Genomic DNA, 56663 nt, shown 5'->3' with positions numbered 1-56663 from the left:
ACCATGTCTTCGGCGGCCAGGCTGGTGGCGAACTTCGCCACGCCGTGCTTGGAGGCAATCTCGGCCAGGCGTTCGAACAGCGCGGCTTCCTTGGCGGCCAGCGCCTGGGCGGTACCGGTGTAGACGGGACGCGTCCACAGCACCGGACGCCCGATTGCGGACACCGGCACTTCGGACACAGCGATATCTTGGGTGTCGCTCACGCGGCCTCCTGGACAGCACGCTCGCGGCGGAACAGCGGGCGCGGTTCGTCGACGGCGCCTTGGTAGCGCACGCTGATCTCGCCAAAGCCATTCAGCGCGTCGTCGATGTTCTTGTCTGCGCGCACGGCGTAGGCGTCAAAACCGCAACGGCGCATGAAGTCGAGCTGATCGCGCAGCACGTCGCCAATGGCGCGCAACTCACGCGTAAAGCCCAGGCGCTGGCGCAGCAGGAATGCCGTGCTGTAGCCGCGGCCGTCTCGGAAGACCGGGAAATCCACCGCCACCAGCGGCAGGGTCGGCAGGTCGGCCTGCAGGGCAAACGGCTCGTCTTCCGGGGCCAGCCACACGGCCAGCGTGCCGGCGCGGGCACGGGCCAGCAACGCTTCGCGGTTAGCTGCCCAGTAGGGCAGCGGCACGATGGCGTGGGCGGCGGCATCCACTTCGGCTTGTGCCAGATCGCCACCTTCCGGTGCGCGCAGCACTGTCCAGTCATCGGCCACGACGGCCGGGGCACCGTTTTCCAGCTTGATGATCTTGCTCATGCTCATTTCCCTCGGCGTTCAGGCTTCTTCACGGGCGTAGACGCGTTCCTTGAACGGAGCCATGCCGATGCGGTTGTAGGTATCGATGAACAGCTCGTCTTCCGTGCGGTTGGCAACGAAGGTGTCGATGATGCGTTCGATCACGTCGGGCATTTCTTCAGCCTTGAACGACGGGCCGATGATCTTGCCGATCGCCGAATCGTTGCCCTGCGCGCCGCCCAGCGACACCTGGTACCACTCTTCGTCGTGCTTATCGACACCCAGGATGCCGATGTTGCCGACGTGGTGGTGCCCGCACGAGTTGATACAACCTGAGATGTTGAGCGACAGCTCGCCCAGGTCATACACGAAATCGAGGTTGTCGAAACGCGCTTGAATCGCCTGTGCGATAGGGATCGACTTGGCATTGGCCAGCGAGCAGAAATCGCCACCCGGGCAGGCGATGATGTCGGTCAACAGGCCGATGTTGGCGGTGGCCATGCCATGCTGCTTGGCGAGTTGCCACAGCTCGAACAGGTCATGCTTCTTGACGTCTGGCAGGATCAGGTTCTGCTCGTGCGCCACGCGCAGCTCGCCGAAACCGAAGCGTTCAGACCAGTCGGCCACCAGCGCCATCTGCTCGGCCGTCGCGTCGCCCGGGGGCAGTGCCACGCCCGGCTTGAGCGACAGCGTGACGGAAGCGTAGCCCGGCACGCGGTGCGCATGCACGTTGCGGCTCACCCAGCGCGCAAATGCCTTGTTCTCAAGCAGCGCCTTCTCGTAGGTGGCGTCGGTGTCGGCCAGCTTTTCGTAGGCGGGCGGCGTGAAGAACCCGTTCACCCGGTCGAACTCTTCCTGCGTGATGGTCGACGGGCCGTCCTTGATGCTCTGCCACTCTTCTTCCACCTGGCGGGAGAACTCTTCCGCGCCGATGGCCTTCACGAGAATCTTGATGCGCGCCTTGTATTTGTTGTCGCGGCGGCCGTAGCGGTTGTACACGCGCAGCGTCGCTTCGATGTACGACAACATGTGCTGCCACGGCAGGTCTTCCTTGATGATCGCGCCGAGGATCGGTGTGCGGCCCATGCCGCCGCCGGCCAGGATGCGCAGCAGCAGTTGGCCGTCCGCGCCGGTGTAAGCGTAGACGCCGATGTCGTGCAGTTGCACCACGGCGCGGTCTTCACGCGTGGCCGAGATGGCGATCTTGAACTTGCGCGGTAAGAAAGCGAACTCGGGGTTGAACGTCGACCACTGGCGCAGGATCTCAGCCAGCGGGCGCGGATCGGTGTACTCGTCCGCCGCCACGCCGGCAAACTGATCGGTGGTGGTGTTGCGCACGCAGTTGCCGGAGGTCTGGATGGCGTGCATCTCCACCGAGGCCAGCTTGGCCAGGATATCGGGCACCTGATCCAGTTGGATCCAGTTGTACTGGATGTTCTGGCGCGTGGTGAAGTGGCCGTAGCCGCGGTCATGCTCGGCGGCGATGTGGCTGAGCATGCGCAGTTGCTTGGCCGACAGCGCGCCGTACGGAATCGCCACGCGCAGCATGTAGGCGTGGCGCTGCATGTACAGGCCGTTCTGCAGACGCAGCGGCAGAAATTCTTCTTCCGTCAGCTCGCCCGAGATACGGCGGCGCACCTGGTCGCGAAACTGCTCTACGCGGTCTGCGACGAGGCGTTGATCGTAAGCGTCGTATTGGTACATGACTAATCAGTCCGTTCCGGTCTGTGCCGGCGTGCAATTCAAATGGGGGAATACGGCAAAACGCGTTCGTTGCGGTGCTGCGGTCGGTTCAGCGACAACGGCCAGCGCCAAGCCGCATGACGTGGTGGATCTTGCGCATCACGACACCAGCTTGATGGCCGTGACCGTCAGCGTGGCGGCAAGCGCGCCGCGCACCAGACGTTCCGGCAGATTCTTTGAGAGGCGCGCCCCCAGCCAGATGCCCGGGATGGAGCCCACCAACAGAGAGACCAGCAGGTTCCAGTCGATCGTGCCCAGGTACATGTGGCCGAGACCCGCCACGGCGGTCAGCGGTACGGCATAGGCGATATCGGTGCCGGCCACTTCGGCGCTCTTCAACTCGGGATACAGGATCAGGATGAGCGTCGCGCCCACCGCGCCGGCGCCGATGGACGACACCGTCACCAGCACACCCAGCACCACGCCAACGATGACGGTGGCCACGGCCAGCGCCGTGCCCTGCAGGCGGTAGCGCGGGTTGGCCGCCAGCCAGCCCAGCACGCGCTGGCGGAACAGCAGCGAAATCACCGTCAGGATGACCGATGCGCCGATCGTCACGCGAATCAGGTGCATCCACTCCGCATCCAGGTTGCCGGCGGTTTTCAGCACGATCACCGTCACCAGCGCGGCGGGCAGGCTGCCCAGGCACAGGCGCTTGACGATGTCCCAGCGGATATGGCCGTGGCTGCGGTGCGCGATCGTGCCCACACCCTTGGTCAGCGAGGCGAACGCCAGATCGGTGCCCACGGCGGTGGCCGGCGAGAAGCCGAACATCAGCGTCAACAGCGGCGTCATCAGGGAACCGCCGCCCACGCCCGTCAGGCCGACCAACAGGCCGACCAGCAAACCGGAAACCGTATAAGCAAGCGTCATGGCGCGGGAGACATTGAGGGCGTGTTATCACGAAGTTCGAGCATCGTAATGAAGCGGCCTCATATCCCAAACCAATAAAAAATTGTTTGTTTATATGGTGTCGGTTATAAGTAGCGTTCAGTTCGCACCCGTTCTTCTTTATCGACCGCGCAGCCATGAACCTTCACCAATTCCGCTTCGTGCGCGAAGCCGTGCGGCAGAAATTCAACCTGACCGAGGCCGCAAAAGCGCTCTATACATCACAACCAGGCGTCTCCAAGGCCATCATCGAGCTGGAAGAAGAACTGGGTGTCGACATCTTCACGCGGCACGGCAAGCGTATCCGGGGTCTCACGGAGCCGGGCCGGCGCATCCTGGCCTCGGTCGAGCGCGTGCTGGAAGAGGTGGAAACGCTCAAGCGCGTAGGCAAGGACTACGCCGCGCAGGACCAAGGCAACTTCACGATCGCCACCACGCACACGCAGGCGCGCTATGCGTTGCCGAAAGCGATTGCGGAGTTCACGCGCAAGTACCCCAAGGTGCGCCTGTCCATCCAGCAGGGCACGCCCGCACAGATCGCCGAGATGGTGCTGCACGACCAAGCCGACCTTGCCATCGCCACCGAGGGCATGTCGCACGTGAAGGACCTGATCTCCATCCCCGGCTACCAATGGCAGCATGTGGTGGTGACGCCGCCCGACCACCCGTTGCTCTCACGCCAGCACCTGACGCTGGAAGACCTGAAGGGCTACCCGATCATCACGTACGACCAGCACTTTGCCGGCCGCCCCAAGATCGACCACGCCTTCGAACTGCGCCAGATCAAGCCCGACATCGTGCTGGAGGCCATCGACGCGGACGTCATCAAGACCTACGTGGAAGTGGGTCTGGGCGTGGGTATCGTGGCCGGCGTCGCCTTTGACGCCGAGCGCGACCGCAACCTGCGCGCGATTCCCGCCGGGCACCTGTTCGGCACCAACGTCACGCACCTCGGCATCAAGCAAGGGGCGTATCTGCGCGGCTTTGTCTACACCTTCATCGAACTGTTTGCGCCGACGCTCACGCGCAAGCTGGTGGAGCAATTGCTCGCTGGCGAGCACGAAGCGTACGAACTGTAATTCGCCAGAACCTTCCGGAGACTCCATGACGACCCGACGTCGCCTGCTGTGCGGCCTCGCGCTCTTTGCCAGCGCCGTGGCCACTGCCCTGCCCGCCCAAGCCGACATCCGCGTGGGTGTAGTGCTTTCGACCACCGGCCCCGCCGCGGCCATCGGCATCCCGAGCAAGAACACGGTGCAGATGTGGCCCGCGACCATCGGCGGCCAGCGCGCGCAGGTAATCGTGCTGGACGATGCATCCGACCCGTCGATGGCGGTGCGCAATGTGCGCAAGCTGATCGCCGAAGACAAGGTGGACGTAATCGTCGGCCCGACGATCGTGCCGACGGCGCTGGCCTCCCTCGATGCGGTAGCCGAAGGGCAAACGCCGATGATCACGCTGGCGGCTTCGGCCTCCATCGTCGAGCCGCAGGACGCCAAGCGCCGCTGGGCCTTCAAGATGCCGCAGAACGATTCGCAGATGGCCACGCTCGTCACGCAGCACATGGCGGACAACGGCACGCACACCGTCGGCTTTATCGGCTTTACTGATGCGTATGGCGAGAGCTGGTGGCGTGAATTCTCGAAGCTGGCCGAGGTGCGCAAGCTGCGTGTGGTCGCCAACGAGCGCTTTGCGCGCACAGATACCAGCGTGACCGGCCAGATTCTCAAGTTGATGGCCGCCAAGCCGGACGCGATCCTGATTGCCGGGGCCGGCACCCCTGCCGCATTGCCCCAACGCACGCTGGTCGAACGCGGCTACAAGGGCCGCATCTACCAGACGCACGGCATCGCCAGCACGGAATTCCTGAAGGTGGGCGGCAAGGATGTGGAAGGCACGCTCTTCCCGACCGGCCCGGTGGTGGTGGCGCGCGAACTGCCGGCCAGCCATCCGGTGCGCAAGGTGGCCGTGGAATTTGCCGAGCGTTACGAGGCCAAGTACGGCCCGAACACCGTCACGCAGTTTGCGGGTGACGCCTGGGGCGCGTGGCAACTGCTCGACAACGCTACGGCCCGCGCGCTGAAGACCGGTGCCAAGCCCGGCACGCCGGCCTTCCGCGCCGCCCTGCGCGACGCGCTGGAAACCACACGCGACCTGACCGTGCCCAACGGCGTACTGAACCTGAATGCCCAGGATCACCAGGGCTTCGACCAACGCTCGCGCGTGATGGGCATCATCAGGAACGGCCGCTTCGCCTACGCCGGCCCGAAATAACCAGAGACTCGCCATGACACGCATTGCCTTCATCGGCCTCGGTAACATGGGCACGCCGATGGTCCAGCACCTGATCGCCGCCGGGCACACCGTGCGCGCCTATGTACGCCGTCCGGAAGCCGCCGACAACGCCCGCGCCATCGGCGCCGAGCCGGTCAATACGCCCGCCGAGGCCGCGCGCGCCGCCGAGGTCGTCTTCACCAATGTCACATCCACCGCCGACGTGGAGGCCGTGCTGCTGGGGCCGGATGGCGTTATCCACGGTGCACCGCGCGGCGCGGTGTGCATCGACCACAGCACGATTTCTGCCGTGGCCACGCGCCGCATTGCAGCCGAGCTGGAAGCGGCGGGCATCGAATTCCTGGATGCGCCGGTCTCTGGCGGCACCATGGGCGCGCAGAAGGCCACGCTGTCGATCATGGTGGGCGGCAAGGCCGAGGTGCTGGAGCGCGTGCGGCCGCTGCTGCAACTGCTGGGCACCACCATCACGCATATCGGCGGCCACGGCGCCGGCCAAGTCGCCAAAGCCTGCAACCAGATCGTGCAGGTTATCAACATCCAGGGCATCGCCGAGGCCATGATGTTTGCACGCGCCCAGGGCGCCGACCCATCACGCGTGCTGGCCGCCATCGGCCCGGGCTTTGCGGGCAGCCGCATGCTCGACATGATGGGCCCGAAGATGGCCGAGCGTAACTTTGCCGCCGGCATCGAAGCCCGCCTGCACGACAAGGATTTCGGCCTGGTGCGCGAGATCGCCCACGAACTCGGCCTGCAAATGCCGGCAATGGAGCTGGTGGCGTCGCAGCTCAATACGCTGGTCACCAACGGCTGGGGGCATGACGATACGTCATCGCTGCTGCGCGTGCTGGAAGCGCAGAACAAGCGCGAGGCGGATTGAGCCTCCTTTCGCCCCGACCGGCCCGTCTTGTTCGGTGAGCCGGATTTCTGGCATAATTGTCGGCTAATTCGCTCACTGCCCGAGTGGTGAAATTGGTAGACGCAGGGGACTCAAAATCCCCCGCCGCAAGGCGTGCCGGTTCGATTCCGGCCTCGGGCACCAGAATTCAAGCCGCTTCTGTTCACGCAGAAGCGGCTTTTTCATTGCCCGCTCACCACCGACGTGCCAACCCCGCGGCGCGGGGCAACACGCTCCAACAGCCGTGGGATAATGCTACGTTTGCCCCGGGCGTGGCTCAAGAGGTTGTTCGCACGGGCGCGCGAGGGCCTTTATCCGCGTGGCCCGCTCCCTTTCGATATCGCTTCGACAACCACAATGCCCACATACCGTTCCAAAACCTCCACCGCCGGCCGCAACATGGCAGGCGCGCGCTCGCTGTGGCGCGCCACCGGCATGAAAGATGAAGACTTCCAGAAGCCGATCATCGCGGTGGTCAACTCGTTCACCCAGTTCGTGCCCGGGCACGTGCACCTGAAGGATCTCGGCCAGCTCGTCGCGCGTGAGATCGAGGCTGCCGGCGGCGTCGCCAAGGAATTCAACACCATCGCCGTGGATGACGGCATTGCGATGGGCCACGACGGCATGCTGTATTCGCTGCCCAGCCGCGACATCATTGCCGACTCGGTCGAATACATGGTCAACGCGCACTGCGCCGATGCCATGGTGTGCATCTCCAATTGCGACAAGATCACCCCGGGCATGCTGATGGCCGCCATGCGCCTGAACATCCCCGTGATCTTCGTGTCGGGCGGCCCGATGGAAGCCGGCAAGACGCGCCTCGCAAACCCGGTCACGAAGGCCATCGAGATTAAGAAGCTCGACCTCATCGACGCGATGGTGATCGCAGCGGACTCGAAGTATTCCGACGCTGAAGTGGCCGAAGTCGAACGCTCGGCCTGCCCGACCTGCGGGTCGTGCTCGGGCATGTTTACCGCCAACTCGATGAACTGCCTGACCGAAGCGCTGGGCCTGTCGCTGCCCGGCAACGGCACGGTGGTTGCCACGCACGCAGACCGCGAGCAGCTCTTCAAGCGCGCCGGCCAGCGCATCGTGGAACTGGCCCGCCAGTACTACGAGCAGGATGATGAGCGCGTGCTGCCGCGCTCGGTCGGCTTCAAGGCGTTTGAGAACGCAATGACGCTGGACATCGCGATGGGCGGTTCGACCAACACGATCCTGCACCTGCTGGCCATCGCGCAGGAAGCCGGCATCGACTTCACGATGGCCGACATCGACCGCCTGTCTCGCGTCGTGCCGCAGCTCTGCAAGGTCGCGCCCAACACGAACAAGTACCACATCGAAGACGTGCACCGCGCGGGCGGCATCATGGCCATCCTCGGCGAGTTGGACCGCGCCGGCAAGCTGCACACCGACGTGCCGACCGTGCATGCGCCCACGATGAAGGACGCGCTGGACCAGTGGGACATCGTCCGCACGTCGAACGAAGCCGTGCAGACGTTCTACCGCGCTGGCCCAGCCGGCATCCCGACGCAGGTGGCGTTCAGCCAGAACACACGCTGGCCGAGCCTCGACCTGGACCGCGCTGAGGGCTGCATCCGCGCCTATGACCATGCATTCTCGAAGGAAGGCGGCTTGGCTGTGCTGACGGGCAACATCGCGCTCGACGGCTGTGTCGTGAAGACCGCTGGCGTGGACGACAGCCTGCTGGTGTTCGAGGGCACGGCCCACGTGACCGAGTCGCAGGACGAGGCGGTGGAAAACATCCTGAACGACAAGGTCAAGGCCGGCGACGTGGTGATCGTGCGCTACGAAGGCCCGAAGGGTGGCCCCGGCATGCAGGAAATGCTCTACCCGACGAGCTACATCAAGTCGAAAGGCCTGGGCAAGGCTTGCGCGCTGCTGACGGACGGCCGCTTCTCGGGCGGCACGTCGGGCCTGTCGATCGGCCACTGCTCGCCCGAAGCGGCGGCCGGCGGCGCGATCGGCCTGGTGCGCGACGGCGACAAGATCCGTATCGACATCCCCAACCGCACGATCAACGTGCTGGTGTCGGATGAGGAACTGGCGCGCCGCCGCGAAGAGCAGAACGCCAAGGGTTGGAAGCCCGCCAAGCCGCGTCCGCGCAAGGTATCGGCTGCGCTCAAGGCGTACGCGAAGCTGGTCATGTCGGCCGACAAGGGCGCGGTGCGCGATCTGTCCAAGCTCGACGACTGACGCTACGGTGGGCTGCGTGTGCGCCCATCCGCTCCCGAAGCCGCTCTCCGGAGCGGCTTTTCTACTTCTGATCCAATGAGTGTCGGTCCTTACTCGGTGCACGTCGTCGCGGTCGCCATTGCGGCCCTGCTCGCATGGCTCGTTGCACACTCGATGCAACGCGGCCAGCCAGGCAACTCGCAGAAGACGGCGGCCAACCTGCTGCTCGATACGCTGCTGGTCGGCCTGATCGCCGCGCGCGCAGGCTATGTCCTGCGTTGGTGGCCAGAATACAGCGCCGCGCCGGCATCCATCATCGCCATCGGCGACGGCGGGTTCACCTGGTGGGCCGGCCTACCCGTGGCGCTCGTCTTTGTCTGGTGGAGAACGCGACAAGCGCACGCGTTGCGCCGGCCTGCATTGGCCGGGGTGGCGGCCGGCATGCTGGTGTGGGGCCTGGCAAGCGGAGCGCTGACGCTGGTCCAGCGCGCCACGCAGCCCTTGCCGGCCCTGCAGGTTCTGGCCATCGATGGAACCCCCGTTTCGCTGAACAGCTATGCGGGCAAGCCCATCGTCCTGAACCTGTGGGCAACCTGGTGCCCACCGTGCCGACGCGAAATGCCGATTCTGGCCAAAGCGCAGTCGGACTACCCCGGCGTCACCTTCCTGATGGTCAACCAGGGCGAGGATGCACAAGTGATACGCACCTTCCTCGAACAGCAAGGGCTGAAATTCAGCCACATGCTGCTCGACGCGTCATCGAAAACGATGCAAACCTACGGCTCACGCGGACTGCCGACCACGCTGTTCTTCGATGGCCAAGGCAAGCTGGTCGACTCGCACATGGGTGAATTGACTGCCGCTCGCCTCAAAGAGACGGTTCAGCATCACCTCACTCCATGATCGCGCGCGATTGCAGACGCATCCCCATACGCGTTCGCATCGGACAAATCCAAGAGGCCACGCTCTGACGTGGCCTTTTTGCTTTCCAGCTCCCGTGTTGCGCCGATGTCGTGGCGGCCTTCCTCGATATATCACATCATGATATATTTCGCCGAAACCGCCCCCGCCAAACCATGTCCACCGCCGCTTCACGTCCGTTGTCCAAGCAGGACTTCGAAACCCTTTCCGACTTCCGCTATCACCTGCGCCGCTTCCTGCGCACCTCTGAGGATCTGATCCAGTCCAAGGGCATCACGCCGCTGCAGTACCAACTGCTGCTGCACATCAAGGGCTACGCCGGGCGCCAATGGGCCACCGTCGGCGAGCTGGCCGAACGGCTGCAGGCCTCGCCGCACGGCACAGTCGCCCTGGTCACGCGCTGCGAAGAGGCCGGCCTGGTCGAGCGCCGCGCGAGCGAGATCGACGCGCGTCAGGTGGAAGTCCACCTGACGAAGAAAGGCGATCGCCTCGTCGCTCTGCTGGCCGCGCTGCACCAAAGCGAGTTGAGCGCGTTCAGCCGCGCTTTCAAGATCCCCCATTTCGAGCGGTAACGCCATGCAGACCCTTGCACACCGGCGCGATTTCGCGACCGACACCACACTCTTTCGCACCACCGCGCTGGCGGTCGTGATTGCTGCATTTGCCACGCTGGCCGCAGTGGCGCTGCTCAACCTGATCCGCTTCTTCACCAACCTGTTCTTCTTCCAGACGCTGTCGCTTGCCAACCGCTCTCCGGCTGACAACACGCTGGGGCTGTGGGTGGTTGCGGTGCCGGTCATCGGCGGGCTGATCGTCGGGATGATCGCGCACTTCGGCTCGGAGAAGATCCGCGGCCACGGCATCCCTGAAGCCATTGAAGCCATCCTCTTCGGCAAGAGCAAGATGTCGCCCAAGGTGGCCGTGCTCAAGCCGCTCTCGTCCGGCATCGTGATCGGCAGCGGCGGGCCGTTCGGCGCGGAGGGGCCGATCATCATGACCGGCGGCGCAATCGGCTCATTGTTTGCGCAGTTCTTCAAGCTGACCGCCGCCGAGCGCAAGACGCTGCTGGTGGCCGGTGCCACGGCGGGTATGACGGCGGTGTTTGGCACGCCGGTGGCGGCGCTGCTGCTGGCAGTGGAACTGCTGTTGTTCGAATGGCGCCCGCGTAGCATGCTGCCGGTGGCAGTGGCATGCGCGGTGGCCGGCTTCCTGCGCGTGCTGGTGCTGGAGCCCGGCCCGCTCTTCCCGCTGGAAAGCGTCCCGGCGACGCTGCCCGCACTGGGCTCATGCGTGGTCGCGGGGCTACTGTGTGGAGCACTGGCGCGCTCGCTGTCGATGGCGCTCTACAAGACCGAAGACCTGTTCGCCCGCCTGCCGATCCACTGGATGTGGTGGCCGGCCATCGGCGGGCTGGCGGTCGGTATTGGCGGCTATTTCGAGCCGCGTGCGCTGGGCGTTGGCTATGACGTCATTGGCGATCTTCTGCACAACCATCTGGCCATCCGCGTGGCGCTGGCGCTGCTGGTGGTCAAGGCGGTGATCTGGGTGATCGCACTGGGCTCAGGCACCTCGGGCGGCGTGCTCGCGCCGCTGCTGATGATGGGCGCCGGCCTGGGCGTGTTGCTCGGCCCCGTGCTGCCCGGCGGCGATCCGGGCCTGTGGCCGCTCGTGTGCATGGCGGCCACGCTGGCGGGCGTGCTGGGTGCACCGCTCACCGGCATCGTCTTCGCGTTCGGGCTCACGCACGACGTAAACGCCATCCTGCCAGTGCTACTGGCCGTGGCGGTGGCCTACGGCTTTGTGGTGCTCACCATGCCGCGCTCGATCATGACCGAGAAGATCGCGCGACGCGGCTTCCATATCTATCGCGAATACGGCGTCGACCCACTGGAGCGCCACGCCGTGGATGAAGTGATGACGCGCTCTGCGCAAACCATCGAAGCCGAGGCGACGCTGGCCGATACGCTGGCCGGGCGCTTTGGTCCGTCGCAGGCGCACCGGGCGTTTCCGGTGGTGCGTGAAGGCGCGCTGGTCGGCATGCTTGACCGAGCTGCCCTGTTGGCCGGACAGGCACGCGGCGCAAGCATCATCGCCGAACTGTTCGGCGCCAACGCCCCGGTGATGGCGCTGCCCGGCGAAACCTGCCGCATCGTCGCCACGCGCCTGGCGGTGCATGGGCTGGAACGGCTGCCGGTGGTGGCCGATTCGCAATCGCGCCGGCTGGTGGGCATCGTCTCCCGCAGCGATCTGGTCAAGCCATCGCTCGCGTTCTTCGACGAGGAGCAACGCCGCGAGCGATTCCGTCGCGTGCCATTGTCGGGCACGCGCACGCAACTGGAGCTGCGGCGCCGGCGTGCTGGCCGAACGGCGCGTTAAGGCCATCGGGCTTATTGCAGGACAGGCTCGACACGGTCTTGTATGCGTCGGCACAACAGACTTCTGGCCCGTGACCTCGACGAGTACCATCGACCCATGGGCGCGCCACGCGCCTAGCTCTAGTCTGGTGTAACCGCAGCGCATGCTATGCACAGCGGATCGACATACACCAAGCCGGAGCTACCATGAACGAATACACCGTCCGCTTTCAAGTCAAACGCACGATCACCAGCGAACAGGTCAAAGAGAACTTGTCCCTGACGAGACTACCCAAATCACTCGGCAACAACGCCTTCACGATCAGCACGATGATGGGCTTGAGTGACCTGAAAAACGGGCTCAAGCACGGCTTCCCCAACACCCAATGCTCAATCGACGAAGACGACAGCAGCAGTGGCGGAAGTAGCAGCGAATCTGATTGAATCGGCCTCCTATAGGGCCAATCCGGAGACATCACGCACCGGCATTACCCCGCCACGTGCCGGTTGCGCCCACTCTCCTTGGCGCGATACAACGCCAGATCGGCACGCTTGAGCATCTCCGACGCTGTATCGCCCGACCGGCACACCGTCATGCCCATGCTGACGGTCATGACCAGGCCGGTCGGGAAGCTCTCGTCGGGCTCGGCCACGGCGGCGCGCAGGCGCTCGGCCGCCTCGGCGGCGGCTTCCAGCGTGGTGCGGCTCATGACGATGGCGAACTCCTCGCCGCCCAGGCGGCCAACGAGATCGCTGCTGCGCAGGACGCCCGTGGCCAGCGACGCAAAGCGCTGCAGCGCCATGTCGCCCACCGCGTGACCCCACGTGTCGTTGATACGCTTGAAGTGATCCAGGTCGGCCAGCACCAGCACGAGCGGCTCGCCGCGGTTGTGGGCACGCGTGAGAGCCGTCTCGAACAGCGCCAGGAAGCGGCGCCGTGTCAGCACGCCGGTAAGATGATCGAAATGCGCCTCGTTGGCGAGCGCGCTGTTGGTGCGCTGCAGCCGCTGGTTCAGATGGCGCGTGACGCGGTGGTGCTGCCGCTCGCGCAGCAATGACCACGCCACGAGCACGAAGGTCAGCAGCACGCTCACGAACAGCACGAAGCCAATCATGCGGTTGCGGTCATGGGTGGCCATCTGCTGCTCCCAGGCGAGCAGCGGCTCGACCACCATGATGGTGAGGTCGGCGCTGGCATTGCGCGACACCGTAAGCGAGGGAGTGGCACTGCCCTCACGCCAGACCAGACCATTGCGCATCTCTGCCGGCACCCAGCCGGGCACATCGCGCCGCGCCTGCGCGGTGGGCTGATACGGCCACGGGTCGAAATCGACGCGCTGATAAGCGTTGTAGCGATCGCTGGGGCCCATACGCTGCAGGCGTGCGTCCGGCCGGAGCCTGCCCACCAGAGAGGCGTCGGTCGACAGGATGATCAACCCGTTTGGGTCGGTCAGCAGGGACGTCGGATGCGATACCCAGTGCTGCAGGCGCGCGAGGCTCACCTTCGTTGCCATCGCCGCCACCAGATGGCCGCCATCGTCGTACACCGGCGCAGCGAAGAACAGGCCGGGCAGGCCGGTCACCCCACCCACCGTGAACTGCTCGCCCAGTCCGCCCAGCATCGCCTCCTTCATGTACGGCTGCATGCTCGACTGCACGCCGAGGAACGTATCGGCTCGGCCCGCATTGTTGGCCAGCACCACATAGCCGCGCGGGTTGACCACCCAGACATAGTCCAGCCCGAGGTTGCCGGCGGCGGTACTCAGGAAGGCACTGGCCTCGACGACCTCCTGGTGCGTCATGGCTTCCTTGGCACGCGAGCCTTGGTCCATCAGATTCCAACGCGTCGTGTTCACGCGCGCGACGGCGCGCGCGACGGCGTCGATCTGCGCGAGCGTCTGCGGAATGGCGCGCAGCAGCGCCACATCGGCCGTGATCTGGCTCGACATCCCTTCGGCCACCTGGGCGGCGAGCTGGCGCCGGGCATCGACCATCTGCCGCACATCGCGCGCACCCATGGCGTCGGCCACCATGTCAGCACCCACCCAGCAAAGTCCCACACCCACCACGACCGCCGCCAGCACGAGCGCCAGTCGCGCGATGAGGGCGCGCGCTGCGGAAGGCGACGGTGCGGGGGCGTTCATGTCAGGCTCCACCGTGCAGGAAGTGCGCGACGGTCGGATAGCGCAGCGTGACACGCAGCTCGTCGGTCAGGCGTGCATTGCGCAGCCGGCGCGATTCGCTCATGAACGAGAGCAGCGTCGGCTCCAGCCGCTGCGCCGCTTCGGCCCGCGCAATGCGCGGCGGACGTGGCAAGCCGCGCGCATCGGCCACGGCATCGAAATAGTCGCCCATGCGCAGTTCGGAAGCGTCGCTCGCGTGCACCACGCGCTGCGCCCGCCCGCGGAACAGCGCTGCGATCAGGGCCCGCGCCAGGTCATCGGCGTGGATGTGGTTGGTGTAGACATCGTCCTCCGCGCACAAGGCGGGCGTGCCGCGTTCGAGCCGGGCAATGGGCAGGCGATCGGCCGCATAGATACCGGGGATGCGCAGGATCGACGTGCGCCAATCGCCGCGCGCACCCAACCAGCGCACGCGGCGCTCGGCCGCCACGCGGCGCTGCGCACGTGCGGTGGACGGGTTGACCGGTCGGGATTCCTCGACCCAGGCGCCGCCCGCGTCACCGTATACGCCGCTGGTGCTGGCGTAGACGAACGATCGCGCTTGGAGGCGGGTTTTCAAGCGGCCGGTGTAGCGCGCCCGGTCGGGTAAAATGCGATGTTTCGTGCCTCGCGGCATCGGCCCCGGACGCGCCAGCGCGTGCAGCAGCGCAGCGGTACGCGGATCATCCGTGCCCGCAGCCGGCGGTGGCGCCAGGTGCAGCACGCGGGGGCTCAAGCCACGCAGGCGGCGCAGTGACGCGGGATCGTCCAGATTGGCCAACACGGGCACGGCACCGGCTTCGCGCAACGACGCGCGACCATCGTCCCGCGAGGTGACGGCAAAGACGCGAAAACGCGTGCACAGCTTCGTCAGGCAACGCTGGCCGACATCGCCGCAGCCGACGATGAGCACGCGAGGAAGCCCCAGGCGCGGTGCAGGTCTGGGGGGCCGGGCGACCGCCTGGCGCATCATCGGACGTGCCGCAACAAGGCGACCGGACACTCTTTTCAACATATTCGGATTGTAGTATGGCTTACCAGATCAACGTGCTGCCCAGCGGCCGCCAGTTCCAGGCCGAAGACGGCGAGACCATTCTTGCAGCGGCGCTGCGCCAGGGCATCGGCCTGCCGTACGGCTGCAAGAACGGCGCGTGCGGCTCGTGCAAGGGTCACGTGCGCGAGGGCTCCATCGTGCAGGGCAACCACTCGCCCAACGCGCTCTCCGCCCAGGAAGCCACCGAGGGCCGCGCACTGTTCTGCTGCGCCACGCCCGCCACCGACGTCACCATTGAAGTGCGTGAAGTGCATGGTGCCGGCGACGTGCCCATCAAGAAGATTCCGTGCCGCGTGGCGTCGCTCGAGAAGGCCGCGCCCGACGTCACCATCGTCAAGCTGCAACTGCCTGCTACCGAGCGTATGCAATTCCTGGCCGGGCAGTACGTCGAATTCATCCTGCGCGACGGCAAGCGCCGCAGCTACTCGATCGCCAACCCGCCGCACGACGACGGCCCGATCGAGCTGCATATCCGCCACATGCCGGGCGGCGCGTTCACCGATTACGTCTTCGGCGCCAAGGAAGGCGCTCCAGCCATGAAGGAGCGCGACATCCTGCGCTTCGAAGGCCCGCTGGGCAGCTTCTTCCTGCGTGAAGAATCGGACAAGCCGATCATCCTGCTGGCCTCGGGCACGGGTTTCGCGCCCATCAAGGCGATCATCGAGCACGCCCAGTTCATCGGCAGCACGCGCCCGATGACGCTGTACTGGGGCGGCCGCCGCCCACAAGACCTGTACATGCACGCCAAGGCCGAAGAATGGGCGCGCACGCTGCCGGGCTTCACGTACGTGCCGGTCATCTCCAACGCCCTGCCCGAAGACGCCTGGACCGGCCGCACCGGCTTCGTCCACCAGGCAATCATGGCCGATCACCCGGACCTGTCCGGCCACGAGGTCTACGCCTGCGGCGCTCCGGTGATGGTCAACGCCGCCCGCACGGACTTTGCCGCCCAGTGCCGGATGCACCCGGACACGTTCTTCGCCGACTCGTTCACCTCGGAGGCGGACCTGCACCCGGCGGGCTGACGATCAGCCGGCCGACCGTTGCACAAATCCATACAGGGTCAAAATTTCGTTTTGACTTGACTTGGCATCCGTCTTATTCTTGCGCCTTATGAACCAAGCCCTGCACCTCCGACGCCGCCGTACGTTGCTCCCTCCGGGAAGCCGCGCGGCTGTCTGCTGATTGCATATCGGGTTCACAGGATTCGACGATCACAAGGCCACGGGGCACCCCCCGTGGCCTTTGTCTTTTTCCAACAGCGTTTCTTCATCTTCCTGCCGCCTTTTTCTGGAGCTCCTGCCATGGCGTTTGCTGACTACCCCGTCCAGTCCCTGATGTACATCACCAACCGGCCCGAGATCGTCTTCACCGAAGGCAAGGGCTCGTGGCTGACGGACCACAACGGCAAGCGATACCTGGACTTCGTGCAGGGCTGGGCCGTCAACTGCCTCGGCCACTCCAACGACGGCATGATCGCCGCGCTCAACGCGCAAGCGAAGAAGCTCATCAACCCGAGCCCGGCCTTCTACAACGAGCCGATGGCCAAGCTGGCCGGTCTGCTGACAGCGCACAGCTGCTTCGACAAGGTGTTCTTCGCCAACAGCGGCGCCGAAGCCAACGAAGGTGCCATCAAGCTCGCCCGCAAGTGGGGCAAGAAGCATAAGAACGGCGCCTTCCAGATCATCACCTTCGACCACAGTTTCCACGGCCGCACGCTCGCCACCATGAGCGCGTCGGGCAAGGCCGGCTGGGACACCATCTTCGCGCCGCAGGTGCCGGGCTTCCCGAAGGCCATCCTGAACGATATTGCTTCGGTGGAGGCGCTCATCACCGACGAGACTGTCGGCGTGATGCTCGAGCCGGTGCAGGGCGAAGGCGGCGTGCTGCCGGCCACGCCGGAATTCATGCAGCAACTGCGCGCCCTGACCAAGAAGCACAAGATCCTGCTGATCGTTGATGAAGTGCAGGCCGGCTGTGGGCGCTGCGGCACCCTCTTCGCCTATCAGCTCTCCAACATCGAGCCGGACATCATGACGCTGGGCAAAGGCATCGGCGGCGGCGTACCGCTGTCGGCCCTGCTGTGCACGGATGAAGTCGCCAGCTTCGAGGCCGGCGACCAGGGCGGCACCTACAACGGTAACCCGCTGATGACGGCCGTCGGTTGCTCGGTGATCGAGCAACTGCTGGCCCCGGGCTTCCTGGCCGGCGTGCAGGAACGCGGCGCCTACCTGCGCGCGCAACTGCTCAAGCTGTCGGAAGAATTCGGCCTGGCCGGCGAGCGCGGCGAGGGCCTGCTGCGTGCCCTGCTGCTCGGCAAGGACATCGGCGGGCAGTTGGTCGAAGCCGCACGCGAGATGAACCCGACAGGCTTGCTGCTCAACGCGCCGCGCCCGAACATCCTGCGCTTCATGCCAGCGCTCAACGTGACGACCGAAGAAATCGACACGATGATCGGCATGCTGCGCACCCTGCTCAAGGCACACGCCTAAGCTTCAACGTATCGCCCCCGGGGGGGCGCGCTGTGCGCCGCCCTCCTCGGCTTCACCGCTGTTCCCACACCCTGAGGTTTGCCATGGCCGCAACGCATTTTGTTCCGGCCACGGGGATCGTTTTGTCCGACGATCCTGCGTGGCTCCCGCTGGACCAGATCTACGGCTTCCTGTCGCAGGAGACGCACTGGGCGCGCGGCCTGCCCCGCGCGGTGTTCGACCGATCGATCGTCAACTCGCTCGCCTTCGCCGCCTACCAACTGAATGATGACGGGTCGCACGGCGACCTCGTGGGCTTCGCGCGCGTCGTCACCGACCGCGCCACGTTTGCATATCTGTGCGATGTGTTCGTGCTGCCAGAATGGCGCGGCAAGGGCGTCTCGCACGCACTGATGCATTTCCTGCGCGAGCATCCTGAGCTGCAAGGCCTGCGCCGCACGGTGCTGGTCACCACGGGCGCCGACTGGCTCTATCGCAAGCATGGCTTTACCGACGTGCCCGGCGGCAGCGGTTTCATGCAACTGCATCGGGCCAACCTGTACCAGGCCGCCTCGCTCTGACGCCCCCAAAGAAAAAGCCTCGCAATTGCGAGGCTTTTCCGTAACGCTTGGAAACGCTCGGTAGCGCTTATTCGCCCAGGTAAGCGGCCCGCACCTTCGGGTCATCGAGCATCTGCTTGGCGTCGCCGCTCATGGTGATGAGACCGGACTCCATCACGTAGCCGCGGTGTGCCGCCTGCAGTGCCAGGCGCGCGTTCTGCTCAACGAGCAGCACGGTCACGCCCTGCGCCGAGATGTCACGCACGACCTCGAAGATCTTCTCCACCATGATCGGCGAGAGGCCCATCGACGGTTCGTCCAGCAGCAACAGCTTAGGCTGGCTCATCAGCGCGCGCGCCATGGCCAGCATCTGCTGCTCGCCGCCCGACATCGTGCCGGCCAACTGGTTGGCCCGCTCCTTCAGACGCGGGAAGATGCCAAACATGCGGTCGATGTCGGCCTTGATGTTGGCCTCGTCGTTGCGTGTGAAGGCGCCCATCTGCAGGTTCTCGACAATGGTCATGCGCGCGAACACGCCGCGACCTTCCGGCACCATCGCCAGCCCCTGCTTGAGCAGGTTGTAGCTCGGCACGCCCTTGATGGACTTGCCCAGGTACTCCACGTCGCCGCCAGCCCAGTGCTGCAGGCCGGTGATCGCCTTCATGGTGGTCGTCTTGCCGGCGCCGTTGGCACCGATGAGCGTCACCAGTTCACCTTCGCGGATCTCAAGATCCACACCCTTGACCGCCTGAATGCCGCCGTACGCAACCTTCAGCCCGGAAATTTTCAACATCGTCGGTTTCATCCGTATTCCTTTTCCGGCGGGCTAATCAATGCGCGGCTGCGCCGAGGTAGGCCTCGATCACGGCCGGGTTGCTCTGCACTTCGTGCGGCAAGCCCTGCGCGATGACCTTGCCGTAGTCGAGCACGGTCAGGCGGTTGCACAGACCCATCACCAGCTTCACATCGTGCTCGATGAGCAGGATGGTCTTGCCGTCAGAACGGATCTTGTCGAGCAGGCCACGAAGTTCGACCTTTTCGGTGGCGTTCATGCCGGCGGCCGGTTCGTCCAGGGCCAGCAGCTTGGGCTGCGTGGCCAGGGCGCGAGCGATTTCCAGACGGCGCTGGTGGCCATACGACAGGTTGCGCGCCGTGTAGTTGGCGTACTTGCCGATACCGACGTACTCCAGCAGGTCGTGCGCCCAATCTTCGATGGACTGCTCTTCTTCGCGTGCAGCCTTGGTGCGGAACACCGCGCCGATCAGGCCGGCCTTGGTGCGCACGTGGCGGCCGACCATGACGTTTTCCGCCGCGGTCATGTCGCCAAACAGGCGGATGTTCTGGAACGTGCGCGCAATGCCGGCCTTGGCCACTTCGTGCACGGCGGTCGGCTGGTACGGTGTGCCACCCAGTACGAACTCGCCGGCATCGGGCGTGTACAGGCCGGTGATGACGTTGAAGAACGTGGTCTTGCCGGCGCCGTTCGGGCCGATCAAACCGTAGATCTCACCTTCCCGGATTTCCAGGCTCACGTCGGACAGCGCCTGCAGGCCGCCAAAACGCTTTTGAACTCCTCGGATCGAGAGGAGGACGTTGTTATTGCTCATGTGCGTGCCTCCATCAGATGCGGGACAAACCACCGACCCGCGCCTTCTGCGGACGGTCTTCCTTGCGCGGCGAGGGCCACAGGCCCGCAGGGCGATACAGCATCACCCCCACCATCGCCAGGCCGAACAGCAACTGACGCAGCACTTCCGCTTCCACAATCACATGGCCGAACAGCTTGTTCTGGATCGGCTCGGCCAGCGCACGCAGCAACTCCTGGAAGCCCACCAGCAGGATGCCGCCCAGGATCACGCCCGGGATATGCCCCATGCCGCCCAGCACCACGATGGCCAGGATGTAGATCGACTCCCACAGCACGAACGATTCCGGCGACACGAAGCCCTGGAACGACGCGAACATCGCCCCCGAGACGCCGCCGAACGACGCACCCATGGCAAACGCCAGCAGCTTGATGTTGCGCGTGTTGATGCCCATCGCCTTGGCGGCGATTTCGTCTTCACGGATGGCAACCCAGGCACGACCGATACGCGAGTTCTGCAGTCGCAGGCACACGATGATGATGATCGCGGCCAGCGCAACGAACAGGTAGTAATACATATGGACCGACTCGAAGCGGATGCCGAAGAATTCGTGCCGTTTCGAAAAGTCGAACCCGAAGATCCGTACCGGCTCGATCAGGTTGATGCCCTTCGGACCGTTGGTGATGTTCACCGGGCGGTCGAGGTTGTTCATGAAGATGCGGATGATCTCACCGAAGCCCAGCGTCACGATGGCGAGGTAGTCGCCGCGCAGCTTGAGCGTCGGAGCGCCCAGCAGGATGCCGAACGTCGCCGCCAGCCCCGCGCCCAGCGGGATCACCCACCAGATCAGCAGATGCAGCCCGTTGGGGAACAACTGATGGATCCACTCGAACTGGTTGGTCAGGTGCGGCGAGCCCAGCAGCGCCATCATGTACGCCCCCACCGCGTAGAACGCGATATAGCCCAAGTCGAGCAGGCCAGCAAAGCCCACCACGATGTTCAGGCCCAGGGCCAGCATGATGTACAGCAGCGCGAAGTCCAGCACGCGCACCCAGTAGTTGCCGCCCGCGGCACCGACGATGAACGGTGCAAACAGGGCGAGGATCAGGAAGCCGTAAAGCGCAGCACGCGTCTTCTTCGGCGCCTTGAATTCGGTTGCAGTTTCTGTCATGGCGCTCCCCTTCTTATGCACGGTCCGCAACACGTTCGCCCATGATCCCCGACGGCCGGAACAGCAGCACGCAGATCAGCACGACGAACGCGAACACATCCTGGTAGTTCGAACCGAACACACCGCCAGTCAGATCACCGATATAGCCGGCACCCAGGGCTTCGATCAGGCCCAGCAGCATGCCGCCCACCATGGCGCCCGCCAGGTTGCCGATGCCGCCCAGCACCGCGGCGGTAAACGCCTTCAGGCCGGGGATGAAGCCCATGTAGAAGTGGGCATTGCCATAGTTGGTCGCCATCATCACGCCCGCGATCGCTGCCATGGCAGCACCGATCATGAAGGTGGCGGAGATCACGAAGTTGGGGTTCACGCCCATCAGGCCTGCCACACGCTGGTTCTCGGCGGTAGCGCGCATGGCACGGCCGAGCTTGGTGCGGTTGACCAACAGCGTGAGCCCGATCATCGTCAAGATCGACACTACGATGATGACGATTTCCTTGCCGGTGATGGTCGCGCCCGTGGAGCCGATGTCGATCGGATTCGAAGGCAAGAGCTCCGGGAAGCTCAGCGGGTTACGCGACCAGATCATCATCGCCAGGGTCTGCAGCACGATCGACACGCCGATGGCAGTGATCAGCGGCGCCAGGCGCGGCGCGTTGCGCAGCGGCCGGTAGGCGACCCGTTCGATGGTGTAGGCGACGACGGCGCACACCGGCATCGCAAACAGCAGCGCCAGAACCAGGGTGATCCAGTCAGGCAGGTTGGGGAAGAACTTCTGGAGGAAGTTGATGGCGGTCAGCGCGGACATTGCGCCAATCATCAGGACGTCGCCATGGGCGAAGTTGATGATGCCGAGAATACCGTAGACCATGGTGTAGCCAAGTGCGATCAGCGCGTAAATGCTGCCGAGCACCAGACCGTTCACGATCTGCTGGATAAAGATATCCATGAGAACAGCTCCTGCTATGCCTTGCTCTGTTGTAGGCGACGGGATGACGCGCCCGCAAGGTATGCGATCAATCGGATGGGTAAGGTGAGGTTGCTGGTAAGCGGCCTGCCGACGCGCCCATGGTGAGGGCCTTGTTTGTATGGCGAGGCTATAAAAAACGGCACCGCAAGGGTAGGCGCGGTGCCGTTTCCAAGGGCGATAACCCTTCGATTACATCTTCACAACGTCAAGAACGGTCTTCTTCTTGTCCTTGTAGTTGTACAGGGTGATCGAACCTTCCTTCAGGTCACCCTTCTCGTCGAACGCGATGTTGCCGATCACGCCGTGATAGTTGGTTGCCGGCATGGCAGCCAGGATCTTGGCCGGATCGGTCGAATTGGCACGCTTCATCGCGTCGATGATCACGTTGACGGCGTCATACGTGAACGGTGCGTAGATCTGCACCGGCGTGTTGAAGCGCGCTTGATACTTCTTCTCGAAGTCTGCGCCCTTCTCCATCTTCGACAACGCCAGGCCCGCCTCCGAGCAGATGATGTTGTCGATAGCGTCGCCGGCCAGTTCAGCCACCTTGTCGGTACACACGCCGTCGCCGCCGACGATCTTGGCCGTGATGCCCAGTTCCTTGGCTTGCTTGGCGAACGGACCACCGGTGGCGTCCATGCCGCCGTACATGATCACGTCCGGCTTCTTGCCCTTGATCTTGGTCAGAATGGCCTTGAAGTCGGTAGCCTTGTCGTTGGTGGCTTCACGCGCCACCACATTCACGCCGTCGGCCTTCGCGGTCTTTTCGAACTCATCGGCCAAGCCCTTGCCGTAGGCGGTGGCGTCGTCGACGATCGCCACGCTCTTGGCACCCAGAGTCTTGGCGGCGTAGTTCGCCAGGGCCGGACCTTGCTGCGCGTCGGTTGCAACCACGCGGTAGGTCGTCTTGAAGCCTTGCTTGGTGTAGTCGGGGTTGGTCGACGACGGCGAGATCTGCACGATGCCTGCATCGCTGTAGATCTTGGAGGCCGGGATCGAAACGCCCGAGTTCAGGTGGCCGACGACGGCAACCACGTGCTCGTCGACCAGCTTCTGCGCCACGGCGGTGCCGGTCTTCGGGTCAGCGGCGTCGTCTTCACCCACCAGCTCCAGCTTGATCTTCTTGCCGTCGATGGTCAGGCCTTCCTTGTTGGCTTCTTCAACGGCCAGGCGTGCACCGTTTTCGTTGTCTTTGCCAAGGTGAGCAATACCGCCCGTGAGCGGCGCAGCGTGACCGATCTTGACGACGGTCTCGCCACCACCGGCAGCAGCGGCCGGTGCCGACGTTGCTGCAGGTGCAGCAGCTTGGTCTGCGGGCTTTTCCTCGTTCTTACCGCAAGCTGCTACGAGTGCCACGGCAGCCGCAAGCGGCAGAACTTTGGCAAACTTGATTTGCATGAGTGATCTCCTAGATCTCGCAAGAGCAAGGAGAGCGTCCTGCCTCCCGGCCGCTCCCCCCGCGCCGATTGTTTCAATTTGAAACGCGCGCATTGTATCCCCTTTTTTTGCGGATGCAATACGCGTCGCAACAACGATTTTTACAGTAACTACGCCGTTTTACGGGCTTTCCCCAATGCACAAATAGAGGGGATTTCGCGCAGACCATCGCGAATAGCGAACGGGTATATCAAGAAGCATGCCAATACAGGGAAAACCCCGTATCTACGCGGCTTGGCGGGCCATTCACACGGCAGATCAAGGACTGGGTGGCATTGAAGTCGTTTTTGCGATGCACAAAAAAGCGGCCACTCCTATTGGGAGTGGCCGCCGGCTTCTCAAAAGCGATTTATGCACCGCATTAGGGCGCACTGTTTTTGTGCGCTTTTAAGTGGGTATTTACATAACCAGGTTCAATTGATTTGAAGCCCCCTCGGAAGGGGGAAGGACATGTTTTCCTGAATTCCCTCCAGAGGCCGTACAGTGCGGGCCCCCAGCGCCTTGAGGCGGTCGACGATGGACTGCGCCAGCTCCTCCGGCGCCGAAGCCCCCGCCGTCAGGCCCACGCGGCGCTTGCCGGCTACCCATTCAGGCTTTACTTGCTCGGGCGTATCTACCATATAGGCAGGCACACCCAGCTTTTCAGCCAGTTCGCGCAGACGGTTCGAGTTCGAGCTGTTCGGGCTGCCGACCACGATCACCACTTCCACCTGCGGCGCCATGAACTTCACGGCGTCCTGACGGTTCTGCGTGGCATAGCAGATGTCCTGCTTCTTGGGCTCGTGCACGGCCGGAAAGCGCGCCTTGATGGCGGCCACGATCTCCTGCGTCTCGTCCACCGACAGCGTGGTCTGCGTAACGTACGCCAGCCGAGTCGGGTCCTTCACCACGAGATGCGCCACGTCGCCCACCGATTCAACGAGCAGCATGCCGTCGTCGGCCTGGCCCATGGTGCCCTCCACCTCGGGGTGGCCCTTGTGACCGATCATGATGATCTCGAAGCCCAGCGTGCGCATCTTCGAGACCTCCACATGGACCTTGGTCACCAGCGGGCACGTTGCATCGAACACGCGTAGGCCGCGCGCCTCCGCCGCCTCCCGCACCGCGCGCGATACGCCGTGCGCGCTGAAGATAACCGTGCCGCCCACCGGCACATCGTCCAACTCCTGCACGAACACCGCGCCCTTGTTGCGCAGGTCGCCCACCACATAGGCGTTGTGCACGATCTCGTGGCGCACGTAGATCGGTGCGCCGAACAGTTCCAGCGCGCGCTCGACGATCTCGATGGCGCGGTCGACGCCGGCGCAGAAGCCGCGCGGCTGCGCGAGCAGGACTTCGGCATCGGCCCGGGTGACAGGATCGACCGGGACGTTCACGGTGGTGCTCATTACAGAATGCCGATCAACTGGACTTCGAACAGAATGGTCTGCCCAGCCAGCGGGTGGTTGAAATCAAACAGCGCGGAGGTCTCACCGATCTCCTTGAGAACGCCAGCGTATTTGCCGCCGCTTGGTGCGTTGAACTCAACGAGGTCGCCCGGCTGGTAGTCCTCCTCAAACGAGGAGTTCTCGCGCAGCGTGGCCAGTGACACGCGCTGCAGCAGTTCCGGATTGCGCGGGCCGAATGCGTTCTCGGGCGCCAGGCGGAACGTCGTGCGCTCGCCCTCGTGCATGCCGAACAGCGCCTGCTCGAGCGTCGGCGCCAGTTGGCCCTGGCCCAGCAGCAGCGTGGCGGGCTTGTCGCCGAAGGTGGTGACGATGTCCGTGTCGTTTTCCAGGGCGATCCGGTAGTGCAACGTCAGATAGGAATCCGGACCGACCACCTTGCCCGCGCCGCTTGCCGGCGCTTCGTTCACCAAATTTTGCACGCTCAACCCGCTTGACAAGAAAGTAACCCGTTATTGTACGTCAGCCCCCTTCCGGGCCGCTGGCACGGCGCGCACCGCACACCGGTAACCAGCGCCCTCTTGTCCAATCTCAAATATGGCAATCGTTGACTGGCCCGCCCACGAGCGGCCTCGAGAAAAGCTGCTCGCCCACGGCCCGGCCGCGCTGTCCGACGCCGAACTCCTGGCCATCTTCCTGCGCGTGGGCATGCCGGGCAAAAGCGCGGTCGATCTGGCGCGCGAGCTGCTCACACATTTCGGCTCGCTCGGGCGACTGTGCCACGCGTCACAACAAGAATTTTCGTCGATCAACGGCATGGGGCCGGCCAAGTACGCGCAATTGCACGCACTCCTGGAGGTGGCTCGACGCGCGCTCAAGGAAGACATCACCCACGGCCAGGCTTTCGAATCTCCGCAAAGCGTGAAGGACTTCCTTCGCTTGACGCTCGGCCACCGCCCGCACGAGGTGTTCGCCTGCCTGTTCCTGGACGTGCGACACCGGCTGATTGCGTGGGAAGAACTCTTTCGAGGCACGCTGACGGAAGCCCGCGTCTACCCGCGTGAGATCGCCAAGCGCGCGTTACATCACAATGCGGCGGCAGTCATCCTGGCCCACAATCACCCCACCGGCCACGCCGAACCCAGCCAATCCGACATCACCCTGACCCGCGAACTGTGCCGCGCGCTGGCGCTTCTCGACGTGATGGTCCTGGATCACATGATCGTTGGCCGCACCACGGTTTACGGCTTCCTGGAGCACGGCAAGATGTAGCGCCGACGCCGCTCAGTCAGCAATTCATCGATCTCGTTGATTTGACAGCGGTTTTGTGTGTATAATCCGCGTTTCGCTGAAGTGTCCCACCTCTACAGTGGCGCTGCGCATGGCCCGAGTCCTCGCGCCCGGTCGCAAACTGTAGTCATACGAATCAAGTTAGGAGTGCTCCATGGCACGCGTCTGTCAAGTGACCGGGAAAGGGCCGATGGTCGGCAACAACGTTTCCCACGCAAACAACAAGACCAAGCGCCGTTTTCTGCCGAACCTGCAGAACCGCCGCTTCTGGGTCGAGTCCGAAAACCGCTGGGTGAGCCTGCGCGTCTCGAACGCCGGTCTGCGCCTGATCGATAAAAAAGGCATCGACGAAGTGCTCGTGGATCTGCGCGCACGCGGCGAAGTCTAACTAGGAGTTCATCATGGCCAGCAAAGGCGGACGCGACAAGATCAAGCTGGAATCGACCGCAGGTACGGGTCATTTCTACACGACCACCAAGAACAAGCGCACCAAGCCGGAAAAGATGGAGATCATGAAGTTCGATCCCGTCGCCCGCAAGCACGTCGCTTACAAGGAAACCAAGATCAAGTAATCCTCACGGATACCTGCCTTGTTTCCGCCCGTCCATCGCTAACATGGACCGGCACCGAGAAACCCGCCCCACGGCGGGTTTTTTGTTGTCTGCGCAGGGCGTGAGCTGCGGTGTACACTGCCTGTCTTTCCCATTGACACGCGACTGTGCTATCCGGCAGCCGCGTTTGCCTCGCGTCTCGCACTTTCCATGAATTTCGATGTTGCCGTCGTCGGCAGCGGCCTGGCGGGCCTGACCGTCGCCCTGCACCTCGCCGATCACCGCCGCGTGGTCGTCATCAGCAAACGCAGCCTGCCGGAAGGCGCCAGCGACTGGGCACAGGGCGGCATTGCCGCTGTGCTCGATTCCGGCGACAGCCATGATGAGCACGTCGACGACACGCTCATCGCCGGCGCTGGGCTGTGCGACGAAGCGGCCACACGCTACATCGTCGAGAACGGGCGCTCGGCCATCGAATGGCTGATCGGCCACGGCGTGCCCTTTACGCGCGACGAACAGGCCGAACTCGGCTTCCACCTCACGCGCGAAGGCGGCCACCGCCACCGCCGCATCATCCACGCAGCGGACGCCACCGGCCATGCCGTGGTGACGACGCTGGTGGAGAAAGTGCGCAATCACCCGAACATCACGCTGCTGGAAGACCACTTCGCGATCGACCTGATTACCGACGCGAAGCTGGGGCTGCCCGGCATGCGCTGCCACGGCCTATACGTGCTCGATTGCGAGAGCGGCCGCGTGAAAACACTCACGGCGGAACACACCGTGATGGCCACCGGCGGCGCGGGCAAGGTCTATCTCTATACGACGAACCCCGACACGGCCAGCGGTGACGGCATCGCCATGGCATGGCGCGCGGGCTGCCGCGTGGCGAACATGGAGTTCATCCAGTTCCACCCGACTTGCCTGTATCACCCGTTCGCCAAGTCCTTCCTGATTACCGAGGCGGTACGCGGCGAAGGCGGCAAACTGGTCCTGCCCGACGGTACGCGTTTCATGCCCGCACACGACGAGCGCGCAGAGCTGGCCCCACGCGACATCGTTGCCCGCGCCATCGACTTCGAGATGAAGAAGCGCGGCCTGGACTGTGTCTACCTCGACATCAGTCATCAGAGCCCCGCATTCCTCAAGGAGCACTTCCCGACCATCATGGCGCGCTGCCTGGAGCTGGGCATCGACATCACGCGCCAGCCGATTCCGGTCGTGCCGGCAGCGCACTACACATGCGGCGGCGTGGTGACGGACCATCTCGGCCGCACGGATATCGCCGGCCTATACGCCGTGGGCGAGACAGCCTACACCGGCCTGCACGGCGCCAACCGGCTGGCGAGCAATTCACTCTTGGAATGCATGGTGATCGGACGCGGCACGGCGGAGGACATCCTCGCCCAGCCGCAATCGAAGCCGACTGCCGTGCACGTGCCGGCGTGGGATGAGAGTCGCGTAACCGATGCCGACGAGGAAGTCGTCGTCTCGCACAACTGGGACGAGCTGCGCCGCATGATGTGGAACTACGTCGGCATCGTGCGCACGAACAAGCGGCTGGAGCGCGCGCAGCATCGCATTGCCCTGCTACGCGAAGAAATTACTGAGTACTACGCCAATTTCCGCGTGAGCCACGACTTGCTGGAGCTGCGCAACCTCGTTGAGGTCGCTTCGCTCATTGTCGACAGCGCGCTGTCACGGCATGAGAGCCGCGGCCTGCATTTCTCGCGCGACTACCCCGAGACGCTGCCCAAGGCCCTGCCGACGGTCATGCAGCCGACCCATCGGCAGATCGCGCGCAAGCGCTAAGGCCTATTCCACAATCCGCAGCGAGTAGTCGGTCGCGCGCACGTCCTTCGTGAGCGCGCCGACGGAAATACGGTCCACGCCCGTCTCGGCAAACGCGCGGATCGTGTCGATGTTCACGCCGCCGGACACCTCCAGCAGCGCCCTGCCCGCCGTCACCCGCACGGCCTCGCGCATGGCGGGCGTGTCGAAGTTATCGAGCAGCACGGACGTGGCGCCCGCCGCCAGCGCTTCATCGAGCTGGGTGAGCGTTTCCACCTCAACCTGGATCGGCACACCGGCATTCAACGCCTGTGCCGCACGCAGGGCCGCCGTCACGCCTCCGGCCGCTGCGATGTGGTTTTCCTTGATCAGGATGCCGTCATACAGCGCCAGGCGCTGGTTCTCACCGCCGCCGATGCGCACCGCATACTTCTGCGCCAGACGCAGACCCGGCAGCGTCTTGCGCGTGTCGAGCACGCGAGCGCGCGTGCCGGCGATGATCTCGGCATAACGCGCGGTGGCAGTTGCCACACCGGAGAGCAACTGCAGGAAGTTCAGCGACGGGCGCTCAGCGGTCAGCAGCGACCGCGCCGGGCCTTCGACCTCGCACACCAACGAGTCGGGCGCCATGCGGTCCCCCTCCTGCTGGCGCCACGTCACGCGCAGCGTCGGGTCGACGGCGCGCATGCATGCCTCGAACCACGGCGTGCCGCACAGCACGGCACGCTCGCGCACGATCACGCGCGCACGCGCATGACGATCGGCAGGAACCAGCAAGCCGGTGCGATCCCCCGTGCCGACATCCTCGGCAATGGCCGTGGCCACATTGGCGGCCAGCGCTTCGCGCAGCGCGGAACCGAAGCTGTCAAAAATTGCCTGCGCTGTGCTTGCGCTCATCTGGGTTGTCGTCATGCCGGGCCGATTCCTTGAAAGAGTTGCGCATTGGCCGCCGCTGCCAGATCGCTGCCCTGCGGCCGGACCGCGGCTTTCTCGCGCGCGGCAAAGTCGAGCATGCGGTCGATGCAGACCACGGCCTGCTGACCGATGGCCGGATCGACGTGAATTTCATTGCGGCCGGTTTCCAGCACTTCGGCAAGGTTGGTCAGTGCGTTCATCGCCATCCACGGGCAATGCGCGCAACTCTTACACGTGGCGCTGTTGCCGGCGGTCGGTGCTTCGATGAAGCGCTTGCCGGGCGCAGCCATGCGCATCTTGTGCAGGATGCCGTTGTCGGTGGCGACAATGAACTCCTGCGCAGACAAAGACTGCGCCGCCGCGATCAGTTGCGAGGTCGAACCCACCACATCCGCCTGCGCCACCACCGATTCCGGCGATTCCGGGTGCACGAGAATCTTCGCGTTCGGATACTCGGCGCGCAGCAGGTCCAGCTCCACACCCTTGAATTCATCGTGGACGAGGCACGAACCCTGCCACAGCAGCATGTCGGCGCCGGTCTGCTTCTGGATGTAGCTGCCAAGATGGCGGTCCGGCGCCCACAGGATCTTCTTGCCCTGTGCATGCAGGTGCTGCACGATCTTCAGCCCGATGGACGACGTCACCATCCAGTCCGCGCGCGCCTTCACGGCGGCGCTGGTATTGGCATAGACGACCACCGTACGGTCCGGGTGCGCGTCGCAGAAGGCGGCAAACTCGTCCGGCGGGCAGCCCAGGTCCAGCGAGCAGGTTGCCTCCAGATCCGGCATCAGCACGGTTTTTTCAGGGCTGAGTATCTTGGCGGTCTCGCCCATGAAGCGCACGCCCGCCACCACCAGCGTCTTGGCTGAATGGTCACGGCCGAAGCGCGCCATCTCCAGCGAATCCGAAACGCAACCGCCCGTTTCTTCGGCCAGATCCTGCAGATCGGCATCGACGTAATAGTGCGCGACCAGCACGGCCTCACGTTCCTTGAGCAGGCGCTTGATGCGGGCCTTCAGTTCGTCGCGCTCTTCACGCGACAGCACGGGCGGCACTTTGGCCCAGGCGTGGGCGACACAATTGGCACCGGATTGCGCCTCGGCGAGCATGTCCGGGCGCTCGAATTCAACCGTCTTGATGTGGGTTTCCATGGTGGTCTCCCCGTCCGGTAGAACGCCAAGAAGCTGGCGTGGCAATGAAACGGACGGCGTGTGAGGAGGACTCGCACCGCGATGCTTTGTCGCGGCTTGTTGAAAGTATGAGTTGGGGCAGTTTACCCAAAAGAAAAGCCCCGCTGCGGAGCGGGGCTTCACCTATGAAACAACCAGATCAGGCGTAACGGCGCAGACGCTGGGCAAATTCCTGCAGCGCGTGGATGCCGCTTTCCTCGGCGCGCTTGCACCAATCCTGCAGTTGATTCAACAGTTGCTCACGCGTGGCGTTCGAACGACTCCACAGGGCACCCAGCTCACGACGCATTTCCACAAAGGTGTGCAACGAGGAATGATCCGAGACAATCTGCGAGAGCTGTTCGCGCTGTGGTGCGCCCAGCTTGGCCTCGTCGCGGTGGAACCACTTGCGGGCCGGCTTCAGCGCACGGTATTCAACATCGCGCGACTCCTTCAGCTTGGCCAGTTCCTGACGGTAGGCAGCCTTGACGGTCTTGGCGTAGCGAGCCATCACGTCGTAGCGGTTGGCGATGATGGCTTCCAGCGTGTTCTGGTCGACCGGCTTTACATCGCCAAAGCGTGCCTTTGGCGCCACTTTCTTGACCTTGGCCAGACCGATAATCTCCAGCGCGCGGATGTAGCCCCAGCCGATGTCGAACTCGTACCACTTGACCGAGAACTTGGCCGACGTGGCATACGTGTGGTGGTTGTTGTGCAGCTCTTCGCCGCCGATGATGATGCCCCACGGCGACACGTTGGTCGAAGCGTCTTCGCAGTCGAAATTGCGATAACCCCAGTAGTGGCCCAGGCCGTTGATGATGCCGGCGGCGTGGATCGGGATCCACAGCATCTGCACCGCCCACACTGTCAGGCCGAGCGCGCCGAACATCAGCACGTCCAGGATCAGCATCAGGCCGACGCCCTGCCAGGTGAACTTGGAATACAGGTTGTGCTCGATCCAGTCATCCGGCGTACCGTGGCCGAACTTCTGGATGGTTTCCGTATTCTTGGCCTCGGCGCGGTACAGCTCGGCGCCTTCGAACAGAACCTTGCGGATGCCACGCGTCTGCGGGCTGTGCGGGTCGTCTTCGGTCTCGCACTTGGCGTGGTGCTTACGGTGGATAGCGGTCCATTCCTTGGTGACCATGCCGGTGGTCAGCCACAGCCAGAAGCGGAAGAAATGCCCGGCGATGGGATGCACGTCCAGCGCACGGTGCGCCTGGCAGCGGTGCAGGAAGATGGTGACGCTCGCGATGGTGATGTGAGTCACCACCAGCGTAAAGATCAGGATTTGCCACCAGGCCCAGTCCAGCGTGCCGTTGGCAAGGAAATTCAGGAAGGAGTCGATCAAAGTGTTCTCCGTGGTCAACTCGGGGTGATTGAGGCAGCCTAAGTCGAAAGTGACGATGCTGCCTCTTCAGGCCATCCGCTGTCGCAGGATCACGACAGCGGGTCGTCTTGGCGGGGATCGGGTGCGGGCACCCGGCTTGCGCGTCACATCGGTGGGCTTCCAGCCGCACCGGTCATATGACCTCCGCCCCTGCGCAATGCAAGATATCTGCGGTGCTTTGCCGCAAGTGGAAATCATTGCGACGGCGCCGTCTGATCCTTTATGGGAGCACCCGGCATTTTAACCGAATACCCCTTCTAATCCATGGGGGAAAACCGCCAATTTGACCGAAAACAAAGGGCATCGTTCCTGGCGAGAAGTGCTAGGCCGACGCGGATGGATTGGCTGATGGGGCGCCTACATCACCCGAAGCCCCCTGCCGCAGCGCCTGCGGCCCCAGCACGCGCACCTCACGCTGCGGATATGGGATCTCGATGCCTGCTTCCTTGAAGCGACGATAGATCGCCCGGTTCAAGCCGGACTGCACCCCCAGCTTGCCGTTATGCGGATCGTTGATCCACACGCCCAGTTCATATTCGATGCCGCTGTCGGCAAACAGGGCCATGAACGCGGCCGGCGCCGGCTCGGTCAGCACGCGCGGGACGCCCTCGGCGCATTGCACCAGCAACGCGAGCACGGACTCCGGATCGGCCGCATACGAAGCCTGCACGCGCACCGCCACCCGCACCGTGCCGCGCTCGTTATGGTTCTGCACGGCCTGTGCGACCATCAATTCGTTCGGCACCAGCGTGTCGCCGTCGCCGTTGCGCACCACGGTGTAGCGGGTGCGGATCTGCGTGACGATGCCGGTGAAGTTGCTAACCGTGATCTGGTCGCCCAGCTTGAGCGAGCGCTCGAGCAGGATGATGAAGCCTGAGACGTAGTTGCTGGCGATCTTCTGCAGACCAAAGCCCAGCCCCACGCCCAGCGCACCGCCAAACACCGACAGCACCGTCAGGTCGATCCCAACCAGCGACAGACTCAGCAGCAACGCCACCACCAGCAGCACCGCGCGGGCCACGCGCGAGAGCACCACTTTCAGGTTCGCATCCAAGGCCTTGGAACGCGAGAGGCGGCCATCCAGCCACGAGCCGAACCACATCGCGATGAGTACGGTGAGCAGGATCCACACCGCCGCCATCAACATGGCCGCGAGGTTCACCTTCTGCTTGCCGCCAATCGAGAACTGGATGCTCTCCAGGTAATCGACCACATCGCCCAGCACACCCAGCACGTAGAGCGCCATGCCGACCCACATCAGCGTGGTCAGCACGCGCTCGACCAGCACCAGCATGCCGTGCAGGTTGCCGCTGGCAGACAGCACGCGGCGCAGCACGTAAAACGCGAGATACAACATCGCCAGGCCGAACAACGGCACCGCCGCCAGCCGGAACACGCTGATGGGCATGACGCCGACCAGCGCGTAGCGCGCGCCCAGCACCAGCAGCCAGCCGATCAGCGGGAACATCGCCCGCTCCAGGCTCGACCATGCAAAACGCTGCGCAAACGTGTCGTTCACATGGCGCGCATGCAGGCGCCGCGCCAGCGGTCGTGCCGCCAGCCAGGCCACGCCCAGCAGCAGCACCAGCACCACGAGTTGCCAGATAAAGCGCGGGCCACCCAGATCGCTGACGATGTCACCGATCATGTGGCCGAGCGCGATGTGGTTCAGGGGCAATCCGTTCATCGGAGACACCGGCTATTGAGCGCGCTCACTGCGTGCGATAGGGCAATGCATCGCCCAGGTGCTTCTGCCAGTTGGCTGCGTAACGCTGCGCGAGGTCAGCATCGCCGCGCACGATCAGCACGTTCTCGGCATTGCCGCGCTGCGCGGTTTGCGTGAAGTTGAAGCTACCGGTCACCAGCACCGGATTCGGCCCGTGCGGGTCGATCACGATGACCTTGTTGTGCGCGTTCTTGTAGCGCACCTCCAGCCAGACGGGGATGCCCGCATTGGCGATCTCGGGCACGCGGCTTCCGTTTGCACGCATCATCTGCTCGCGGTCGGCCAGCACGCGCACATCCACGCCGCGCTGATGCGCCGCCAGCAACGCCCGCGTGATCGCCTTGTTCGACAGCAGATACGCCTGTACCAGCACCTGCTGGCGAGCCTGGCCGATGACATCGGCCAGCAGCCCTTCGATGTCGTCGTCAGGCGTGAAGGCAGCCTGCACCGTGCCCTTGGCCGCCAGCACCGGCGGCGTGTTGCGCGCCTGGGCGATGCCGCCCGCGCCGAACACCAACGCAGCGGCCAGGATCCATCCCAATCGGCGCAGCATCATGCGCGGCGCTCCAGCACGGCCGCGAAGAAGCCGTCGGTCTGGTGCACATGTGGATAGAGCTCCAGGTACGGGCCCATTTCCAGCGCGATTTTCTGCGCGGCCAGCACCTCGCCGGCGGGTACGAGCACGAAGTCTTCGTGCGCGGCCAGGAACTGCTCGACCACCTGCTGGTTCTCGCGCGCCAGCACGCTGCAGGTTGCATAGACGAGGCGGCCGCCCGGCTTCAACAGCCGCGCCGCCGAGGCGAGGATCGACTGTTGCTTGGCCGACATCTCTTCCACCGCCTGCGCAGACTGGCGCCACTTCAAGTCTGGATTGCGGCGCAGTGTGCCCAGGCCGCTACACGGCGCGTCGACCAGCACACGGTCGATCTTGCCGGCCAGGCGCTTGATCTTGGCATCGTGCTCGCTGTCGATGCGGCCCGGATGCACATTCGACAGCCCGCTGCGCGCCAAGCGCGGGCCCAGGTTCGACAAGCGTTTTTCCGACACGTCGAAGGCGTACAGGCGCCCGGTCGAGCGCATCGCCGCACCGATTGCCAGCGTCTTGCCACCCGCACCGGCACAGAAATCGACCACCATCTCGCCGCGCTTGGGCGCCAGCAATTGGCACAGCAATTGGCTGCCCTCGTCCTGCACCTCGACCGTGCCGTTGGTAAAGATGTCGAGCTTGTTCAGCGCCGGCTTGCCGGCCAGGCGGATACCCACCGGCGACAGCGGCGCCGCCGCGCTCTCAATGCCGGCCTCGGCCAGCGTAGCGAGCACCGCATCGCGCTCGCCCTTGAGCGTGTTTACACGCAAATCCAGCGGCGCCGGCGTCAACCATGCCTGGGCCAGCGCCTCGGTAAAGTCGGCGCCGTGCTGCGCGACCAGCGCATCGAACAGCCAGTCCGGCAGGTTAGCGCGCACGCGCGGCGCCAGGGCGGCGCGGTCGCGAAGCTCCCAGCGGTCCAGCCACTCGGCTTCGACCGGCGTCAGGAACGGGGCGATGGCCTCGCGGCCAGCAGTCTGCGCCAGCCCCAGCAGCGCCAGGCGACGACGCGCCGGGCCGAAACCGCTCTCGGCAAACTGGCCGAATTCGACCTTGCGGCGCAGCACGGCGAAGGCGGCCTCGGCGATGATGCCGCGCTCGCGGTGGCCGAGTTCGTGGTGCTCACGGAAATACTGGCTGACGACCATGTCCGCCGGGGCGGCGAAGTGCAGCAGGCGGGCGAGCACCTTGTCCAGATGTTCGAAATGGCTGCCGTGCACGCCAGTGCGGGGACGTGGCGCGCTGCGTTGCGGAGGCTTGCCCTGCGGCGCCCGGTACCATCCACTTCCACCGCTCGAACCCGGGCGCTTGTTGCCGGCCCCGTTGTTGCGCGAGCGCTGACGATCCTGACTCATGCTGCCTCCCGGGCGTTGGCGTCAATGACAAGCTGTGAAGCATCCGGCGAAACTCGCACCACGCCTCGCTCAACGCTCAAGCGCCCTTCCACAAACCAGCGCGCAGCTCGGGGGTAAATCACGTGTTCCTGCGTCAGCAACCGCGCGGCCAGCGTCTCGGGCGTGTCACTCTGCCGCACCTCGATGGCGGCCTGCAGCACGATCGGGCCGTGGTCCAGCTCGGCGGTCACGAAGTGGACCGTCGCGCCATGCACCTTCACGCCCATGGCCAGCGCCTGTTCGTGCGTGTGCAGGCCGGGGAAACACGGCAGCAGCGACGGATGGATATTCAGCATGCGCCCGGTGTAATGGGTGACGAAGCCCGGCGTCAGGATGCGCATGAAGCCGGCCAGCACCACCAGATCGGGCGCAAAGCCGTCGATCACCTGCGCCAGGGCGGTATCAAAGCTGTCGCGATCGGCAAAAGCCTTGTGATCGACCACGGCGGTGGCAATACCGTGCGAGGCGGCAAATTTGAGGCCTGCGGCGTCCGGGCGGTTGGAAATCACGGCCGCGATGCGCCCCGGCCAACCCTCGGCCTGACATGCGCGGACGATGGCTTCCATATTCGAGCCACGTCCGGAAATAAGAATGACGATGTTTTTCATCGCGGCATTTTATCAAGTGCGCCGCACTCCCCCGAGAAAATCCGGTGTGACGCGTGCACGACCGCGCTGGGGCCGCCCCCGGGGTGCTTTTGCCGCCAACGTGGTATTTAGCCGACGCGCTTCAGAAAAAACCCTGCCGAGCCGATAAAAACGGGCGTCAGGGCGTTGGCGCGTCGCACTGCGGTCTGATAATCTCGACACCATAATTGTCCGCGTGCCCGGGGGTCGGGTGTGCTGCCAGCGATGATCCGACGGCCATCCAGCCTCGGAGCATCCTGCGCTGCAACATCGCGCGGTCAATAACCGTGACGGCCGTTCGGCACCAAGCCTGACGGCCACCGCCCGCGCCGGGTCGGCACGCGTACAACAACAAGAGGGCACTGCCCTCACCGGGGAATAAGAATGACAAGCTCGCTGCGTAGCCTGCTGGTGGTCGACGACCACCCTCTCGCCTTGTCTGGCACGACCACGTTTCTTGCGCAAGCCTTGCCTGAAGTCCAGGTGCACGCAGCCATCGGCCGCCGCCAGGCGCTGGCACTGGTCGATGACGGCGTCCGCCCGGACGTCGTGCTGCTTGATGTGTGGTTGTCCGACTGCACCGGCTTCGATGCGATGCGCGAACTGCGCGGCAAGCTGCCCGAGGCGCGCTTTGCCTTCATGTCAGCCGAGAACACACCCGAGATCGTCGCCAAGGCGCAGGCGCTGGGCGCCATCGGCTTCATCGGCAAACACGCCGATGCACATGCCTTCTCCAAGGCCGTGGCGGGCATCTTCGGCGGCGATTCGTCGTTCCCGTCGGAAGACGACCTTGGCGGCAGCAACGGCAAGGGCGGCGCCTCGCACGGCATCCCCATCACGCCGGCCGAGCTGGGCCTGACGCCGCGTCAAGGCTCGGTGCTGGCGCTACTGCTCGAAGGGCTGCCAAACAAGTCCATCGCGCGCCAACTGGGCCTGACGGAAAACACCGTCAAGGAACATGTCTCGGCGATCCTGCAGCGGCTGGGCGTGCGCACGCGCATCCAGATCATCTCGCGCATGGAGCGCTTCCGCCTGACCGGCGCGGCTTGATCGCCTGATCTCCGCGGCGCTGCCATCGACGGCGCCAGTCCAACCGCTTCCTCAGTATGCAACCTGCGGCTCGGCCGCGCGCCCGCGCAGCCAGCGCTTGAGCAGTACGCGCAGCATGTTCGGGTCCATCGGTTTGGCCAGCAGCAGGTAGCCGGCTTCTTCGGCGCGCGCCAGTGCGGCGGAGTTGCGATCGCCGGTGAGCAACACGGCGTGCGCATCCGGATGGCTGACCTGCCAGCGTTCGAGCAACTGCAGGCCGTCTTCCTTGCCGGGCAGGCGCAGGTCGCAGAAGATGATCTGCGGGCGCAGGCCCTTCGCAAGCAGTTGATCCGCGGCGGCGCCGTCGGCGGCGCTGTGCACCTCCACGCCCCAGGCTTCGAGCAGCGCGTGCCAGGCCTTGCGGATCTGCGGGTCGTCGTCCACCACCAGCACCACGCCCGAGAAGCGCGGCTGATCGAGCACCGCGCGCTTCTGCTCGGCACGCGGCTGGGCGGCCAGCGGCGCCTTGACCTCGGCCGGCACGGGGCGCAACGCCATCCAGAACATCGACCCGCGCCCCGGCACCGAACGCACGCCAAAGGTGCCGCGCAGCAGCCGCACGCATTCCTTGTAGATCGCCAGGCCCAGGCCGAGGCCCTGACTCGGGTCGCGCTCGGGGTTCTCGACTTGGTAATACGACGAGAAAATGTCTTTCTGGTGTTCCGGCGCGATGCCGATGCCGGTATCCCACACCTCGATGCGCAGATGCTTCTGGCGCACGCGCAGCGCCACCATCACACCGCCGCGCTCGGTATAGCGCAGCGCATTCTGCAGCAGATTGAACAGCGCCCGGCGCAGCAGCACCGGCTCTGCCATGCCAAACACGGGCAGCGGCGGAATACGTTGCGTCAGGGTCAGCCCCTTGGCGCGCGCATCGGGCATGAACTGCTGGACCACCTCGGTGATGACTTCGCCCAGGTCCACCGGCTCCAGCGTCGGCGAGGTCTTGCGGCTCTCCAGCTTGGACAGGTCCAGCAACGAGCGGAACAGCAGGTCGATGGTCGCCGCGCCCGAAGCGAGCTGCTCCACCAACGGCGCCAGCGATTCCGACTGGTTGCGCGCCCGCAGTGCCTCCACCAGCAGCACGATCGCGTGCACCGGCTGGCGCAAGTCGTGGCTGGCGGCGGCCAGGAAGCGTGACTTTTCTTCCGACGCCGACAGCGCGCGCTGCTTCTCGTCCTGGTAGCGGCGCGCGAGCTGGCGGCTTTCGTTTTCAAGCTGGATCTCGCGCACCAGCGTGTTGTAGATATTCGCGGCATGCCGCGCAAGCAGTGCCGCAAAGAACAGCAGCACCCCGCGCAGGTACAGCCCATGGCCCGGAAACGCCTGCTCGGCCAGCACGAAGTGCGGTGCCAGGATGCCCGTCCCGAGGATCAGCAAGCTGGATGGCACCGGTGCCTGCGACAGCACCGCCCCCGCCGCCACGCCGATGATGACGATCATCAGCAGGCTGCTGAACTCCAGCGACGGCGACATCAAGTACAGCCCCGCTGAGCAACCCCACGCCACCCCGCCCACCGCCGACATGACGTGCATGCCCGTCCACCACTTGCGGGTGTGCGCAGCCAGCGTCATGCGGGTCAGATCGTACCGGTAGCCGAAGTAGAAACGCAGGCCCGAGGCGGTCAGGCACAGCATGATCAGGCTCCAGCCCAACAGCGCCGGCCGGTTCGGGGCACCCCAGAACGCTGCGAGCGTCAGGGCGGGCAGCACGACCGAGGCCGCAATCCCCATGGGTGCGCCGCGATGCACGGCAGCGAGCAGCTTGGCCCGCGCGTCGAGCTCGAGCGGTGCGCGGCTGGCCAGCCCGAACTTGGCGAAGAGAAGGCGCAACGAGGCGTTCAAAGGGATGCAGGGAAGAGACCGGATATCGGATTGTGCCGCAAGCCCGTCACAATCGGACATACATTCGGGCGATTGTGCAACACCCCGGGGCGCGCGCCGATGGTGGGACAATCCCTTATATAATGTGCGTTTTGCTGGATTTTTGCGGACTAGCGCGCCAATCCGGCACGAAAACCGTTTCTTTTTTCTTCGACCACCGACGCCTCTCGTGAAAGTCTTTCGCGGCCTGCCCAACGCCGAGAGTCGCGCGCCCTGCGCGCTGACCATCGGCAACTTCGACGGCGTGCACCGCGGCCACCAGTCCCTGCTGGCCCGTGCACGCGCGGCGGCCGACGCACGCGGGTTGCCGCTCACGGTCATGACCTTCGAGCCGCATCCGCGCGAATTCTTCATGCCGGACCGCGCGCCCACGCGTATTGCGTTGCTGCGTGACAAGCTGGAGAGCCTGCGCCGCCAAGGCGTCGACCGTGTGGTCGTGGAGCACTTCAACGCGCATTTCGCCGCGCAAACGCCTGCCGAATTCGTGCGCAACGTGCTGGTCGACGGCCTGCACACGCGCTGGCTGCTGGTGGGCGACGACTTCCGCTTCGGCGCCAAGCGCGCGGGCGATTTCACGTATCTGCAGGCCGCCGGCGCGCAGTTCGGCTTTGAGGTCGAGCAGATGGGCTCGGTGTCGGAGAGCGGCATCCGTATCTCCAGTTCGGCCGTGCGCGAAGCGCTGGCCAAGGGCGACCTCGAACACGCGCGCCGCCTGCTCGGCCATGGTTATGCCATCAGCGGGCACGTGGTGCACGGGCAGAAGCTCGGCCGCTCGCTGGGCTTCCCGACCCTGAACCTGCGGATTTCGCACCGCAAGCCGGCCGTGTCAGGCATCTTCGTCGTGCAGGTGCACGGGCTGGCCGAGGAGAACGACAGGCCGCTGCCGGCCGTGGCCAGCATAGGCGTGCGCCCGACCGTGGACGACTCCGGCCGCGTGCTGCTGGAAGTGCACCTCTTCGATTACCACGCCAGCGTCTACGGCAAGCTGGTGCGCGTCGAATTCATGAAGAAGCTGCGCGACGAGGCCCGCTTCGATTCGCTCGACGCCCTGAAAGACGCCATCGCGCAGGACTGCATCGACGCGCGCAACTTCTTCGGTCTGCCGATTCCACCGGCCGGTGAATCGCCCGCGCTGCGGCGCGATTTCGCTACGTCGGCCACCGACCGAATTCAGTAGGCGGCTGACGCACCCGCCGCCCGAACGCCACACCGCGCACGCGCCCTGCACCGATGGACGCGCTGCACCGATCCGATTTGCCCGAATCTGCCCCACATCACACCATGTCTGACGCCAAGAAGCCCACGCCGGAGAAGAGCAAGTACCCGGTCAACCTGCTGGAAACACCCTTCCCCATGCGCGGCGACCTGCCCAAGCGCGAGCCGCAGTGGGTCAAGCAATGGCAGGACAAGCAGCTCTACAAGAAGATCCGCGCCGCGCGCAAGGGCGCCAAGAAATTCATCCTGCACGACGGCCCGCCGTACGCCAACGGTGATCTCCACATCGGCCACGCGGTCAACAAGATCCTCAAGGACATGGTGATCAAGTCGCGCGGCCTGACCGGCCTGGACGCGGTGTACGTGCCCGGCTGGGACTGCCATGGCATGCCGATCGAAATCCAGATCGAAAAGCAGTTCGGCAAGGGCCTGCCCGTCAAGGAAGTGCAGGAAAAGGCGCGTGCCTACGCCACCGGCCAGATCGCCCGCCAGAAGGTCGATTTCGAACGCCTGGGCGTGCTGGGCGACTGGGCCGATCCGTACCTGACCATGAACTTTCGCAACGAAGCGGATGAGGTGCGCGCGCTGGGCAAGATCCTGGAGAAGGGCTATGTATTCCGCGGCCTGAAGCCGGTCAACTGGTGCTTTGATTGCGGCTCAGCGCTGGCGGAAGCCGAAGTCGAATACGCTGACCGAACCGACTTGTCGATCGACGTCGGCTTCCCGTTTGCCGATATCGACGCGCTGGCGAGCGCCTTCCATGTGGGCGCCGACGTGCTCAAGGCCAAGCCGGGCTGGATCGTGATCTGGACCACCACGCCGTGGACGATCCCCTCCAACCAGGCGCTGAACCTGCACCCGGAAATCGAATACGCGCTGGTCGACACGCCGCGCGGCCTGTTGATCGTCGCCAAGGAGCGCGTCGAAGCCTGCCTGCGGAGCTGGAAGCTCGAAGGCCCCGTGCTGGCAACGTGCGAAGGCGCGGCGCTCTCGGGCGTGCGCTTCCATCACCCGCTGGCCAAGATGGATGCGGGCTACGACCGCACCTCGCCGGTCTACCTGGGCGACTACGTGACCACCGACACTGGTACCGGCATCGTCCACTCCGCGCCGGCCTACGGCGTGGAAGACTTCCAGTCGTGCAAGGCGCACGGCATGCCCGACGCCGAAATCATCAACCCTGTGATGGGCAACGGCGTGTATGCATCGACGCTGCCGCTGTTCGGCGGGCTGTCGATCTGGGACGCCAACCCGAAGATTGTCGAGGTGCTGGAGCAGAGCGGCAACCTGTTCGACGCGCACAAGTACAGCCACAGCTACATGCATTGCTGGCGCCACAAGACGCCGATCATTTATCGCGCCACCTCGCAGTGGTTCGCGGGGATGGACGTGCAGCCCAACGACGGCAACGCCACGCTGCGCGAGACCGCGCTGGCCGGCATCGACACCACGGCGTTCTACCCGTCGTGGGGCAAGCAGCGCCTGCATAACATGATCGCCAACCGCCCGGACTGGACGCTCTCGCGCCAGCGCCAATGGGGCGTGCCGATGGCCTTCTTCGTGCACAAGGAAACGGGCGCGCTGCACCCGCGTACGCCTGAGTTGCTGGAACAGGTCGCACAGCGCATCGAAAAGAGCGGCATCGAAGCCTGGCAGACGCTCGACCCGCGCGAACTGCTCGGCGATGAAGCCGATATGTACGAGAAGAACCGCGACACGCTCGACGTGTGGTTCGACTCGGGCACGACGCACTGGCACGTCATCCGCGGCTCGCACGCGGCGGACTTGTACGACGCCTCGGCCGAGTTGCCGGAAGGCCGGCTGGCCGACCTGTACCTGGAGGGCTCGGACCAGCATCGCGGCTGGTTCCACTCGTCGCTGCTGACCGCCTCGATGCTGTACGGCAAGCCGCCGTACAAGGGGCTGCTCACGCACGGCTTCACGGTGGACGGCGAAGGCCGCAAGATGTCCAAGTCGATCGGCAACACGATCGCGCCGCAGGAAATCGCCAACAAGATGGGCGCCGAGATCATCCGCCTGTGGGTGGCCTCGACCGACTACTCGGGCGAACTCGCCATCTCAGACGAGATCCTCAAGCGCGTGGTGGAAAGCTACCGCCGCATCCGCAACACGCTGCGCTTCCTGCTCGCCAACCTGACGGATTACGACCACGCCAAGCACGCGCTGCCGACCGAGCAATGGCTGGAAATCGACCGCTACGCCGTGGCGATGACGGATGCGCTGCAGAAGGAAGTGCTGTCCCACTACGACGTGTACGAATTCCACCCGGTGGTCGCCAAGCTGCAGACGTTCTGCTCGGAAGACCTGGGCGGCTTCTACCTCGACGTGCTGAAGGATCGCCTGTACACCACGGCGCCGGATTCGCTCGCACGCCGCTCGGCACAGAACGCGCTATACCACATCACCCAGGCGATGCTGCACTGGATGGCGCCGTTCCTGTCGTTCACGGCCGAAGAGGCTTGGCAAGTGTTTGCGCACGGCACGGAGCACACCGACACCATCTTCACCAGCACCTACTACAACGCTCCGGTACCGCAAGGCGCCAGCGCGCTGCTCGAGAAGTGGGTCGCCATCCGCAACGTGCGCGGCGAAGTGACCAAGCAACTGGAAGCGCTGCGCATCGACGGCAAGATCGGCTCGTCGCTGCAGGCGGAGGTGACGGTCTCGGCGGGCGACACGGTGTACGACGCGCTGGCCAGCCTCGGCGACGACCTGCGCTTCGTGCTGATCACGTCGGCGGCCAAGCTCGAGCGTGCGCCGGAAGGCGGCGACCTGCTGATCAGCGTGGTGCCCTCGACCCACGCCAAGTGCGAGCGCTGCTGGCACTACCGCGCCGACGTCGGCCACGATGCGGCCCACCCGACTTTGTGCCGCCGCTGCACCGACAACCTGTTCGGCGCCGGTGAACAACGGAGCGCTGCGTGATGGCAACAACTCGGGCAACCCGCAACAACGGCAGGAGCAAAGCAGTTTCGCGTAGCAGCAGCGGTCATGGCCTGGGCCCGTGGCTGGGCCTGGCCGTCATCTGGATCCTGCTGGACCAGTTGACCAAGGTCGCCATCCTCAAGACCTTCACCTACGGCGAGTCGCGCCCGATTACCGGGTTCTTTAACCTGGTGCTGGCATACAACCGGGGCGCGGCGTTCTCGTTCCTGGCAGCGGCGGGCGGCTGGCAGCGCTGGTTCTTCACGGGCCTGGGCGTGGCGGCGGCACTGTTCATTGTGTGGCTGCTCAGGCGCCACAGCGGGCAGAAGCTGTTCTGCTTTGCGCTGGCGCTCATTCTGGGCGGGGCGCTCGGCAACGTGATCGACCGCCTCATCTACGGCCACGTGGTGGACTTCCTGGACTTCTACCTGCGCGGCTACCACTGGCCCGCCTTCAACGTGGCGGACTGCGGCATCACCATCGGCGCTGTGCTGCTGATCGTCGACGAACTGCGACGCGTGCGCCGCTGAGGCCCTTGCCGCCGTGGCCGAACTGCAGCAGTGGAATGATGAAGCGGTGCTGTGCCTCAGCGAGGACGGCCCGCGCATCGCCAGCGAGCAGGATGCGCTCGACCACCTGATCGGCGAGGCGCTGGGCCACGGCGCCACGATGGTCGCGGTGCCCGTCAACCGGCTGGATGGCGCGTTCTTTGCGCTGCGTACCGGCCTGGCTGGCAGCATCGCGCAGAAGATCACCAACTACCGGCTCAAGCTCGCCGTGGTGGGCGACATCTCCGCGCATCTGGACGCCAGCAGCGCGCTGCGCGACTGGGTGCGCGAGTCCAGCAAGCGCAACACGATCCGCTTCGTACCGACGCTCGCCGACCTGGCCGCCGACGCGCGGCCCATGCCGGCTGAATGAACGCTCAACCCCAATAGCGCACGGCGTACCACGCCCGTTTGATGTACTCGGCCAGGATTGGCCCGGCTTCGTAGATCGGGAATGACTTGGTCAGCGTGTCGCCCGGGAATACGCCGTGCACGCCCCACGCGACTTCGGGCCAGACCTTGCGGAACACCTTCAACGCACGGCCGGTGTGATACCAGCTCGTGACTAGTACGGCGCTGCGCACGTGCTGGCCGGCCAGCGTCTCGCGCGTCATCTGAGCGTTCTGCATGGTGCTGCCGGATTCGCATTCGTGGCCAATACGCTCAGCCGGCACGCCGGCCATCACCAGGCGGCGCTCAATCAGGAGGCAATCGCCCTCCCCACTCACGAACACGCGCGGCGCGACGCCCGCGTGGTACAGCTCGGCCGCGCCGATCACACGCTGGCCCGATTCCCCGCCAAGCACGACGATCACGTCCGCGTGGGCGGGCGTCGATTCCTCCCGCAACCAAGCCTTGGACTCGCGCACGAGCACGGTCCCAACCACCACAGCCACGATGGCGCAGGCGCCAATCATGGCCAACACATTGCGGACTGCCGAACGACGTAAAACCATATCGAGAATGAGCATTTGACGGAAAATCCGAGCGCCGGACGCGCCTGAAGGCAAGCCGGTATCATCGCCACTGTTCGACAGGCGACCCGGGCTCCGGGTTGTATCCTGCCCAGGCACATTGCGTCAATCGGATTCCCAAGCGGGTTTTTATGGAACTGCAAGGCAAACATTTCGTCCTCGGCCTGACCGGCGGCATCGCATGCTACAAGTCGGCCGAACTGGTGCGACTGCTGACCAAGGCCGGCGCCACCGTGCAGGTGGTGATGACCGACGCCGCCACGCACTTCATCACGCCGGTGACGATGCAGGCGCTCTCCGGTCGCCAGGTCTTCACGTCGCAGTGGGACGACCGCGTCGGCAACAACATGGCGCACATCGACCTCTCGCGCGAGGCCGATGCCATCGTCGTCGCTCCGGCGTCGACGGATTTCCTCGCCAAGCTCGCGCACGGCATGGCCGACGACCTGCTCTCCACGCTGTGCATCGCGCGCGATTGCCCGTTGCTCGTGGCCCCCGCCATGAACCGGCAGATGTGGGCGGCGCCCGCCACCCAGCGCAACGCCGCCCAACTGCGCGCCGACGACGTCACCCTGCTCGGCCCCGATGCCGGCGACCAAGCCTGTGGTGAAGTCGGCGACGGCCGCATGCTGGAGCCGGAAAACATCGTCGAGCAGCTCGTCGGCTTCTTCCAGCCCAAGCTCCTGCGCGGCCGCCGCGTGCTGCTGACCGCCGGCCCGACCTTCGAGCCGATCGACCCGGTGCGCGGCATCACAAACCTCTCCAGCGGCAAGATGGGCTTTGCGCTGGCACGCGCCGCGTCGCAGGCTGGCGCAGAGGTCACGCTGGTCGCCGGGCCATGTCATCAGGACACGCCCGCCGGCGTGCTGCGCATCGATGTGCAGACCGCGCAGCAAATGCACGACGCGGTCATGCGCGAACTGGACACCAGCAAGAACGACATCTTCATTGCCGTGGCCGCCGTGGCCGACTGGCGTGTCGCACAGGCCGCCGATCAGAAGCTGAAGAAGCAGAACGACACCGACGTGCCGACGCTCACGTTCACGCAGAACCCGGACATCCTCGCAGGCGTCGCACGCCGTGCGAACGCGCCGTTCTGCGTCGGCTTTGCGGCAGAGACGGAGCGACTGGAAGAGTTCGGTGAGGCCAAGCGCCAGAGGAAAGGCATTCCGCTGCTGGTCGGCAACCTCGGCCAGCAGACCTTCGGCCGCGACGACAACGAAGTCGTGCTGTTCGACGCTGCCGGCATGACACGCCTGCCGCGCGCCGACAAGTTGACGCTCGCGCGCCAGATCGTCGCCGCCATTGCCGATCGTGTGCAGGGAGCGCGCTCATGAGCACGCCGATCCGCCTGTCAGTGCTAGACCAGAGCCCGGTCATCTACGGGCACAGCGCGAGCGATGCCATCGCCGCGACGGTCGATCTTGCGCAGCTTGCCGATTCGCTCGGCTACACGCGCTATTGGTGCGCAGAGCACCACGGCCTGCGCGGCGTGAGCAACCCCGCGCCCGAGGTGATGATTGCCCGCGTGGCAAGCGCCACGAAACACCTGCGCGTCGGCTCCGGCGGCGTGATGCTGCCCTACTACAGCCCGTTCAAGCTGGCCGAGCAGTTCCGCCTGCTGGAAGCGCTGTTCCCCAACCGTATCGACCTGGGCGTCGGCCGAGCGCCCGGTGGCGACATGCGTACCGCGCAAGCCGTGGCCATGGGCGATTACAACCGCGGCGACATCTTCCCGCAGCAGGTGCAGGAACTGATCTGGCACCTGACTGGCACACTGCCGCCCGATCACCCCGCCTATGGCGTGCTCCTGCAACCCGAGATCGACACCAAGCCCGAGCTGTGGATGCTCGGCTCCAGCGATTTCGGTGGCGCGCTGGCTGCGCGCCTGGGCATCCGCTTCGCCTTCGCGCACTTCATCAATCCGCACGTCGGCCACGTCGTCGCGCAGCAGTACCGTACCGATTTCGAACCGGGTTTTGACGCGCGTCCGTACAACGCTGCTGCCATCTTCGTAATCGCCGCAGACACCGAAGCCGAAGCGCGCCGCTATGAAGCCGCCGTCGACCTGCGCCGCGTGCAGATGGCGCTTGGCGTGAACGGCCCGATCCCGACCGTCGAGCAAGGCGAAGCCCACGTCTACACCGAGCGCGACCAGGCCATCGTCATGCGCGAGCGGCCGCGCAGCATCATCGGCACGCCGGAATCCGTAGCCGAGCAGATGCTTGCCATCAAGGAGCGCTTCGTTGCCGACGAACTCATCGTGCTGACCGTCGCGCCCAGCTACAAGGCCCGCCTGCGCTCGTACGAGCTGCTGGCCGAGGCGTTTGCGCTACCATCCCCGGCTTCTGTCACCTCTTCGGCCTGCCCCGCATGAAACTCGATGTCAAGATCCTCGACGCCCGCCTGCACGAACAGCTCCCGCAGTACGCCACCACCGGCAGCGCCGGGCTGGACCTGCGCGCCTGCATCGACGCCCCGCTCACCATCGAACCCGGCACCACGCACCTGATCCCGACCGGCATGGCCATCCACCTGGCCGACCCCGGCTACGCGGCGCTGATCCTGCCGCGCTCGGGCATGGGCCACAAGCATGGCATCGTGCTCGGCAACCTCGTCGGCCTGATCGATTCGGACTATCAAGGTCAACTCATGGTCAGCACGTGGAACCGCGGCAGCACGGCCTTCGTGCTCAATCCGATGGAACGCCTCGCGCAACTGGTCATCGTGCCGGTGGTGCAAGCCGAGCTGAACATCGTCGACGATTTTGCCGAGAGCGAACGCGGTGCCGGCGGCTTCGGCAGCACCGGACGCCACTAAACATCTAGTGAGCGCATAAAAAAACGGCCCGGAAGGTCAAACCCTCCGGGCCGTTTCATTTGGTAGCGACTGGCGTCAGGCTTCCGCTTCTTCCTGCGCGGGTGCCGGCGGCGCCTCGTTCTCGGAGAACTCCAGCTTCACCGCATCGGCATCGTCCAGATCCACGACCACCTTGCCGCCGTTGACCAGCTTGCCAAACAGCAGTTCGTCGGCCAGCGCCTTGCGGATCAGATCCTGGATCAGACGCTGCATCGGGCGCGCGCCCATCAGCGGGTCGAAACCCTTCTTCGCCAGGAAGCGACGCAGCTTCTCGGTGAAGATGGCGTCCACCTTCTTCTCGTGCAGTTGCTCTTCAAGCTGCATGAGGAACTTGTCGACCACGCGCAGGATGATCTCTTCATCCAGCGAGCGGAAGCTGATGGTCGCATCCAGACGGTTGCGGAACTCCGGCGTGAACATGCGCTTGATATCGGCCATCTCGTCGCCCTGTTCGCGCGCCGTGGTGAAACCGATCGTTGCCTTGTTCATCGTCTCGGCGCCCGCGTTGGTCGTCATGACGATGATCACGTTGCGGAAATCCGCCTTGCGGCCGTTGTTGTCCGTCAACGCGCCGTGGTCCATCACCTGCAGCAGGATGTTGAAGATGTCCGGATGGGCTTTTTCGATCTCGTCCAGCAACAGCACGCAGTGCGGCTTCTTGGTGACGGCTTCCGTCAGCAAGCCGCCCTGGTCGAAGCCCACGTAGCCCGGAGGCGCGCCGATCAGCCGGCTCACCGCATGGCGCTCCATGTACTCCGACATGTCGAAGCGGATCAACTCGATGCCGAGGATGAACGCCAGTTGCTTGGCGACTTCCGTCTTGCCAACGCCGGTCGGGCCCGAGAACAGGAACGAGCCGATCGGCTTGTCCGTCTTGCCCAGCCCGGCGCGCGACATCTTGATGGCCGAAGCCAGCGCGTCGATGGCCGGGTCTTGCCCGAACACGACCGACTTCAGGTCGCGCTCCAGCGTCTGCAGCTTGCTGCGGTCGTCCTGCGACACGCTTTGCGGCGGAACGCGGGCGATGCGCGAGACGATGTCCTCGATCTCGGCCTTGCCAATGGTCTTCTTCTGCTTGGATTTCGGCAGGATGCGTTGCGCCGCACCAGCCTCGTCAATCACGTCGATTGCCTTGTCAGGCAGGTGGCGGTCGGTGATGAAGCGTGCCGACAGCTCGGCTGCCGCCGTGAGCGCCGAAGCCGCGTACTTCACGCCATGGTGCTCTTCAAAGCGCGACTTCAGCCCGCGCAGGATCTGCACGGTCTGGTCGACAGACGGCTCCACCACGTCGATCTTCTGGAAGCGCCGCGACAGCGCCGCGTCCTTCTCGAAGATGCCGCGATATTCCGTGAACGTGGTCGCACCGATGCACTTGAGCGCGCCCGACGACAGCGCCGGCTTGAGCAGGTTGCTCGCATCCAGCGTGCCGCCCGATGCGGCGCCTGCACCAATCAGCGTGTGGATCTCGTCGATAAAGAGGATCGCGTTCGGGTTGTCCTTGAGCGACTTCAGAACACCCTTCAGGCGCTGTTCAAAATCGCCGCGGTACTTGGTGCCGGCCAGCAGCGCGCCCATGTCGAGCGAGTAGACGACGGACTTCGCCAGGATGTCCGGCACCTCGCCCTTGGTGACGCGCCACGCAAGGCCCTCGGCAATGGCGGTCTTGCCCACGCCGGCTTCGCCCACCAGCAGCGGGTTGTTCTTGCGGCGGCGGCACAGCACCTGCACCACGCGCTCGACTTCCTGCTCGCGGCCGATCAGCGGATCGATCTTGCCGGCCTTGGCCAGTGCGTTCAGGTTCTGGGTGAACTGCTCCAGCGGGCTTTCCTTGCCTTCACCACCCTCGCCTTCGGGGTTGGCGTCACCGTGCTTGGCCGGCTCGGCCTGGTCCTTGCGGATGCCGTGGCTGATGAAGTTGACGACATCCAGCCGGGTCACGCCCTGCTGCTGCAGGTAGTACACCGCGTGGGAATCCTTCTCGCCAAAGATGGCGACCAGCACGTTGGCGCCCGTCACCTCCTTCTTGCCGTTGGAGGTGGACTGCACGTGCATGATGGCGCGCTGGATCACGCGCTGGAAGCCCAGCGTGGGCTGCGTGTCCACCTCGTCCGTGCCGGGCACCACCGGAGTGTTGTCGGCGATGAAATTCTTCAGGTGCGTGCGGAGGTCTTCGATGTTGGCGGCGCAGGCGCGCAGCACCTCCGCCGCTGTCGGGTTATCCAGCAGCGCAAGCAGCAGATGCTCCACCGTAATGAATTCGTGGCGAGCCTGGCGGGCTTCGACAAACGCCATGTGCAGGCTGACTTCCAGTTCTTGCGCGATCATGCTTCCTCCATCACGCACTGCAGTGGGTGGCCCGCCTGCCGTGCATGGGTTGACACTAATTCCACCTTCGTCGAGGCGATATCCCGGGTGTAGATACCGCACACGCCCTTACCTTCCCGATGCACAGTCAGCATGATCTGTGTCGCAGTTTCCCGGTCTTTGCTGAAATATTGTTGAAGAATCATCACGACGAATTCCATCGGGGTGTAGTCGTCGTTGAGCAGCAGCACCTTGTACATCGCGGGCGGTTTGAGCGCTTGCTCTTTCCGCTCTAGTACGGTGCCCGAATCGTGTTGTGGAGTGGTCGCTTGCCGGATTGCCATGGTCTTATTCTAACCACTCCTTTCGACTTCGCAATTTGGGGAAATAACGCCGAGTTCAAGCTTTACAAATGGTTTGGCCCGGGTTGCGTTCGTTCACCGGCACCCAGGGCGGGGGGCGTTCCTCCGGCCAGCCCAAGGCTGGAAAGAGGGCAGCCGCTGGGCCCGAATGCCAAACATTGTCGGCAGGTGGGGACGATCGACTTGATTTCGAGTGAAACCTCTTCAAAAACTGACCGTTTTTCGCCACAAACCCACCTTCAACAGCCTTGACAGTCTGTTGCTTTCCTCGAACAATCGAATTCAACATGTGCGCCTTACTGCCCCGCAAACAATTGGCAGCAAGCCTCATGATTGGTGAGCCCGGGAGGCCTCACACCAGTCGACAACAGATCGACAACCGCATCAGGCTGTGGCGGCTGCCACAAGAAGACCGATCGCTGGCGGCGCGGTTCCACCCGCGCCTTTCGTTGTGCCCAACCACGGCGAACCGGCGATGACTGCGCGGTACCGCTCTGCACTGACACGACAGGCATCCCCTCCCGGCTCGGACTTGTGTTTCCACGGAGGGGTTTGTATGGCAATCGGTACGGTCAAGTGGTTCAACGACGCCAAGGGTTTCGGTTTCATCTCGCCTGACGAAGGCGGCGAAGAACTGTTTGCGCATTTCTCGGCCATCCAGATGGCTGGCTTCAAGACGCTTAAGGAAGGTCAGCGCGTCTCGTTCGAAGTGACGCAGGGCCCGAAGGGCAAGCAGGCCACCAACATCCAGGCTGCCTGATCGGCGTCATCTGGCGCCCCGCCGATGGCGCGGGTGCCGAAATGCAAAAAACCCGGCAACATGCCGGGTTTTTTGTTGCCTGGGCGGTGGACAATGGCGAGAACATCGCGCGTTGCGCAACATGTCGTTTCGCCAGGTTCTGCACTACGGTGTGGATATTCCCCCTTCTCCCGTCGGTCGTCCCTCGAAGGAGTCCCGCATGAAACGCCACCTGACCACTACCGCCGCAATCACCCTCCTGATCGCCGCGCTGCTGCCAGCGGCCGCACATGCCCAGATCGGTGATCTCATCAAGGGCGCGACACAAGGCAGTGGCAGCAGCAGCCAAGGCGCCACCGGGGGCCTTGGCGGCCTAGGCAATCTGGGCGGCATGGGCGGCATGGGCGGCACGCCGTCGCTGGGGTCACTCACTTCCGGCAGCACCGGCAACGTGGCCGGGGTGCTGGAGTTCTGCATCAAGAACAACTACCTGGGTGGCGCCAGCGGCGCAGCGTCGGTCAAGGACAAGCTGCTCGGCCGTCTGGGCGGCGCGCCAGCTTCCGACGCCGGCTACGCCGATGGTGCCAAGGGCATCCTGACCGGCTCTGATGGCAGCAAGTTCGACCTGAGCGGCGACGGCCTCAAGAAGCAGATCACCAAGCAGGCCTGCGACAAGATCCTGTCGCAAGGGAAGTCGTTGCTGTAAGGCTGCCGCGCGGGTGGCAGCGCACTACACTGCAATATCGGCAGGCTGCTAGCCTGTTCGCCTGAACCTGACCCACAGAGAACCCCATGCTGGAAACCGCCGCGCTGGCCGCAGGCCTGTCCTGGACCAGCGGATTCCGCCTCTACCTGGCCGTGTTTGCCGCCGGCGTTCTGGGCCGCACCGGCTGGCTGCACCTGCCGCCTGGCCTGCAGATGATCGAATCGTGGTGGGTGATCGGGCTGGCCGGGGTGTTGGCCGTGGCAGAGTTCCTAGCCGACAAGATTCCGGGGTTCGATTCTGTCTGGGACGGCATCCAGACCTTCATCCGCATCCCCGCCGGGGCAATCCTGGCGGCAGCCGCGTTCGGGCAACTCGATCCGCAATGGATGGTGGCGGCTGGGCTCATCGGCGGCACGTTGGCCGGAACGGCGCATGCCACCAAGGCCGGCACCCGCGCGCTGATCAATGCGTCACCGGAGCCGTTCTCAAACTGGGTAGCGTCCTTCAGCGAAGACATCGCCGCCAGCGGCGGGCTGCTGATGGCGTTCTTCCTGCCGATTGCGTTCCTGGTGGTGCTGGCGGGGCTGCTGATACTCGCCGTGTGGCTGCTGCCCAAGCTATGGCGCGGCGTACGGCGCCTGCGCAATGCGCTGCGCGGACGCACCCCCGAGCCGCCCGCCGCAACCAGCACCAGCACAACCCGCCTGCCGCGCTAGGGCCTCACCCGAAGACGCGCAACAGCCCGAACAGCGTCAGGGCCAATGCGCACGACCACCCTGAAAACAAGACGCGCCACACCCTGTGGTGCGGAATGAACCCCACGCCGCGCACCAGCCCCGCGCTCATCGCCCAGAAGAGCAGCATTGCCAGCACGTGACTGGCGCGGCCCGAGGCATTGGTCACGATGTACGGATAGACCGTGCCGACCGCCATGACGATCAACCCTGCCGCCAAGCTGGCCGGATGGATGCGCGGTGCGGCGGGTGCGCTCACTCGCGCTCCTCGCTGGTGGCGCTGGCCGCGCGTGCATCACTCACCTCACCCCACATCGCATTGAGCACGGCCAGCAGCACGGCAAAGCCGACGCCCAGCACCCAACTGAAGTACCACATGTCATGTCCTCCGGTGACTCACGGCTAGTAGGCCGAATGCTCGTTGGCGTGGATCTGTTCCACCGTCACCTTGCCGCGCATCACGCGGTAAGCCCAGCCCGTGTAGAGCACGATGATGGGCGTGAAGATGATCGCGACCCAGAACATGAGCCCCAACGTGAAGTGGCTGGAAACGCTGTCCCACACCGTCAGGCTGGCGGCCGGCATGCTGGACGACGGCAGCACGAACGGGAACATCGACGCCCCCGCCGTGGTGATGATGCCCGCCAGCGCCAATGCCGACAGAACAAACGCGATGAGCGTGCGGCCGGCGCGTGCCAGCGCCACGGCAAGTAGCGCACCCACCACGCCAACCAGCGGCAGCAGCCACAGCAACGGCTGCACCTGATAGTTGTGCCACCACGCGTCCGCCGAGCGCACAACCGTCTTGGCCATCGGGTTGGAGAGCGCTGCCGGGTCGATGACTGAACTGATGACGTATCCCTCGATGCCGCCCCAGCGCAGCCACGCCCCCGCCGCCACGAACGCGACCACCGCCACGATGGCGGCACCCGTGGCCGCCTTGGTGGCACGCTGCTGGATCACGCCTTCGGTGCGGTGCGCGAGATAGACGCCGCCGTGCATGATGATCATCGCGCTCGACACCACGCCGGTCAGCAATGCAAACGGATTGAGCAGTTGCCAGAACGAACCCGTGTACGTGACCACCATGAAGCGGTCGAAATGGAACGGCACGCCCTGCAGCAGGTTGCCAAACGCCACACCAAAGATCAGCGGTGGCACTGCACCCCCAACGAAGAGCCCCACATCCCACGCCTTGCGCCACGTGGCGTTATGAATCTTGCTGCGGTAGTCAAACCCGACCGGCCGGAAGAACAGCGCCCACAGCACGGCCAGCATCGCCCAGTAAAAGCCGCTGAACGCCGTGGCATATACCAACGGCCACGCTGCAAAAATCGCCCCGCCGCCAGTGATGAACCAGACCTGGTTGCCGTCCCAATGCGGGCCGACGGTGTTGATGATCACGCGCCGCTCGTCGTCGGTCTTGCCGACAAAGGGCAGCAGCGTGCCGACGCCCATGTCGTGTCCGTCCATGATGGCAAAGCCGATCAACAGCACGCCAATCAGCAGCCACCAGATGACCTTGAGGGTTGGGTAATCAAGCATGTCGTCCTCCTCAGGCGTGAGTCGGTTCGAACTGATAGCGCCCGGTGCCGAGACTGCCCGGACCTTGCCGAGCGAACTTCACCATCAGATACATCTCGACGATCAGCAGCAGCGTGTAGAAACCGATAAAGCCCGCCAGTGAACCGTAAAGGCTCGCCTCGCTCAACGTCGACACACTCAGGTGCGTGGGCAGCACGCCGTAGATCGTCCACGGCTGGCGCCCGTACTCGGCCACCACCCAACCGAGTTCCGCCGCAAGCCACGGCGCGGGCAGCATCCACAGTGCCCAGCGCAGCAGCCACGCCGGCGCCTTGCGCTGCGGGCGCAGCGTGGTCCAGAACGACAACCCGAACAGCGCCAGCATCAGGAAGCCCAAGCCGACCATCAAACGGAATCCCCAGAACATCGGCCACACGCGCGGCACCGTATCGTCGACGGCCTTGTCGATGATCTCGGGCGTGGCCTGTCGCACATCGGCCACGTATTTCTTGAGCAGCAGGCCGAAGCCCAGGTCTTGCTGATGGATCTGCAGTGTCTGACGTGCCGTCGCATCGTCCGGGTGCTCGCGCAGCGTCTCCAGCGCCGCCACCGCCTCGATGCCGCTCATGATGCGGCCGCGGTTGCGCACCTTGATCTCGTGGATGCCGGGAATCTGCTTGGACACCGAGCGCGTGCCGATCAGCCCCATCACCCACGGAATCTCGACCGCCCAGTTGTTCTTCTGCTCGCGCTGGTTGATCGACGCAATCACGTTGAAGCTGGCGGGCGCGGGCTCGGTCTCCCACATGGCCTCGATGGCGGCCATCTTGGTTTGCTGCGCTTCGCCCACGGTGTAACCGGATTCATCGCCCAGCACGATCACCGAACAGGCGCTGGCAAGACCAAACGCCGCCGCCACGCGAAAGCTGCGCCGCGCAAACTCCACGTCGCGCCCGCGCAGCAGATACCAGCTTGAGATCGACAGCACGAACATCGCGCCCGTCACATAGCCCGCCGACACCGTGTGCACAAACTTGGCCTGCGCCACCGGGTTAAAGACTACGGCCCAGAAGTCCGACATCTCCATGCGCATGGTCTGCCAGTTGAAATCCGCACCCACCGGGTTCTGCATCCAGCCGTTGGCGATCAGGATCCACAGCGCGGAAAGATTGGTGCCGACTGCCATGAGCGTCGTCACCAGCAGATGCTGCGTTTTGGAGAGCCGGTCCCACCCAAAGAAGAACAGCCCGATGAAGGTGGATTCCAGGAAGAACGCCATCAGCCCCTCGATGGCCAGCGGCGCCCCGAAGATGTCGCCCACGTAGTGCGAGTAGTACGCCCAGTTGGTGCCGAACTGGAATTCGAGCGTGATGCCGGTGGTCACGCCCAGCGCAAAGTTGATGCCGAACAGCTTGCCCCAGAAGCGCGTCATGTCTTTCCAGATGACCTTGTTGGTCATCACATAGACGCTCTCCATGATGACCAGCAGCCAGACCATGCCCAGCGTAAGCGGCACGAACAGGAAGTGGTACAACGCCGTGGCCGCGAACTGCAGCCGGGAAAGATCGACCAGGTGCTCGGATATCACGGCTGCCCTCCATGCGCTGCTGACGGTGTCATGATCAAACGATCAGCGGCCCGCTCTGCATCGACCGCCACCCGGGCGTCCCGCACGAACACCCACCACAGCGCGCCCAGCACCGCCACCTTGATGGTGACAATGACGAGCAGATGGCGGACGAGTCGGCGATCGTTGGGGTTCACAGGGTCGGGGGGATCCAGAGTACGGCCGGTGCCATCGGGGTAGTTTCCCGCCGATGGCACAGAAAGTCACATGTGAACCAGTCTAGTCATGGTTGGTGTAACTGACAAACCCTTCCTGAGCCGATGGCAGCGGCATAACCGCGCGGTACCGACATTTCGTCGGAATGCCTGCGGCGCGCCAATCTCACATAAATGCGTCAAACGGTAAATCATTGTGCCGCCCACCCCGGCCCACACTCGCCAGGCCACTGCATGAACCGCATGAACACGAGGCGTGGGGGCAGTTTTTACGCCGATTCTGATTTATAGTTCCGCCCCTTGCTCCGACGAAGCGGCCATCACTACACTCAGCGCCATCGCTTTCGGTGCCATAGAGGAAGCGATCAAGGCCTGGAAACCTTGGACGTAACGGGCAAGTGCCAAGCATAGGTGCTTGCCCTCTGCTATGGCCTGGCTTCGTCATCCCTCCTTGGGCGAGCCAGGCATGAGCGGCTTCGGCCGCGCCGATTGTTACGTCTCGGTTTTCCAGCTTGCCTGTGCTCGCCCACCCCTCCTCCCAGGGTTGGGCGCGGTTCCGTTCATCACATGAAGAGGAATGCCGTGACCCGCTCGATCTCCAAATCCACCGATTCCCCGGCTGGCGACGCGCTTAGCGAATATCAGAAAGGCGTTTGCTCTGCGCGTGGATTTCTGCGTGCGGTGTTCAGCCGTAACGCTGCGGATAAGCCGCGTGCCGCGAACGCGGCAGATGCGCCGGAACAT

55 protein-coding genes and 1 tRNA gene (1 of these 56 running past the window's edge) are annotated in these 56663 nt (G+C 64.6%); 27 read left to right on the top strand and 29 right to left on the bottom strand.

All coding sequences use genetic code 11. From position 1 onward, the window contains the following. The 4 genes from B4F51_RS16255 to B4F51_RS16240 all read right to left on the bottom strand — a co-directional run. Positions 1 to 203, bottom strand: the 5' portion of a protein-coding gene (locus B4F51_RS16255; protein ID WP_296227181.1) for a phosphoadenylyl-sulfate reductase. The gene continues 625 nt to the left of window position 1, outside the view; 203 of the gene's 828 nt are visible here — the first part of the coding sequence; its start codon is at positions 201 to 203; the stop codon falls past the left edge of the window. After that, positions 200 to 745: a DUF934 domain-containing protein gene (locus B4F51_RS16250; protein WP_296227180.1), complete on the bottom strand. Its 546-nt coding sequence runs from the start codon at positions 743 to 745 to the stop codon at positions 200 to 202. Before B4F51_RS16250 ends, B4F51_RS16255 begins: the two co-directional genes overlap by 4 nt. An 18-nt stretch (positions 746 to 763) precedes the next feature. Next, entirely contained in the window at positions 764 to 2428 is a 1665-nt protein-coding gene (locus B4F51_RS16245) for a nitrite/sulfite reductase (RefSeq protein WP_296227179.1), read from the bottom strand. 138 nt (positions 2429 to 2566) lie between these two features. Continuing rightward, positions 2567 to 3340, bottom strand: coding sequence for a sulfite exporter TauE/SafE family protein (locus B4F51_RS16240; protein ID WP_296227178.1), 774 nt, complete (start codon positions 3338 to 3340; stop codon positions 2567 to 2569). 155 nt (positions 3341 to 3495) lie between these two features. Between B4F51_RS16240 and B4F51_RS16235 the strand changes: the two genes are divergently transcribed. From B4F51_RS16235 to B4F51_RS16195, 9 genes are all read left to right on the top strand, one after another. Continuing rightward, on the top strand, positions 3496 to 4437 hold the full coding sequence (locus B4F51_RS16235; protein WP_296227177.1) for a CysB family HTH-type transcriptional regulator: 942 nt from the start codon (positions 3496 to 3498) through the stop codon (positions 4435 to 4437). Between the two features lie 25 nt (positions 4438 to 4462). After that, entirely contained in the window at positions 4463 to 5632 is a 1170-nt protein-coding gene (locus B4F51_RS16230) for an ABC transporter substrate-binding protein (protein WP_296227176.1), read from the top strand. A gap of 13 nt (positions 5633 to 5645) precedes the next feature. Continuing rightward, the gene (locus B4F51_RS16225) at positions 5646 to 6530 is read left to right on the top strand and encodes an NAD(P)-dependent oxidoreductase (RefSeq protein WP_296227175.1); all 885 of its coding nucleotides are present in this window, start codon (positions 5646 to 5648) and stop codon (positions 6528 to 6530) included. A 77-nt stretch (positions 6531 to 6607) separates the two neighbouring features. After that, positions 6608 to 6692 (top strand) — tRNA-Leu (locus B4F51_RS16220). Between the two features lie 213 nt (positions 6693 to 6905). Beyond that, complete coding sequence (ilvD, locus tag B4F51_RS16215) at positions 6906 to 8765, top strand: dihydroxy-acid dehydratase (protein ID WP_296227174.1); 1860 nt, start codon at positions 6906 to 6908, stop codon at positions 8763 to 8765. 75 nt (positions 8766 to 8840) lie between these two features. Beyond that, positions 8841 to 9647, top strand: coding sequence for a TlpA disulfide reductase family protein (locus B4F51_RS16210; RefSeq protein WP_296227208.1), 807 nt, complete (start codon positions 8841 to 8843; stop codon positions 9645 to 9647). Positions 9648 to 9820: 173 nt separating this feature from the next. Then, a complete protein-coding gene (locus B4F51_RS16205; RefSeq protein ID WP_296227173.1) occupies positions 9821 to 10237 on the top strand; it encodes a MarR family winged helix-turn-helix transcriptional regulator in 417 nt (138 codons plus the stop codon). A 4-nt stretch (positions 10238 to 10241) separates the two neighbouring features. Further along, a complete protein-coding gene (locus B4F51_RS16200; protein ID WP_296227172.1) occupies positions 10242 to 12041 on the top strand; it encodes a chloride channel protein in 1800 nt (599 codons plus the stop codon). A 185-nt stretch (positions 12042 to 12226) separates the two neighbouring features. Continuing rightward, positions 12227 to 12463: a hypothetical protein gene (locus tag B4F51_RS16195; protein ID WP_296227171.1), complete on the top strand. Its 237-nt coding sequence runs from the start codon at positions 12227 to 12229 to the stop codon at positions 12461 to 12463. Positions 12464 to 12507: 44 nt separating this feature from the next. On the opposite strand, the gene B4F51_RS16190 is transcribed toward B4F51_RS16195, so the two are convergent. Together B4F51_RS16190 and B4F51_RS16185 are read right to left on the bottom strand one after the other, a co-directional pair. After that, entirely contained in the window at positions 12508 to 14163 is a 1656-nt protein-coding gene (locus tag B4F51_RS16190; RefSeq protein WP_296227170.1) for a sensor domain-containing diguanylate cyclase, read from the bottom strand. A 1-nt stretch (position 14164) separates the two neighbouring features. Continuing rightward, on the bottom strand, positions 14165 to 15154 hold the full coding sequence (locus B4F51_RS16185) for an NAD-dependent epimerase/dehydratase family protein (protein WP_296227169.1): 990 nt from the start codon (positions 15152 to 15154) through the stop codon (positions 14165 to 14167). A gap of 56 nt (positions 15155 to 15210) precedes the next feature. On the opposite strand from B4F51_RS16185, the gene B4F51_RS16180 reads away from it, so the two are divergent. From B4F51_RS16180 to B4F51_RS16170, 3 genes are all read left to right on the top strand, one after another. Beyond that, positions 15211 to 16260, top strand: coding sequence for a CDP-6-deoxy-delta-3,4-glucoseen reductase (locus B4F51_RS16180; protein ID WP_296227166.1), 1050 nt, complete (start codon positions 15211 to 15213; stop codon positions 16258 to 16260). Positions 16261 to 16539: 279 nt separating this feature from the next. Continuing rightward, entirely contained in the window at positions 16540 to 17727 is a 1188-nt protein-coding gene (locus B4F51_RS16175) for an acetylornithine transaminase (protein ID WP_296227165.1), read from the top strand. Between the two features lie 83 nt (positions 17728 to 17810). Continuing rightward, entirely contained in the window at positions 17811 to 18287 is a 477-nt protein-coding gene (locus B4F51_RS16170; protein ID WP_296227164.1) for a GNAT family N-acetyltransferase, read from the top strand. Positions 18288 to 18354: 67 nt separating this feature from the next. Here the strand turns inward: B4F51_RS16170 and B4F51_RS16165 are convergent, their stop codons facing one another. The 7 genes from B4F51_RS16165 to B4F51_RS16135 all read right to left on the bottom strand — a co-directional run bounded on the left by B4F51_RS16165 (position 18355) and on the right by B4F51_RS16135 (position 25297). Beyond that, positions 18355 to 19071 carry an ABC transporter ATP-binding protein gene (locus B4F51_RS16165; protein WP_296227163.1) on the bottom strand — a complete coding sequence of 239 codons (717 nt, stop codon included), beginning with the start codon at positions 19069 to 19071 and terminating at the stop codon, positions 18355 to 18357. 25 nt (positions 19072 to 19096) lie between these two features. Further along, positions 19097 to 19873: an ABC transporter ATP-binding protein gene (locus tag B4F51_RS16160; RefSeq protein ID WP_296227162.1), complete on the bottom strand. Its 777-nt coding sequence runs from the start codon at positions 19871 to 19873 to the stop codon at positions 19097 to 19099. A 13-nt stretch (positions 19874 to 19886) separates the two neighbouring features. Then, entirely contained in the window at positions 19887 to 21023 is a 1137-nt protein-coding gene (locus B4F51_RS16155) for an ABC transporter permease subunit (RefSeq protein ID WP_296227161.1), read from the bottom strand. Between the two features lie 13 nt (positions 21024 to 21036). Then, positions 21037 to 21972: a branched-chain amino acid ABC transporter permease gene (locus B4F51_RS16150; protein WP_296227159.1), complete on the bottom strand. Its 936-nt coding sequence runs from the start codon at positions 21970 to 21972 to the stop codon at positions 21037 to 21039. Positions 21973 to 22182: 210 nt separating this feature from the next. After that, positions 22183 to 23391: a branched-chain amino acid ABC transporter substrate-binding protein gene (locus B4F51_RS16145; RefSeq protein WP_296227157.1), complete on the bottom strand. Its 1209-nt coding sequence runs from the start codon at positions 23389 to 23391 to the stop codon at positions 22183 to 22185. A gap of 452 nt (positions 23392 to 23843) precedes the next feature. Then, positions 23844 to 24818, bottom strand: coding sequence for a 4-hydroxy-3-methylbut-2-enyl diphosphate reductase (ispH, locus tag B4F51_RS16140; RefSeq protein WP_296227155.1), 975 nt, complete (start codon positions 24816 to 24818; stop codon positions 23844 to 23846). Then, on the bottom strand, positions 24818 to 25297 hold the full coding sequence (locus B4F51_RS16135) for an FKBP-type peptidyl-prolyl cis-trans isomerase (protein ID WP_296227153.1): 480 nt from the start codon (positions 25295 to 25297) through the stop codon (positions 24818 to 24820). The genes ispH and B4F51_RS16135 overlap by 1 nt, the downstream gene beginning before the upstream one ends. A 115-nt stretch (positions 25298 to 25412) precedes the next feature. Between B4F51_RS16135 and radC the strand changes: the two genes are divergently transcribed. From radC to nadB, 4 genes are all read left to right on the top strand, one after another. Next, entirely contained in the window at positions 25413 to 26087 is a 675-nt protein-coding gene (radC, locus tag B4F51_RS16130; protein ID WP_296227152.1) for a RadC family protein, read from the top strand. Between the two features lie 172 nt (positions 26088 to 26259). Further along, the gene (rpmB, locus tag B4F51_RS16125) at positions 26260 to 26493 is read left to right on the top strand and encodes a 50S ribosomal protein L28 (protein ID WP_296227151.1); all 234 of its coding nucleotides are present in this window, start codon (positions 26260 to 26262) and stop codon (positions 26491 to 26493) included. Between the two features lie 13 nt (positions 26494 to 26506). Continuing rightward, complete coding sequence (gene rpmG, locus B4F51_RS16120; protein ID WP_003262397.1) at positions 26507 to 26677, top strand: 50S ribosomal protein L33; 171 nt, start codon at positions 26507 to 26509, stop codon at positions 26675 to 26677. Between the two features lie 189 nt (positions 26678 to 26866). Further along, complete coding sequence (gene nadB, locus B4F51_RS16115) at positions 26867 to 28468, top strand: L-aspartate oxidase (protein WP_296227150.1); 1602 nt, start codon at positions 26867 to 26869, stop codon at positions 28466 to 28468. 3 nt (positions 28469 to 28471) lie between these two features. On the opposite strand, the gene nadC is transcribed toward nadB, so the two are convergent. The 7 genes from nadC to purN form a co-directional block, all read right to left on the bottom strand. Further along, entirely contained in the window at positions 28472 to 29359 is an 888-nt protein-coding gene (gene nadC, locus B4F51_RS16110; protein ID WP_296227149.1) for a carboxylating nicotinate-nucleotide diphosphorylase, read from the bottom strand. Then, positions 29356 to 30513: a quinolinate synthase NadA gene (gene nadA, locus B4F51_RS16105; protein ID WP_296227147.1), complete on the bottom strand. Its 1158-nt coding sequence runs from the start codon at positions 30511 to 30513 to the stop codon at positions 29356 to 29358. Before nadA ends, nadC begins: the two co-directional genes overlap by 4 nt. 178 nt (positions 30514 to 30691) lie before the next feature. Further along, on the bottom strand, positions 30692 to 31882 hold the full coding sequence (locus B4F51_RS16100) for a DesA family fatty acid desaturase (RefSeq protein ID WP_296227145.1): 1191 nt from the start codon (positions 31880 to 31882) through the stop codon (positions 30692 to 30694). 361 nt (positions 31883 to 32243) lie between these two features. Further along, a complete protein-coding gene (locus tag B4F51_RS16095; RefSeq protein WP_296227143.1) occupies positions 32244 to 33608 on the bottom strand; it encodes a mechanosensitive ion channel family protein in 1365 nt (454 codons plus the stop codon). Between the two features lie 25 nt (positions 33609 to 33633). After that, positions 33634 to 34203 (bottom strand): phospholipase D family protein, encoded by a 570-nt coding sequence (locus B4F51_RS16090; protein WP_296227141.1) that lies wholly within the window; start codon positions 34201 to 34203, stop codon positions 33634 to 33636. Beyond that, positions 34200 to 35588: an RsmB/NOP family class I SAM-dependent RNA methyltransferase gene (locus tag B4F51_RS16085; protein WP_296227140.1), complete on the bottom strand. Its 1389-nt coding sequence runs from the start codon at positions 35586 to 35588 to the stop codon at positions 34200 to 34202. Before B4F51_RS16085 ends, B4F51_RS16090 begins: the two co-directional genes overlap by 4 nt. Next, complete coding sequence (gene purN / locus B4F51_RS16080) at positions 35585 to 36235, bottom strand: phosphoribosylglycinamide formyltransferase (protein ID WP_296227138.1); 651 nt, start codon at positions 36233 to 36235, stop codon at positions 35585 to 35587. Before purN ends, B4F51_RS16085 begins: the two co-directional genes overlap by 4 nt. 402 nt (positions 36236 to 36637) lie before the next feature. On the opposite strand from purN, the gene B4F51_RS16075 reads away from it, so the two are divergent. Beyond that, positions 36638 to 37303, top strand: coding sequence for a response regulator transcription factor (locus B4F51_RS16075; protein ID WP_296227134.1), 666 nt, complete (start codon positions 36638 to 36640; stop codon positions 37301 to 37303). A 51-nt stretch (positions 37304 to 37354) separates the two neighbouring features. Here the strand turns inward: B4F51_RS16075 and B4F51_RS16070 are convergent, their stop codons facing one another. Further along, positions 37355 to 39187, bottom strand: coding sequence for an ATP-binding response regulator (locus B4F51_RS16070; RefSeq protein ID WP_296227133.1), 1833 nt, complete (start codon positions 39185 to 39187; stop codon positions 37355 to 37357). A 208-nt stretch (positions 39188 to 39395) separates the two neighbouring features. On the opposite strand from B4F51_RS16070, the gene B4F51_RS16065 reads away from it, so the two are divergent. The 4 genes from B4F51_RS16065 (at position 39396) to B4F51_RS16050 (ending at position 44308) form a co-directional block, all read left to right on the top strand. Further along, entirely contained in the window at positions 39396 to 40403 is a 1008-nt protein-coding gene (locus tag B4F51_RS16065) for a bifunctional riboflavin kinase/FAD synthetase (protein WP_296227131.1), read from the top strand. 104 nt (positions 40404 to 40507) lie between these two features. After that, positions 40508 to 43387, top strand: a complete 2880-nt coding sequence (gene ileS / locus B4F51_RS16060) for an isoleucine--tRNA ligase (RefSeq protein ID WP_296227129.1) — start codon at positions 40508 to 40510, stop codon at positions 43385 to 43387. Next, on the top strand, positions 43387 to 43917 hold the full coding sequence (gene lspA / locus B4F51_RS16055; protein ID WP_296227127.1) for a signal peptidase II: 531 nt from the start codon (positions 43387 to 43389) through the stop codon (positions 43915 to 43917). The genes ileS and lspA overlap by 1 nt, the downstream gene beginning before the upstream one ends. 13 nt (positions 43918 to 43930) lie before the next feature. After that, entirely contained in the window at positions 43931 to 44308 is a 378-nt protein-coding gene (locus B4F51_RS16050; protein WP_296227126.1) for a DUF4180 domain-containing protein, read from the top strand. A gap of 4 nt (positions 44309 to 44312) precedes the next feature. Here B4F51_RS16050 and B4F51_RS16045 read toward each other — a convergent pair whose 3' ends face one another. Continuing rightward, on the bottom strand, positions 44313 to 44891 hold the full coding sequence (locus B4F51_RS16045) for a YdcF family protein (RefSeq protein WP_296227125.1): 579 nt from the start codon (positions 44889 to 44891) through the stop codon (positions 44313 to 44315). A gap of 149 nt (positions 44892 to 45040) precedes the next feature. On the opposite strand from B4F51_RS16045, the gene coaBC reads away from it, so the two are divergent. From coaBC to dut, 3 genes are read left to right on the top strand one after another with little or no spacing between them, the layout of a single operon-like run. Continuing rightward, positions 45041 to 46246, top strand: a complete 1206-nt coding sequence (coaBC, locus tag B4F51_RS16040) for a bifunctional phosphopantothenoylcysteine decarboxylase/phosphopantothenate--cysteine ligase CoaBC (protein WP_296227124.1) — start codon at positions 45041 to 45043, stop codon at positions 46244 to 46246. Continuing rightward, positions 46243 to 47286 (top strand): LLM class flavin-dependent oxidoreductase, encoded by a 1044-nt coding sequence (locus B4F51_RS16035; protein WP_296227122.1) that lies wholly within the window; start codon positions 46243 to 46245, stop codon positions 47284 to 47286. Before coaBC ends, B4F51_RS16035 begins: the two co-directional genes overlap by 4 nt. Then, positions 47283 to 47729 carry a dUTP diphosphatase gene (gene dut / locus B4F51_RS16030; protein ID WP_027680720.1) on the top strand — a complete coding sequence of 149 codons (447 nt, stop codon included), beginning with the start codon at positions 47283 to 47285 and terminating at the stop codon, positions 47727 to 47729. The genes B4F51_RS16035 and dut overlap by 4 nt, the downstream gene beginning before the upstream one ends. 75 nt (positions 47730 to 47804) lie before the next feature. Here the strand turns inward: dut and clpA are convergent, their stop codons facing one another. Both clpA and clpS read right to left on the bottom strand, forming a co-directional pair. Further along, a complete protein-coding gene (gene clpA, locus B4F51_RS16025; RefSeq protein ID WP_296227118.1) occupies positions 47805 to 50093 on the bottom strand; it encodes an ATP-dependent Clp protease ATP-binding subunit ClpA in 2289 nt (762 codons plus the stop codon). After that, positions 50090 to 50416, bottom strand: coding sequence for an ATP-dependent Clp protease adapter ClpS (gene clpS, locus B4F51_RS16020; protein ID WP_296227116.1), 327 nt, complete (start codon positions 50414 to 50416; stop codon positions 50090 to 50092). The genes clpA and clpS overlap by 4 nt, the downstream gene beginning before the upstream one ends. Positions 50417 to 50990: 574 nt before the next feature. Here clpS and B4F51_RS16015 point away from each other — a divergent pair. The 3 genes from B4F51_RS16015 (at position 50991) to B4F51_RS16005 (ending at position 52595) form a co-directional block, all read left to right on the top strand. Then, positions 50991 to 51194: a cold-shock protein gene (locus B4F51_RS16015; protein WP_295496637.1), complete on the top strand. Its 204-nt coding sequence runs from the start codon at positions 50991 to 50993 to the stop codon at positions 51192 to 51194. Positions 51195 to 51393: 199 nt separating this feature from the next. Then, the gene (locus B4F51_RS16010) at positions 51394 to 51879 is read left to right on the top strand and encodes a DUF2501 domain-containing protein (protein ID WP_296227113.1); all 486 of its coding nucleotides are present in this window, start codon (positions 51394 to 51396) and stop codon (positions 51877 to 51879) included. Between the two features lie 86 nt (positions 51880 to 51965). Further along, positions 51966 to 52595, top strand: a complete 630-nt coding sequence (locus B4F51_RS16005) for a DUF4126 domain-containing protein (protein ID WP_296227111.1) — start codon at positions 51966 to 51968, stop codon at positions 52593 to 52595. 4 nt (positions 52596 to 52599) lie between these two features. Here B4F51_RS16005 and B4F51_RS16000 read toward each other — a convergent pair whose 3' ends face one another. The 5 genes from B4F51_RS16000 to cydP are packed head-to-tail and all read right to left on the bottom strand — an operon-like array spanning position 52600 to position 55901. Then, positions 52600 to 52872 carry a cyd operon YbgE family protein gene (locus B4F51_RS16000; protein ID WP_296227110.1) on the bottom strand — a complete coding sequence of 91 codons (273 nt, stop codon included), beginning with the start codon at positions 52870 to 52872 and terminating at the stop codon, positions 52600 to 52602. Beyond that, complete coding sequence (gene cydX, locus B4F51_RS15995) at positions 52869 to 52991, bottom strand: cytochrome bd-I oxidase subunit CydX (RefSeq protein ID WP_296227108.1); 123 nt, start codon at positions 52989 to 52991, stop codon at positions 52869 to 52871. Before cydX ends, B4F51_RS16000 begins: the two co-directional genes overlap by 4 nt. 24 nt (positions 52992 to 53015) lie before the next feature. Continuing rightward, a complete protein-coding gene (gene cydB, locus B4F51_RS15990; protein ID WP_296227106.1) occupies positions 53016 to 54158 on the bottom strand; it encodes a cytochrome d ubiquinol oxidase subunit II in 1143 nt (380 codons plus the stop codon). A 10-nt stretch (positions 54159 to 54168) separates the two neighbouring features. Continuing rightward, entirely contained in the window at positions 54169 to 55725 is a 1557-nt protein-coding gene (locus B4F51_RS15985; protein WP_296227104.1) for a cytochrome ubiquinol oxidase subunit I, read from the bottom strand. Further along, positions 55722 to 55901, bottom strand: a complete 180-nt coding sequence (gene cydP, locus B4F51_RS15980; protein WP_296227102.1) for a cytochrome oxidase putative small subunit CydP — start codon at positions 55899 to 55901, stop codon at positions 55722 to 55724. The genes B4F51_RS15985 and cydP overlap by 4 nt, the downstream gene beginning before the upstream one ends. Positions 55902 to 56663 lie beyond the last annotated feature (762 nt).

Origin of the sequence: Ralstonia sp. UBA689 (assembly GCF_002298975.1) — a bacterium.
Lineage (GTDB): Bacteria > Pseudomonadota > Gammaproteobacteria > Burkholderiales > Burkholderiaceae > Ralstonia.
This window is presented reverse-complemented; position numbering and strand designations above follow the sequence as displayed.

Excerpts from the sequence above, each read along its gene's own strand:
- B4F51_RS16010 (WP_296227113.1), top strand. The coding sequence starts at position 51,394 with ATGAAACGCCACCTGACCACTACCGCCGCAATCACCCTCCTGATCGCC.
- B4F51_RS16170 (WP_296227164.1), top strand. The coding sequence starts at position 17,811 with ATGGCCGCAACGCATTTTGTTCCGGCCACGGGGATCGTTTTGTCCGAC.
- dut (WP_027680720.1), top strand. The coding sequence starts at position 47,283 with ATGAAACTCGATGTCAAGATCCTCGACGCCCGCCTGCACGAACAGCTC.
- B4F51_RS16190 (WP_296227170.1), bottom strand. The coding sequence starts at position 14,163 with ATGAACGCCCCCGCACCGTCGCCTTCCGCAGCGCGCGCCCTCATCGCG.
- clpA (WP_296227118.1), bottom strand. The coding sequence starts at position 50,093 with ATGATCGCGCAAGAACTGGAAGTCAGCCTGCACATGGCGTTTGTCGAA.
- B4F51_RS16075 (WP_296227134.1), top strand. The coding sequence starts at position 36,638 with ATGACAAGCTCGCTGCGTAGCCTGCTGGTGGTCGACGACCACCCTCTC.
- cydX (WP_296227108.1), bottom strand. The coding sequence starts at position 52,991 with ATGTGGTACTTCAGTTGGGTGCTGGGCGTCGGCTTTGCCGTGCTGCTG.
- B4F51_RS16045 (WP_296227125.1), bottom strand. The coding sequence starts at position 44,891 with ATGGTTTTACGTCGTTCGGCAGTCCGCAATGTGTTGGCCATGATTGGC.
- B4F51_RS16005 (WP_296227111.1), top strand. The coding sequence starts at position 51,966 with ATGCTGGAAACCGCCGCGCTGGCCGCAGGCCTGTCCTGGACCAGCGGA.
- rpmG (WP_003262397.1), top strand. The coding sequence starts at position 26,507 with ATGGCCAGCAAAGGCGGACGCGACAAGATCAAGCTGGAATCGACCGCA.
- B4F51_RS16145 (WP_296227157.1), bottom strand. The coding sequence starts at position 23,391 with ATGCAAATCAAGTTTGCCAAAGTTCTGCCGCTTGCGGCTGCCGTGGCA.
- B4F51_RS16185 (WP_296227169.1), bottom strand. The coding sequence starts at position 15,154 with ATGATGCGCCAGGCGGTCGCCCGGCCCCCCAGACCTGCACCGCGCCTG.
- rpmB (WP_296227151.1), top strand. The coding sequence starts at position 26,260 with ATGGCACGCGTCTGTCAAGTGACCGGGAAAGGGCCGATGGTCGGCAAC.
- cydB (WP_296227106.1), bottom strand. The coding sequence starts at position 54,158 with ATGCTTGATTACCCAACCCTCAAGGTCATCTGGTGGCTGCTGATTGGC.
- radC (WP_296227152.1), top strand. The coding sequence starts at position 25,413 with ATGGCAATCGTTGACTGGCCCGCCCACGAGCGGCCTCGAGAAAAGCTG.
- B4F51_RS16095 (WP_296227143.1), bottom strand. The coding sequence starts at position 33,608 with ATGAACGGATTGCCCCTGAACCACATCGCGCTCGGCCACATGATCGGT.
- B4F51_RS16160 (WP_296227162.1), bottom strand. The coding sequence starts at position 19,873 with ATGAGCAATAACAACGTCCTCCTCTCGATCCGAGGAGTTCAAAAGCGT.
- B4F51_RS16250 (WP_296227180.1), bottom strand. The coding sequence starts at position 745 with ATGAGCAAGATCATCAAGCTGGAAAACGGTGCCCCGGCCGTCGTGGCC.
- B4F51_RS16015 (WP_295496637.1), top strand. The coding sequence starts at position 50,991 with ATGGCAATCGGTACGGTCAAGTGGTTCAACGACGCCAAGGGTTTCGGT.
- B4F51_RS16175 (WP_296227165.1), top strand. The coding sequence starts at position 16,540 with ATGGCGTTTGCTGACTACCCCGTCCAGTCCCTGATGTACATCACCAAC.
- B4F51_RS16090 (WP_296227141.1), bottom strand. The coding sequence starts at position 34,203 with ATGATGCTGCGCCGATTGGGATGGATCCTGGCCGCTGCGTTGGTGTTC.
- lspA (WP_296227127.1), top strand. The coding sequence starts at position 43,387 with ATGGCAACAACTCGGGCAACCCGCAACAACGGCAGGAGCAAAGCAGTT.
- clpS (WP_296227116.1), bottom strand. The coding sequence starts at position 50,416 with ATGGCAATCCGGCAAGCGACCACTCCACAACACGATTCGGGCACCGTA.
- ileS (WP_296227129.1), top strand. The coding sequence starts at position 40,508 with ATGTCTGACGCCAAGAAGCCCACGCCGGAGAAGAGCAAGTACCCGGTC.
- B4F51_RS16240 (WP_296227178.1), bottom strand. The coding sequence starts at position 3,340 with ATGACGCTTGCTTATACGGTTTCCGGTTTGCTGGTCGGCCTGTTGGTC.
- B4F51_RS16180 (WP_296227166.1), top strand. The coding sequence starts at position 15,211 with ATGGCTTACCAGATCAACGTGCTGCCCAGCGGCCGCCAGTTCCAGGCC.
- B4F51_RS16225 (WP_296227175.1), top strand. The coding sequence starts at position 5,646 with ATGACACGCATTGCCTTCATCGGCCTCGGTAACATGGGCACGCCGATG.
- B4F51_RS16035 (WP_296227122.1), top strand. The coding sequence starts at position 46,243 with ATGAGCACGCCGATCCGCCTGTCAGTGCTAGACCAGAGCCCGGTCATC.
- ispH (WP_296227155.1), bottom strand. The coding sequence starts at position 24,818 with ATGAGCACCACCGTGAACGTCCCGGTCGATCCTGTCACCCGGGCCGAT.
- B4F51_RS16085 (WP_296227140.1), bottom strand. The coding sequence starts at position 35,588 with ATGAGTCAGGATCGTCAGCGCTCGCGCAACAACGGGGCCGGCAACAAG.
- B4F51_RS16210 (WP_296227208.1), top strand. The coding sequence starts at position 8,841 with ATGAGTGTCGGTCCTTACTCGGTGCACGTCGTCGCGGTCGCCATTGCG.
- nadC (WP_296227149.1), bottom strand. The coding sequence starts at position 29,359 with ATGACGACAACCCAGATGAGCGCAAGCACAGCGCAGGCAATTTTTGAC.
- B4F51_RS16235 (WP_296227177.1), top strand. The coding sequence starts at position 3,496 with ATGAACCTTCACCAATTCCGCTTCGTGCGCGAAGCCGTGCGGCAGAAA.
- B4F51_RS16155 (WP_296227161.1), bottom strand. The coding sequence starts at position 21,023 with ATGACAGAAACTGCAACCGAATTCAAGGCGCCGAAGAAGACGCGTGCT.
- B4F51_RS16165 (WP_296227163.1), bottom strand. The coding sequence starts at position 19,071 with ATGAAACCGACGATGTTGAAAATTTCCGGGCTGAAGGTTGCGTACGGC.
- ilvD (WP_296227174.1), top strand. The coding sequence starts at position 6,906 with ATGCCCACATACCGTTCCAAAACCTCCACCGCCGGCCGCAACATGGCA.
- B4F51_RS16205 (WP_296227173.1), top strand. The coding sequence starts at position 9,821 with ATGTCCACCGCCGCTTCACGTCCGTTGTCCAAGCAGGACTTCGAAACC.
- nadA (WP_296227147.1), bottom strand. The coding sequence starts at position 30,513 with ATGGAAACCCACATCAAGACGGTTGAATTCGAGCGCCCGGACATGCTC.
- coaBC (WP_296227124.1), top strand. The coding sequence starts at position 45,041 with ATGGAACTGCAAGGCAAACATTTCGTCCTCGGCCTGACCGGCGGCATC.
- B4F51_RS16200 (WP_296227172.1), top strand. The coding sequence starts at position 10,242 with ATGCAGACCCTTGCACACCGGCGCGATTTCGCGACCGACACCACACTC.
- B4F51_RS16230 (WP_296227176.1), top strand. The coding sequence starts at position 4,463 with ATGACGACCCGACGTCGCCTGCTGTGCGGCCTCGCGCTCTTTGCCAGC.
- purN (WP_296227138.1), bottom strand. The coding sequence starts at position 36,235 with ATGAAAAACATCGTCATTCTTATTTCCGGACGTGGCTCGAATATGGAA.
- B4F51_RS16150 (WP_296227159.1), bottom strand. The coding sequence starts at position 21,972 with ATGGATATCTTTATCCAGCAGATCGTGAACGGTCTGGTGCTCGGCAGC.
- B4F51_RS16245 (WP_296227179.1), bottom strand. The coding sequence starts at position 2,428 with ATGTACCAATACGACGCTTACGATCAACGCCTCGTCGCAGACCGCGTA.
- B4F51_RS16195 (WP_296227171.1), top strand. The coding sequence starts at position 12,227 with ATGAACGAATACACCGTCCGCTTTCAAGTCAAACGCACGATCACCAGC.
- nadB (WP_296227150.1), top strand. The coding sequence starts at position 26,867 with ATGAATTTCGATGTTGCCGTCGTCGGCAGCGGCCTGGCGGGCCTGACC.